The organism is Nostoc sp. PCC 9305, from assembly GCF_963920915.1.
GTDB lineage: Bacteria > Cyanobacteriota > Cyanobacteriia > Cyanobacteriales > Nostocaceae > Nostoc.
The window spans coordinates 1-45386 of sequence record NZ_CAWUDN010000065.1; the positions used below are offsets into that span (position 1 = coordinate 1).

Sequence of the window (45386 nt, forward strand, 5' to 3'; positions counted from 1 at the left end):
TGATTAACTCAGCCCTGCTGGGTCATTTTGTATGGCTTAGTCTAAACTCCAGTTAGGAGGAAGGTCTTGGGTAATAACATTCGAGACCGGTTTAAAAATTTCCGCCGCCGGAGTTTGCAGCCGGAACAATTTCAACAGCTACAAACAGACTTGCTGGTAGAATCTACCCTAGACTCAGCTTACATAATTTTGATTATTAGCTCCTGTGCGATCGCTACTTTAGGTTTATTGTCTAACAGTGCAGCCGTGATTATTGGCGCGATGATTATTGCCCCTCTAATGTTGCCGATTCGGGGTTTAGCTTTTGGTGCTTTGCAAGCAGATATTACTTTGTTCCGCAAGGGTGTGATTGCTGTACTATTGGGGACGATACTAGCTGTGGCGATCGCCTTTACTCTAGGTTTGCTGGTGCGATTGCCCAGCTATGGTAGTGAAGTGTTAGCTCGATCGAGACCAACGCTGTTAGATTTGGGAATTGCGGTAGCGGCTGGTGGTATTAGTGGCTACGCGAAAGTTGAGACGAAAATCTCTGGTAGTTTAGCGGGAACTGCGATCGCTGTTGCCCTCATGCCTCCCATTTGTGTAATTGGCTTAGGCTTGGCACAAGGAAATTGGTCACTTAGTTTCGGAGCAACCCTACTTTATCTCACCAACTTATTAGGTATTGCCCTCTCCTGTATGGTGACATTCTTGGTAGCAGGTTACACTTCAATGGCGCGGGCGCGTCAACCCTTAATTTGGACTATGGCATTGACAGCTATCCTGGTAATTCCCTTGGGAGTCAGCTTTGCCCGACTTGTACGACAAGCACAACTAGAAAGCAGTCTCAGACGGGCATTGTTGAATCGAACTGTCACCTTTGGACGCTTGCAATTGCTTAACAGTAATACCAATTGGTTGACAAATCCGCCAGAAGTCCGTTTGAGCGTCCGGGCAAGAGAACCTGTCACACCTCGGCAAGTAGAATTATTAGAAGCATTTATCAAACAAGAGATGGGGCAAGCATTCACGCTAATTTTTGAAGTTGGTCAAGTTGACGAAATTAGAAGTTCTGAACCCACACGCTGAACTTGCTAATTTGGCATGAATGAAGAGAGAATCTATCAGTCAAGTCAAACTAACTCTTTAAAACGCAATAGTGGATGTTACCGAATTAGTCAAAGTTTCAATTATTCTCTTGGTTGTGGCTACAGGAGTAGCTTTGCTATCCCGACGGTTGGGAATTCCTTATGTTACGGGTTTAGTATTAGCAGGTTTGCCCATCACTGAGTTATTGTCTCGTCGGATTGGTTTAAATCCAACCCTTGTTTTGAATCTTTTCTTGCCAATTCTGATCTTTGAAGCTGGTATTAATACAGATGTCAGCCGCCTCCGCAGCACCTTTAAACCAATTGCCCTACTAGCTGGGCCAGGGGCTGTGATTTCCAGTGCGATTATTGCCGTCCTGTTGAAATTTGTCCTGGGACTGGATTGGATACCTGCATTATTTGTCGGAGTAATTCTGGCAAACACTGATACTGTTTCCATGATTGCCGTCTTTAAGGATATACCAGTACCCTCGAGGCTTTCCACCATTGTTGAAGGAGAAACCCTATTCAATGACGCTGCTGCCCTAGTTTCCTTCAACCTGATCGTGCAAGTATATTCAACAGGCTCACTCACATTTGTAGAGGGAATCCAACAACTGCTATTTATCTCTCTAGGAGGCTGCGTTGTCGGGTTAGTTTTGGGCTACTTGAGTATACCTGTATTTGCCCGTTTAGATGATGCTCTTAGCAGTCTTTTGCTGACAGTCGCAGTTGCATTAGGAACTTTTCAGGTTGGGCAATTTCTCGGTGTATCAGGCCCTGTGGCCGTAGTTGTCGCTGGATTGATTTTTGGCAATTTAGGGCTTTCTCGCAATACTTCTGCTTCTAGCCGCATCACCTTGTTGAGTTTCTGGGAATATGCCAGTTTTACTGTCAACACCTTTATTTTTCTATTGATTGGTGTAGAAATAAATTTGGTAACGCTCTGGAAAACTTTACCTGCAATTCTACTTGCAGTTTTGGCTTATCAAATCGGGCGAGTTCTTACGGTGTATCCACTGCTAGCAGTAGTTCGTTGGATTGACCGCCCAATTCCGTTGCGCTGGCAACATTTACTGTTTTTAGGCAACATTAAAGGTTCGCTCTCAATGGCTCTGGCATTGAGTTTACCTACAACACTGCCAGGGCGAGAAGTCCTGATAGCTATAGTCTTCGGCTGTGTGCTGGTTTCGTTAGTGGGACAGGGTTTAAGTTTGCCTTGGGTGGTAAAACGCTTAAAATTATCTAAATTTTCCGAAGTTCAACAACAGGTTGAAGAGTTGCAAGCCCAGTTGATGACGGGTAAGGCGGCACAAGATGAATTAGATAGCCTGTTGAAATCAGGGGTATTACCAAAAGCCGTTTATGAAGAGATGCGTTCAGCTTATCAGGTACGAATTGCCGGTGCAGAAAAGACACTGCGGGAATTATATAATCGTCGCCCCGATCAGGTGGAAGGTGGAAGTGGCAAGAGCAGTAAACTTGAAGCTATTCGCCGACGTTTACTGCTGGCAGAAAAAGGAGCGCTCAATGAGGCAATGCGGAAGCGAATTCTCTCAGAAGAAATTGTGCGCGGGCGGATACAAATTCTTGATGAACAATTACTGAAATTAGAAGATGATTAAAACAGAATTCAGAATTCAGAATTCAGAATTCAGAATCAATTTAGTGGGGGATTTAGACCCGCCACTTTCTTGTTGACCATCAAATTAAAAATTTGGTGGGGGACTTAAACCCACTTATTCAGACGCTCGTTCGCGTAGCGTGTCGCAGACAAGACTCGCTCTAATCTCTAAGAGTTGCCATGCCGTTGGCGAACGCGAGTGCGTGTCGCAGACAAGCCTCTTGTAGAGAAGGCTTTACGCTGCGCTATCCGCCAGTCATACAGAATTCACGTCTTGATTCTGACTCCTGACTCCTGACTCCTGAATTCTTTAAGGTGGTGAATTTAAGAAACCACTACTAACGAAATATGATAAGTATTTATCTAAGAGTTTAACATCCATTGATGGACAAACAATTGCAGAATCTGCTAATCCATTGAGGGTATTTTGATAATCATAATCAACTGTATTTTGATACAATTCCATGATTGTCAAAGAATTTTGATAGACTTTTTCAGACATCATCGGTAAAAGCGGATGTAAAACATTTTCCTGAGAGTGCCTGAAATTTGCAATTAGCTCATCTTTCCACTGAGTATATGGTAACTTCTTGAGTTTGTAACCATAGGAACAAATAAACTCAAAAAGCTCGATGAGTCCAATATTTTGGTCTGGTGGCGGTACTATATGGAAAGCTTTTCCTAGAGATTCTTGCTTTTTGGATAAATGGACAATTGCTCTGGTGGCGTAATCTACAGGAATCAATTCTTCTTTTTGATCTATGAGTTCTGGATAACTACCAAGCTGTATGCATCCTTTAATAATTCTCGGCACAAAAGCATCTTTTGTATGAGCAATACCTGTACTGCTATGTCCCATGAGAAATCCTGTTCTGTAGATGCTAACAGGTATTCCCCTAGACTTGGCAACCCATACAAGATTTTCGGCCACCCATTTGGTTTGAGCATAGCCAAGATCCAGAGCAACATAGTCTTTACAAGACTCAATATTGTCATCTTCATAAACTACTTTTTGTCCTGTAAAATGGCTGATTGCACCAAAAACAGCAATGGTAGAAATATAATGCATTGGTTTAATTTTGCCCATACAAGCTAATCTGAGAACTTCTTGAGTTCCAAGAACATTGGATTCTTTGATTACAGAGTATGGTTTAGCAAAATTGATTTGGGCAGCACTGTGATAAATAGTATCAATTTGCAGAGCCAGCTTTTCAAACTGTTCGCTAGAAAGACCCAAGTATAGCTGTTCTAAGTCTCCCGGAATCGCAATCACATAAGAGCTAAAATTTGGGTGATGAAGAGAATATTTTTCTAGGTTTTGTTGAATCTTTTTTAACCCTTCATGCTCGTTCGAGGAGCGCACCAGGCAGTATATTTTTGCTTGAGTTTGATGTAGGAGTTCATCAAGTAAAAAAGCCCCCAAAAAGCCTGTAGCTCCTGTGAGAAAAATATGACGCAATTCATTGACCTGAGCAACAGGCCTTCCTTGAGCATCGATCGCGGGATCGAGTACTACCTCAGATTTTAGATCGATGGCACTGGTTAAAGAAGAAGCGCCATCTCGACGCACTGTCTCTATTACCTGAGCCAGCGCTTCTATAGTGGATTTCTCAAACAGGCTTTTTATGGGTAAATCTACTTGAAAGGTTTCTCTCACAAAAAAAATCAACTGAGATGCTAGCAGGGAATTACCGCCAAGCTCAAAGAAATTATCGTGAATCCCAACTTCTGCGATCGCTAGAACTCGGCTCCAAATTTCAGCCATTTGTGACTCAATCGGGGTACGAGGTGCAACAAATGCTGCTTCTAAATCGCTTCTATCCATTTCAGGCTCTGGTAGACTGCGAATATCTATATTGCCGTTGTATATCTGCTTAGTTTGCCGATCGCCAGGGAATGTTAATAGGGGTAAGTTGGAAATTGTCTGGTCTGGATTAGAGACAATACTCTGTACTAGAGTAGAAAAATTTTCCACCATCAGAGCGATCGTCTCAGCTTTAAATAGGTCAGTATTATATTCCAAGTTGCCCGATATCCCTGCGGCTGTCTCGCGCAGTTCGAGGTATAGATCGAACTTGGATGTCCCGTTATCAATTTCCAGACGGTTCATTGTCAATCCGGGAGCAGTCAGCTTAGGCGTTGGGGTATTCTGAAGATTAAACATCACTGAAATCAGTGGATTTTGGTTCAAGCCCCGCTCGATCTGTAGGGCATCAACTAGCTTCTCAAATGGTAGGTCTTGGTAGGTATAACCCGATAAAGCTACTTCCCGGACTCGGCTTAACAACTGCCGGAAACTTGGGGAATCAGACAAGTTGGTTCGCAATACCAAAGTATTAAGCAAAAACCCAATTAGTCCTTCTAATTCAGAACGATGGCGGTTGCTAATCGGAGCACCTACTAAAATGTCTTCTTGCCCTGTGTAGCGAAATAGGAGTGTCTGGAATGCTGCCAACAAGGTCATAAACAAGGTAGTACCCTCTTGCCGCGAGAGAACATTGAGGGCATCTGTTAGAGATTTGGAGATAACGACCGATTGACGCGCCCCCTGATATGTTGGCTCTAATGCTCGTGGATAATCGGTGGGCAATTCTAATATGGGTAGACTGCCGCTCAAATGTTGCTGCCAATATGCAAGCCTATTATCTAAAATTTCACCTTGCAACCACTGCCGTTGCCAAGCTGCAAAGTCTGCATACTGAATAGCTAAGTCAGGAAGAGGAGAGGGGTTTCCTGTAGAAAAAGCTTGATACAGAGCTGACAGTTCCTCGAAGAAAACACTTAAAGACCAATCATCACAAAGAATATGGTGCAGGTTGAGGAGAAATATATGTTCCTCTGAACTCAATTGCAGCAATGTTGTTCGCAGCAATGGCCCTTGAACTAAATCGAAAGGATGTTGGGCTTCTTCAAGGATGAGCTGGCGGACTTGAGATTCCCGATCGTCTGGAGACAGCCCTTGGAGATTCACCACTAAGAGTTTGATGGGAAAAGTTGAGTGGATGACCTGTATGGGTTGTCCGTTCAAACTTGAATAGGTAGTTCGCAGGATTTCATGACGGTTGATAATTTCATTCAAACTCTGTTCTAATATTGTGGCGTTGAGTACACCTCTGAGGCAAAAGGCTTCGGAAACATTGTAAAAAGCATGGTTGGGTACTAACTCGTTAAGAAACCACAACCGTTCTTGCCCAAAGGAAAGTGGTAAATCGCCATCGCGCTCAATGGATTGTATTGGCACAACAGAATATCCTCTGTCTTCCTGTTGTGCTTGTATAATGCTGTCAGCTATTTCAGAGATGGTGGGCGCTTCAAAGAAATGCCGCATTGGCAACTCAACTTGAAAGATATCGCGGATACGGCAGAGGATTTGAAAGGCTAGTAAGGAATGTCCTCCCAACTCTAAGAAATTGTCATGAACGCCAATCTTTTTTAGACTCAATACATTAGACCAAATTTCTGCTACTCGTTCCTCAATAGGAGTGCGAGGAGCAACAAAATTCTCATTTGCATTCAAAGTTTTAACGGGTGCTGGGAGCGCTTTACGATCGATTTTTCCGTTAGCTGTTAAGGGTAAAGCATTCAATTGCACAAAGCGAGAAGGGATCATGTAGTCAGGCAATTTCTGTTTGAGAAAACGGCGTAAATTACCAACATTCTTGTCTAGTGATTCGGGTTTGAGAACTACGTAAGCTATTAGGCGTTGGTCGCCAGGGGAAAATTCTTTAGCAATCACTACAACTTCTTGCACATCAGGATGTTGCCACAGTGCAGTTTCAATTTCTCCTAGCTCAATACGGAAGCCGCGAATCTTTACTTGTTGGTCAATGCGCCCAATATACTCAATGTTGCCGTCTGGTAAGTAGCGAGCTAAATCCCCAGTTTTATATAATTTTGAATTGTTGAATGGGCTGGGGATAAATCGCCGGTCTGTCAGTTCTGGACGGTTGAGATAGCCTCTGGCTAGTCCCTCGCCGCCAATGTATAGTTCTCCAGAAACACCTGCGGGTACTATCTGCATTTGTTCGTCCAACAGAAGACAGTATGTGTTGGCGATCGCACGACCAATGGTGACGATGCTGTCACCTTTCTTTACCAAGGCAAATGTGGAATAGGTTGTATCTTCCGTAGGGCCGTATAGATTAAAGACTTTTTGAATATTGTCCAACGTATATATCTGCTGCACCAAACGATTTTGCAGAGGTTCACCTGCTAAGTTAACGATGCGAACAGAAGCGGGTATACCTTGAATTCTCAGTAACTCTGCGATCGCAGATGGCACTGTATTAATTAGAGTGACTTCTTGAGCAGCAAGTAAGGTAGGTAAATACAAGGCATTTTCTGCCAAAATCACCTTACCACCCCAACTGAGGGGAACAAATATTTCAAAAACTGAGAGATCGAAGCAAATAGATGTTGCAGCCAGCACTCCAGCTAGATCCTCTGTTGTAAAAACTTCTCTGGCCCAATGCAACAGAGCGACTGTGCTGTGATGTTCAATAGCTACCCCTTTCGGTTTACCAGTCGAACCGGAGGTGTAAATTACATAAGACAGGTTTTTATCTGTAACTAGACTGGTCAGATTCTCCTGGTTTTGTTGAGTAATTGCCTCCCGATCGCTATCTAGACAAACTATACGGGCCTGATGCTCTGGCAGCTTTGAAAGTAAATTTTGTTGTGTCAGCAGTATTGATAACTGTGAGTCCTCTAGCATTAAAGCTAGGCGCTCTGAGGGATAAGCTGGATCTAAGGGGACATAAGCTCCGCCTGCTTTGAGGATGGCTAATAGTCCAACAATCATTTCCAGCGATCGCTCCAGGAAAATGCCAACCAGAACCTCAGGTTTAACATTCAGGGTCTGTAAATAGTGCGCTAGTTGATTAGCTTGTTGGTTAAGTTCTTGATAAGAAACTTGTTTGTCTTCAAAAATGACTGCAATTTGCTCAGGTGTTTTTTCTACTTGAAATTCAAACAACTGATGGATGCATATATCATTTACGTAAACTGCTGGATTTTCTTGCCATTCCAGAAGCAGCTGGTCTACTTCTATCTTGGGTAGACTGAGGTCTTGTTGAGAACTTTCAGTAGAATTTTTCATTATAAATTAGTAATTTTTAATACTATATAGGAATCCGCTTTGATTCCTGAAATTATTTGCGTAGGGAGGGAACAGGGAACGGGGAACAGGCAAGAAGGAATAAAAGTGTACTGAGTTTTTTTCAAAAATCAAATACGAGTCCTATAATTTTATTTGTAAATACTTAAATTGGCTAGTCACAAGGAAAAGTTTCTACTTGGTATGAATTTAAGGAAATGAAAGCAGAGTAGGCATTTCGTAAAAATTACAGCAGATTGCAACAGGCGTGAGGTATAGATGATCCCAAGGGCACAGCAGTGCTGTGCCCCTACGTGTGTACTTCATTTACCTGAAAAACGCTGTAATTGTTCAATAGATAGGGAGAACAATCTCAAATTCAGTTCCCTCAGTGGGCTGAGAACGCACAGTTAAAGTACCGCGATGTTGTTGGATAATAGAGTAGCTAACAAATAACCCCAAACCTTGACCGCGACCAACGGGCTTTGTAGTAAAAAACGGTTCAAAAATCCGCTCATGCAGGCTCACAGGAATCACACTATCTGTATTAGCGATCGCAATTCGTAACCATTCACGATCTATCACTCCAGTACGAATCCGAATTTCTGGATGTTCGCTGCTTTGGGGATTATCTCGAATCGCATCAATGGCATTGTTAATAATATTCAGGAAGACTTGATTCAACTGGCTAGGATAGCAAGTAACTAAAGGTAGATCGCCATACTCCTTAATGACGCGCACTTCGGGTTGATTTTCAGAAGCTTGTAAGCGATGTTGCAAAATTAACAGCGTACTTTCAATACCACTGTGTAAATCTACAGCTTTGATTTCGGCTTCATCTAAGCGAACAAAGTTGCGTAAACTCTGGACAATTTTGCTGATGCGATCGCTACCCACTTTCATAGATTCTAAGGTTTGATTGGCATCCTCAAACAGAAAATCAAGCTCAATTTCCTGCTTCATCGCTTTAATAGCTGGATTAGGTTGGGGATATTCCTGCTCATAAAGCATCAGCAAACTCATCATGTCTGCGACATAATTTTCTGTATGGATGAGATTACCCTTGATAAAATTCACTGGATTGTTAATTTCGTGAGCAATACCAGCTACCAATTGACCGAGGGATGACATTTTCTCGCTATGAATTAATTGTCCTTGAGTTTGCTGCAATTTTTTCAAGGTTTGCTCTAAATCTTGGGCTTTTTGGTTGAGAGCTTGGGTTTTGTGTTTTACTTCTGCTTCTAGGGTGCAAGAATAGTTTTCGGTTTGTTGATATAGACGGGCATTTTCCACAGAGATGGCGGCTTGGCTAGTTAGAAGTTGGAGAATCTCGATGCGATCGCTAGTAAAAGCGCCTAAAGTTAAGTTGTTCTCTAAGTACAAAATACCGCTGAGTTTTCCTTGGCGACTAATGGGAGTACATAAAACAGATTTGGGCTGGTGAGTGATAATGTAGCGATCGCTAGCAAATTGCACTGCTGTACTCAAGTCTTCAAACACAGCTGTCTCTTGAGTTCTTGCGACTGCATAAATCAAACTTTGGGGAATTTCTGGGTATTGCTCCAGGGGAATTTCTAAGGTTTTTACCAGTTGTCGATCGCCTTGAGCTACAACTAACCATTGTTCCTCTTGGCAAAGAACTAAATGACCGATTTGGGCGCCAGCATTGGCGATCGCGATCTGCATTAAGGTTGCCAACAGTTTCTCTAATTCAATTTCTTGAGAGATGGCTTGGGCGGCTTTCATCACCGCTTGCAAATCTAAGTATAAATTTTGGTTACTAGAGCTTTTAGTTACACCTCTCATCAAAGTTAAGGGGATGGTTGCCGTAGATGTGATGGCAAGATTAGGCGGTTGGAGAATGGCTGTTAGTAGTTGCGGATATTGTTGTTCTAAATCGGCGATTTTCGCCTTTGCACCCCAATGGGCGTAGCAATAGTAGGCTTGTTGCATATAGTCTGCGGACAGCTTCTCTTTGCCCCAAGCTAGGTAGAATTTGGCAGCTAGCTCATTGCTGAGTGCTTCTTCTTGGATATAGCCGTTTTCTTTTGCCCCCTGAATGGCTTTGTCATAGTAAGTCATCGCTTCTAAATGACCCAAAATTTTTGCCCGCTCTGCTTCGACTAAATCGTATTTGTGTTGATGATTGGCGGGAGCGTGGAACGCCCACTGACTCATCAATTTCTGGTTTTCTACAACTTTTTCTAGTGCCCATTGTTGCTCTGCCTCATTGCCATTTGAACACTTAGCCAGGAGAGCAAGGGAGTAGTAGAAATTATGTTCTGCAAACTGCAAGAAACCAACCATGTTTCCCTGGTATTTTTCGGCTTCTTCAGCATGGATGAGTGCCTGCTGATAGTCCTGAAAGATGAGCAGAAGAATCGTCTTTGCCAGATGGAGCAAGAACAGGAGAGTTCCGTTTTGAGTTTCAATTAAAATCGGCAGCATTTTCCGCTCGTCGAAACTCTCCCCAACGAGTATTAGGGGATCTTCTGCTGCTCCCATCAAATTCAACACGAGCTGACGACAAATCTGCCCGAAGTAAATTTGATACTCTTGTTTGAATTTCAATAACAGATCGATGTATTTTTGCTGTTGCTGATTCACCCGCTCCAGTGTTTCGCCGACGAAGAAAAGATAGTTGCAGTAGGAGGTGGCGTTGTAGCAAGCATACTCTACATCACCCATTTCTAATCCAACCTGAATCGCTTCACGTAGGGGAGCGATCGTTTTGCGAGCGGGTTCCCGCCAGTGCCGCACAAACACATCAAAAATGTTAATCACTTTTGCATACAATTTCCTGTCATTGAAGCGCTCCAGCAATTTTAATCCTAATTGTCCAAACCGATAGCCTCTTTCAATTCCGGTTGGGCTACCACATAAAACCAGACCATAAAAGGTGTAGCCAAATGCCGAAAATGCCGAGTTGCCAAATTGAATCGATAGGTTCACTAGTGTGTAAGCAATCAGTGGTAACATATCTGGTTTAGCGTTCAGGCTGGGAGTAACCATTGCGATCGCAATTCGCATAGCTGCCAACTTGTGCGGATCGAGCATCTCTGGCAGGTTCATTAAATCCTCTATCGCTAACTCCTGTGGCGGTTCTTTAAACAGCGGTTCACCCAAAAACTCCAGCACTTGTAGACAGATGTCGATCGCTGCCAGCATTTGATTTTGAGCAATGTAGAAATAGATTTTGATTTCATACATCTTCACCTTTTGCAGCAAATCCTGAGCGTGCTGAAGAACAATTTCTGAAAGCTGTTCTGCTTCCTCGAAATGGGTAGTCAGGTACTCAATTTCAGCCGCTTCTGTATAAAGGGCAAGGGTCAAGTCGTAATGATCTTCCCACCCGTTTTCTGGGAGTGCTGCCAGCCCTGCTGTGAAGTATTTACTTGCCGTTTCATAGGCGGTTGCAGCCTTAGCTTTTTGTCCTGCTTGCAGGTTCAGTTGAGCCAGTTCATGGCGTTGAACTCGATCCAATTCTTGCAGCCTGGAGATTTCGTCAGGAGAAGTTTTGTGAGCCGTCAATCTCAGACCGTAATTTAATTGATTGACAATTTCAAAAATTTTCCCTTCTCGCTCTGCTTCAGGCGTATTTGCCCACAGTTGTTGCCCAATTTTGAAGTGGGTAGACTGTTTTTGATCTTCTGGAATCAGACTGTAGGCAGCTTGTTGGACGCGATCGTGCAAGAATTTATAAGAAACGACAATCTCACCACCGCGATCGATGTTGTCTGAGTCATTTGATTGGAAGAACTTGTAGGTTTCACAAATGGGGAGAATCAGCCCTTCTTGTAACGCCGTCCATAGGTTGGTCGCCATATCAACAAATGATGTTTCAGAGACCCTTGCCAAGGTCTTCAAATCAAATTGGTTGCCAATACAAGCCGCCAGTTTCAAAACCTCCTGTGTCTCCATTGGAAGTTTCTGCAACTGCAATGCCATGAACTCTACCACTCCATCAGTCAATGCCAACTGCCGCACCGAAGCCAAGTCACATTGCCAGTAACCCAGTTCTGGCTGGAACTGAACCCAACCTTCCTCGTGCAGTGCTTTGAGAAACTGCGTTGTAAAAAACGGATTCCCTTTGGTTTTCTGATATATCAATTGCGTCAGGGGTTGAGCCAGTTCCTTGGGACAACTCAAGGTGTCTGCCACCAACTGATTCACTGTTATTTCTACCAAGGGTTCCAGGGTAATCGTATTGACGGTAGCTTGGGCTTGCTGAATCTGTTCCAGCGTCAGTATCAACGGATGAGTCGGAAAAACTTCATTATCTCGATAAGCACCCAGAATAAGTAAATATCCAGAACTGGCTTCACTCATCAATAATTGCAGTAAGTTCAGAGAAGCCGAATCTGCCCATTGCAAGTCATCTAGAAACATCACCAGAGGATGCTCTGGGGTAGTGAAAACCTGGATAAATTTCTGAAAGAGTAAATTGAAACGATTTTGGACAGCACTACCAGATAGTTCTGGGAGTGGCGGCTGTTGACCGATAATTCGCTCTAGTTCAGGAATCACATCAACGATCGCTTGTCCATTTTCACCCACAGCCGCCAAAATTTTCGCTTTCCACGCTGCCAATTGGACATTACTCTCACTCAGTAATTGTCCCATCAAATCACGAAAGGCTTGCATAAAGGCACTGAAGGGAATATTCCGCTGGAACTGATCGTACTTGCCTTTGATGAAGTAACCGCGTTGTCTGACAATCGGTTTATGGACTTCATTGATTGCCGCAGTTTTACCAATCCCGGAAAATCCCGCTACTAGCATCATTTCTGAACTGCCATTAGCGACGCGCTCAAAAGCTTTCAGCAAGGTTGTAACTTCTGTTTCTCGCCCATAGAGTTTTTCGGGGATAATGAAGCGATCGCACACATCCCGTTGTCCCAGGACAAAGGTTTCTATTTTACCCGTTGCTTTCCATTGATTGAGACAGCATTCTAAGTCATGCTTCAAGCCCAAAGCGCTCTGATACCGATCTTCGGCATTTTTCGCCATCAACTTCAATACTATCTCTGAAGCGATCGCGGGAATTTCTGGATTAATGCTGTGTGGGGCGAGTGGGAGCTTGGCTAAATGACAGTGTACTAACTCCATTGGGTCATGGGACTGAAAGGGTAATTGTCCAGTTAAAAGTTCGTACAATGTCACCCCGAAAGCATAGAAATCACTGCGGTAATCAATGCCGCGATTCATTCGTCCGGTTTGCTCTGGGGAAAGATAGGCAAGGGTTCCTTCCAACACATTGAGGTTTTGAATTTCCTGGGTTTCGCGGGGGAGGAGGGAGGCAATGCTGAAGTCAATCAGCTTGACTTGTTGCGATTCTGGATGAATCAGAATGTTGGCGGGTTTGATATCTTTGTGGATGACTCGATGCTGGCAGATATCATGGAGAATATCGGCAATTTGTCGGGCAATTTCTAAGATTTCTTGTAACGACAGGGAATAATTTTGGGTATAATCCCGTAGGGAAATGCCACCAAAGTCTTCCATTACCAAGGCATAGCTATTACCGTAGGCTTCTAGGCTGTAGGGGTGGGCGATGCCAGGAATGTTGAGATTTTTGGTAATTGTATACTGGTTACGAAACTGTAATAATTCGCTAAAAGTAGGGTAGTCTTGGTGTAATAGTTTAATCACCACTGGACGCTGACTTGACTTCTGCACTGCTCGATAAACTATTGTCTGAGAACCTGCATAGAGTTGCTCAACAATGGCATAACCAGGGATGTGCGGCAATGAATTCGAGTAGGGGATTGCTGCCAATGTCATAGTGTCAAGTTAAAATGTCTAGAAGAAGGTTACAAAGCTAATATTTCCCAAGAATTTAGCAGACTAAACATTCCGTAACTTGTATACATAATTATCTTTCTCGCCCGTCTCTGCTTCCTAAATATTAGATTTGAATCCTTACGTAAATGCGTAAGAATTCAGGAGTCAGAATAGTTAAATAATCAGAAGAATACTTCATACATAAGTTTCCCGATCGTACTGCATTTCTTTTACAGCAGATTTCAAGGAAAGTGAGGTACACAACGATTCGTCTGTTACCCAGGTATAAAGTGTGTTTTACTCCTGTTAGTGCAGCCCATTCTGTATTCTTAATTCTGCTGTAAATTCTGACTTCTGACTTCTGACTTCTGGGTGCTGAATCCTTACGTAAATGCTTTCTTCTTACTGCCTCTAATTTATGACTTAACTTTTTTAATTACCCTACCAGGACTGATAAAAGAAATTCCTTGTTGAAAATCAGTGCCAATCATAACTGCTTCCACTATCGGTTCGGATATTTCTGTTTGGGCTACCCACTCGACAATAAAGTTTGCGCCTAAACCTCCACTGGTGTCATTTCTATTGATAAAAAAATCTGTCGAAGCCAGCGCATCAAGTTGAATAGGGCGCTCTAAATACTGCTTAATTAGTTTCCCTTCTGAGTTGTAGTAGCGCACAGAAGTAATAATAATCGGATTGGTCAAATCTGTATTCCGAATACTAAGCGTAGCTGCTAACTCAAAAATCTCTTGGCGATTGTGATGATAGATATGAGAGTAGACCGGAACATATAAAGTTTCACCGCTGGCTATCTTAAAATTCTTATCCAGCGTCACTGTTTTTTGCAATGGGGTTGCTGGAATGGCATTGGGTTGTGACTTGGGTGTTGATTCACAAGATGCAAGAATAATAACAGCGATCGCTAAATAAATATATCTATACGGCTTCATCAAAACTCACCAATTTTTTATATGTGTAGCTAACCCTACCTAATAAACAGTTTAGGTAGGAACTGCGCTCAACATCTTTGTTCAATAAAATCAATGACTTGATGTAAGCATCTTGGTTTAGTCACAATCAGCACAGTTGAATGAGGTTCCAGTATTGTACTGCCGTTAGGAATCATCAAATCTTCGTGTGGATGAGATTGATAGCCAATAATTAGCGAACCTGTGGGGAATTGGGGATCTTGAGCAATTTCGGCAACGCTACGACCGGCAACATAGCAATTGTTGGGGATGGAAAGTTTCAGAACTTCAATCTGTCCCTGCTCAAAATGCATCATTGATTCCACTTGTGGATACTCAATGGCATTCACCATTGTTGAAACTGATAGTTCAACAGTACTGATAATATGGTTGGCTCCAGCTATCCGCAATGGTTCGGCAAAATCGGGGTGGCGCATCCGGCTCAAAATATGGGTTACACCGTAGTGTTTAGCAAGAGTTACCATTGCCAAGTTTAAGGCATCACTTCTCAGAACTGCTGCCAAGGAACCGGCTTTACGAATCCCCGCTTCTAACAATACTTCTGTACTCACAGCACTACCTTCAAAAGCCATTGCTCCTACTTGTTCGCGGGCGTAGCGGCAAGCGATAGGATCGATGTCAATTACGGCAACAGTATGTCCTAGTTCTACCAGTTTTTGCGCTAAACTTAGCCCCACTAAGCCTGCTCCACCGATGAGTACGTACATGATTCCTGATATTCTTTGAATTTTTACTTCAGTTTACAGGTTAACAAATTGTCATTTGTCATTAGTTATCGAACAGAATTCAGGAGTCAGGAGTCAGAATTCAGAATTCAGCAATGTTTTCTGTACGAGTGGCGGATGAATAATCGGCGTTTTTGCACCCCCACCAAATTTCAATTTGGTGGTCTTCTCCCAAGGGGAGACGCCAAAGGCGAACAATCAGTCGGGGATTCAGATCCCCGACTGATAGCGCCGGCGGCAAGCGAGTCCGCGTTCGCTTTTAGCGTCTCGTAGAGAGCGTCTTGATTCTGACTCCTGTTAGCGGTAGCGGGGCGTTTAGCCCATTCTGACTCCTGAATTCTGACTTCTGAATTCTTCTTCAATGGGCATTAATTCTACTTCTACAGCGATTGGAGGTTTTTTCAATTGTAATTTTTGAATTGGTATTTTTCGAGTAACTCTTTAACTTGAGCGGAGACTAAAGGATGTGGATCTTTTTGTAACTGGGGGAGGATTTGCAGGAGAACGCGATATGAAACCATATTTAAATATGCGATCGCAGCTTCTCTAACAAAGCCGGTGGGATGACGCAAACTCACTAATATCTCAGAACTGGTCAGTCGGATGCGTGTCACTTGAGCATAATGGAAACAGCAAGCTAGACACCAGTCAGAAAGGAAATTACCTAACATCAGCAATCTGTGGAGGCGATCGCTAACTATCATGTTCTCATATTCTACGATCTTGGCTTCAACAAGATATTGTAATTTTTCTGCCTGTGGTCGGTTGTCTAAAATATTCAGCAATAAAGACTTTGAAGACAAAGTTACGGTATGCTCTAAGATTTCTAACCCCCGCGCTAAGTTTACCACTGAGAGCGATCGCAGATTGAATGCTGCTGCCTGCATCTTTTCTGGCGAATAAAGCAGTTTCAGTAATAGTAGCAGCCGCTCTTTGACATCCAATTCTAATTCTAGAAGGGCGCGTTGCAATAATTCAGAGACAATCACAATTCTTTGATTGGATTGATGATTTTCTTTTTCGTCTAGTGTTTGCAAGTCAATGTATGCAGCGTAAATTTCACCTAAAAATTTTAATTCCTGCTTAATTAAATTTTCCACCCGACTTTCATAAAATCGATCTACTAAACCTTTAATTCCTGGTTGTTTGTGGATTTTTAGTAAGCTGCGGAGAATATGATCCCTAGTAGTACCCCAGGATATTTCCAAGTTTTCCCATAAAGTCTCCAATGCTTGCTGAGTACCGACTTGAGCAATGGTACGCCAAGCATACATCCGCACTACTTCTGGTTTGTAAATATTGGTAGCCAACCGCAACAGCATTTCTAAAGCTTCATTTTCTAGTCGCACTAGGGCTGACATGGCTGTACTGCGGGTTGATTTGTAATAAAGTGCTGCAATCAGTGCCGAATAGTACTCTTCTAAATGGGTGGCTGAAATCATTTCTAATACGGCACAGCGCACCCGTAATGACTCATCTTGTAATAAATTCGGGATATGAATCCGCAACGCCTGCAAATAAACTGCTTCTCTCAGCGCTCTAACTCCATTCACCCGTTCCCGTTCTTGTTTATGAGTCAGCATCCGGCGCATAGTTTGGGTAGCTACTACCTTTTGCATGGGCGTTCCCTGGCGTAAGACTAAAGCGGCGGCGGTGGCGCGGATGAGTGAGTTCTGCCGGGGGTTCAGGTATTCTTCTAAGAGGCTTAAATTGGGGTTTGGTTCCGCCAGCCAAACGTAACGCAACGCTAAAGCAAAAACTTCGGGGTTAGTTTCTTGAGATTCTTCTAACAAAGGACGGATGGCGGCTAAATAAACCGGATTGACACCTCCCATCAGCATCACTTCCAAACTTTGGCGCTGCAAATCTGGGGTTAACTTCACTAGTAGCGGTGCTAAAACTTCCGCCGCTCCTTGGGAATCAATTTGGGCTAAAAGTTCAATGCAGGAGCGTTTATCAGCCTCACTACCTTTTTCTGCTAAAGCTTTGACTACTCCCTGTTTGAAAAATCGCAAGCCGACATTGCTTGCGCTCAAGTGACCCCGCGCCACACTCAAGACTAACAGTTCCACATAGCGCGATCGCAATTCCCAAACTACTGTTAAACAAGTGCCAGTTATCAGCATGGTTTCTGCTACCAACACCCATTTTTGTAGTGGTTCGGGTACAAATCGCCCACAAAACAAGATAGTTACAAAAATTAGCGCTCCTGTCAAACCTGTGGCGATCGCTTCGGCAGTTCCACCAGATAAAGTCTGCATCCGGCTGCGAATTCCCTCTGGAATCGGTTGGTACAGGATGGGGCCGCTACTCATCACAAAGGTGTAGCGCAGAAGTTCATCAAAGAATTTGACAATTATCAAACCCCAGAAAAAGCTTTGCGATTGCATGGCTGGAATTAAATGCAGTAATACCAGCACTCCTGGGAGTGAAAAGCCGACGGTAATTGGTAAAAGCGTCGCAGTGAAAAATACCCCCATGCGTTCGATGAGTCTGCTGGAAAAAAACCACTGCAACAACAACTCACACAGTCCCAACATCCCACCAAAAAGACCCAAAAAGCTCGCAAGTTCTCGGTCGCTCAAATTGGATTGGAGTTCGCGCAGATACTGAAAATCTATTAACAACCCAATAACTTGCAACAGTCCCACAAAAGCAAACAACTGCCAGACATACCGCTTCAGCGGACTTTTAATGAAACGCTCTCGTGAAGCTTGTTGTTCGGGAACTAGTCTTTGTGGGGTTTCAGGGAAAGCGGCTCGATAGTGATGAGTTAAATAGAATAGAATCGCCGATCCTAATAAAATCACGATACAGGCGATGAGGATGATCTTATTCAACGTGGTGTATTGCACTAGCCAAGGCAAGCTAAAGCCACTGATCACATCTGCTACCAAAAGACCACTACTCACCAGTGGGTAAGTCCGTTTAATCTCCCGAATATTAAATATTTGGTTGGCGACGATGGAAGTGTTGAGGTCATTGACCACATAAAGTGCATCTACCCACAGCCGCAGCAGAAATGCCGAAATCACTGCCAGGTAGGAAAAATGATATCCCCAACGTAATACAACTAATAAAACTAATGGCATCAACATGCAAGGTGCGATCGCCACAATTACCCGACGTAAGGGAAAAATCTTTTGCAGCCAAGAGTATAAAAAAACCAGTCCGGCACTCATTACCGCACTAGCAATATACATCCACGGCAGTAGATGAGTTCCATATTCATCCAAAAACAGCGCCACCGTACTGTCTTCTGCCCACCGCAATCCTACACAGACAATTGTGTAAAAAAGAAACATTATCTGAGTGCGTTCGCTCTCCTCTGGCCGGAGATTCACCCACTGTAGTAGTCGTGGTAAAGCAACTTTATTTGCAGCCAACCAGTGATTTTTCAGTTCCATGCAGTTTTATTTTCTGGTAGTATCACCGCGGGAGCGGGGGCAGGGGAGCAGGGGGGCAGAGGGGCAGGGGTGCAGAGGAGCAGAGGGGAAAGAAATATACCTTCCTTGCTTGCTCTCCTTGTCTCTCTATCCCTTGGAAATAGCAAAAGTCCTGAGCAACTGAGTATTATGTTTCCCATTCAGCGTTCAGGACTATCGATTTTAGATAAATTTAAACGCTTTCGTAGGATTGCATAGCTAACTGTGCGTTCAAAGCGTATATTGCATCCAAATAAAAGATGAAAAAATCCCCCGACTTCTAGCCAGGGGATTTTCAAACTTGGTCTATTAAACAGTTAGAGAATTATTTTTTAGGCGAAATGAGCATCATCATGTTTCGTCCTTCTTTTTTAGGCGCTTGTTGAAGCTCACCAAAAGGCTCCAAATCCGTTGCCATTCGCTTGAGCAAATCTTCTGCTAGGTCGCTGTGTTGAATTTCTCGACCCCGGAACATCACAGTCGCTTTGACTTTATCGCCATCTTTCAAAAAGCGCTCTGCTTGCTTAACACGCACGTTGTAGTCGTGTTCTTCTATTTTGTAGCGCATCTTAACTTCTTTGACATCAGCCGTGTGCTGTTTTTTCCGGGCTTCCCGCGCCTTTTTTTCCTGCTCAAACTTGTATTTCCCGTAGTCCATAATCCGACAAACCGGCGGGTCAGCTTTATCGCTGATTAGCACCAAATCTAGCTCTTTTTCTTCTGCTAGTTGTAGTGCTTCCTGTGGGGGCATAATTCCCAGTTGGGCACCGTCAGTGTCAATGACCCGAATTTTCGGGAAGCGAATTCGTTCGTTAATTTGGGGCAGATCGCGAGTTCTTTTCTTCTCAATCACAGCCATTATGATTAGTGGGAGCTCTTAAATGAAGGATTTGGTGTAGTCTAAATTGGTATGCCTCAGAGGCAAAATACAGAAGTAACTCAGGACTGAAAACATAGTCTCCAGTTCTAGGGTAACTAATCTATAAAATAGTTGCCTCGTTGTATTTGTCATTTTACTCAGTCTGAGAGAATTTCTCTGCAATAGTTAATCTAAATTAGACAACCTAGACTCATATTAAATATTATTACAATTATTGAGCAAGACTTTTTGCGATCGCGTAACCGCCCACCGTAGGCAAGCGCATTGAGCAACATTATCAGGACTAGCTCTTGAGCGTTTTCTGAAAGAGAGTCCAGTATTGGTGATGGTTCATGGACTTTTAGAGAAAGCATTATGTCCCCAAACTCAAATCTTTGATGAAAACCTACAGCTGATAAGAAGCCGTCAAAGCCACTGCCAAAGCATCCGCAGCATCATCTGGCTTAGGAATTTCATCTAAATCTAACTCCCGCGCCACCGCTTCTTGCACTTCGGACTTATCAGCATTGCCATAACCTGTTAAAGCTTGTTTAATTTGGGCCGGAGTAAACTCTACATAAGGAAGACGACGTTGCCCCAACACTAAAATGACTATACCCCGCGCCTGTGCAACCAAGATAGTACTTGACATCCGATAGAAGAATAGTTTCTCGATTGCCACTAAATCTGGTTGAAATTCCTCCATCACGGTGTGTAAATCATCAAACAAGGTACATAGGCGCTGTCCCATTTCTACATCTGCTGACGTTTTAATGACTCCAAAATCCAGCATATTTACTGTAGTCTCTGGTATTTTGTTGAGATTTTGTGTGCAGCTAATTGCCCCAAATCCTAAAATTGCCAGTCCTGGATCTAATCCTAAAATTCGTTTTTCCATTAAATTTACTTTTACCAAGCCAGGGTTATTGTTTAACTAGAAATACTGGCAATGTTCACGACTTGCTCTTAGTCTAATAGGATTGATAAATATAATAGTTTCACGCCTGGTCTTTTAAACCAAGCGGTGTAAATTTTCTGTTAATTATTGTTTGTAGCACTGCTCCAAATCAGGTATGTCAATTGGTTTTCTCAGACAAGCCCTCAACGCCCTGCAAAAGCAGTCGCGCTCTCGTACTTCCTATCGGGTTAATCAGTGGTTCAAATGGTTATCCCCTGGACTATCGGTAAAACGTTGGTTGTTAATTAGTGTTGGAGGTGTACTGCTGGCGAGTTTGGGGTTAGCCATTTGGATTAAGCTAACCCCAATTTTTTGGATGATTGAGTTGGTTAGAGGTTTCTTGGGAGTCATCACCAACCTCTTACCGAACTATATCAGTGGCCCTTTGGTGCTGCTTGGCGGCTTGCTGTTAGTGCTTTGGGGGCAAACTCGCACAGTAGGCTCAATTACTAAGGTACTAAGAGCAGAAGGCGGAGAGGAACTCATTGATGTCTTGCTAGCTCATCGTCGATTGTACCGAGGCCCAAAAATAGTGGTAATTGGTGGTGGTACGGGACTTTCTACGTTGTTGAGGGGACTGAAAACCTATAGCGCTAATATTACTGCCATTGTCACTGTCGCCGATGATGGTGGATCTTCTGGGCGTTTGCGTCAAGAATTTGGAGTGCTGCCACCAGGAGATATTCGCAATTGTTTGGCTGCACTAGCAGATGAAGAAAAGTTATTAACAGAATTGTTTCAATACCGTTTTCGGGCTGGAGATGGCTTAACTGGCCACAGTTTTGGCAATTTGTTTTTAACGGCAATGAGTGATATTACTGGAGATTTAGAACAAGCAGTTGCAGCCAGTTCCAAAGTGCTAGCGGTGCGGGGACAAGTACTACCAGCAACTCTTAGTGATGTTCGCCTCTGGGCAGAATTAACCGATGGTCGTCGTATTGACGGGGAGTCTAGTATTCCTAAAGCTGGCGGTAAAATTGTCAAAATTGGCTGCATTCCAGCTAATCCCCCGGCAGTGCCAGCAGCTATTAAGGCAATTAAAGAAGCTGATTACATTATTATTGGCCCAGGTAGCCTTTATACAAGCCTAATTCCTAATTTATTAGTACCAGAAATTGCCGATGCGATCGCTCAATCAGATGCCCCCCGTATTTATATCTGCAATATCATGACTCAACCAGGAGAAACTGAAGGCTACACTGTTGCCGACCACATCAGAGCAATTGATGCTGCTTGTGGAGAAAGAAGACTATTCGATGCTGTATTAATACACAAAAAATCTCCTTCGGAGCAATCACTTATCCGCTACGCCCAACAAAACTCCCATCCTGTTTTCCTCGATAGAGAAGCCGTAACTCAACTAGGGCGACGGATTGTTCCAGCTAATGTTTTGTATGAAGATGAAATAGGTTTTGTACGTCACAATCCGCAGAAACTAGCACAAGTGTTATTGCGGTGGTACGGTAGAAGTCAGTCCCGTCGGGGAATTCAAAATTCAAAATTCAAAATTCAAAATTAAGGAAGATGAAAATTTGTTATTTGTCATTTGTTTAGACTAATCAGTAATGCCCAATACCTCAATCATGAAAATTTTTCTTGCAGATACAGAAGCAACGCTGCGCTTAGGTATTACTCTTGGCGAATCCCTGACACCGGGGAGTGTAATTTTACTAGAAGGTGATTTAGGCGCTGGTAAAACTACTTTAGTTCAAGGCATTGGTAAAGGTTTAGGAATTGCTGAACCCATTGTCAGTCCAACTTTCACGCTGATTAATGAGTACACCGAAGGGCGCTTTCCTCTTTACCATCTGGATTTATATCGCTTGGAACCGCAAGAAGTCACAACCTTAAATTTAGAAAGTTACTGGGAAGGTGTTGAAGTGATACCAGGAATTGTGGCAGTTGAATGGGCGGAACGATTGCCCTACAAACCAGATAGTTATCTGAGCGTGAGTTTGACTTATGGACATGAAGGCACTCGTCAAGTTGAACTCACATCATTCAATTGTGCTATTAGCAAAGTCATTGCCGCAATTTAAGCTCATCTTCCGCCTAAAGTACGAGGAATTTCGGTTTTTTGACCGCAACACTCAAAAATTCCTGCAAATAATCGAGAGAGAACTTTACACTAGTCCTATCTGCCACTACCACGTTCGCCACCGTCAGTTCCTAACATTGTTATCTCAACCAAAACAAAAATATTTAATTAGCTTTTCTTCAATAGAAAACTGGTAGTCAGCTTTGCTGACACCTGCTCCTATAAATTTAGGAAAGTTCGCAACACACTGGCTTTCTTTAAAAGGGAGACTATTTTCCTTCACTTCCTTAAATCTAGGCGGGGTTATCTTATCCGAATAGTATTGAACCTAAAGTGATTCTTAACTAAACGGGATATATGAATCAAGCAAGTGTAAATAAACTGTTGTTGGGGTCAATAAGAGTTTTGAGAGAACTAGTCAGCTTCGATTGAACCCGATTAGTTCCCTACTGTGGTTCAAAGATGGAATCTAGATTATTTAGCAGCGAATGCTAGTAAAAAAAGTTAAGCAATCATCAGTTTATGTATAATTTTAACTTTTCTTACACTTAGTATTCCCAAGTTCAGTTCACAATCTATACAAAAAAATAAACTATTTTATAAATTTACAAAATTAGTTCTTAATAATTTTAACTAGCAATAAATTCTTATATTCACATCTGTAATTAGCACCGATATCAATAAATTATTTAACTAAAATATCTCGTATTTATACATATTTTATCTAGAAAGACAAGACACGAAAAAAACAAACCATCTAAAGATACAGGGTTTTATCTGTGGACTGAACTATTTGTTACACCTATCACTTCATAGTCAAGTAAAAATGCTTAACCTACGACTAAACGCTGTAGGTTAAGCATTTTTGCAATGGGTAGAGTCGAATGACAACTAAGAAAAGCCCAAAGGCTTGTGTCGTCTAGTTTTCAGGCTGGGAATATATTTAAGCCTCTTGTCAAGCTACTGGAGGCGGAGCCTCCTAGAATGGGTTCCCAGCCTTCAGGCTGGGAACCAGTCAGAGCAAGGGCTGTATCTTTTCTTTGTGCCATTCGAGTAGAGTCTTTTGTCTAACAAGCCCAGACTCTTAGCTAGTCGAAGTTCCTTTCGTTACAAATCTTCATCAAAATTCTATTCCGATATATTCCGATATATCGCGATATATCGTATATTAGAGAAAGTTGATTTGAGATTTACTTATGTTTAGACATTTTCGGTCACGTTTTGGCGCACCTGCATGGGCAGGAGTTAGCGAAGAGGATTCATTGCTTGTCAGGTCTTGGTTTGGACATGGCAACCATCATGGTAGACATCATGACAAACGCTTTGATAATGAAATGTTTGGTCGTGGTTGGGGAGACGAGCACCGGACTCGTCGGGGTGACATCAAGTTCATTTTGCTGGAATTGTTATCCGAGCATCCTAGTCATGGTTACGACCTGATTAAAGAGATGGAAACTCGCTACGGTGGTTTCCGTCGCCTCAGTCCTGGCTCAGTGTACCCAACACTCCAATTGCTGGAAGAAGGTGGTTATCTCAAGAGCGCACAGGAAGGAGGCAAGCGGATTTATACGATTACGGATGAGGGGAAACAATTATTGGCAGAACGTGCCCAACAAGAACCTTCAGATACTCCTTGGGATACCTTCAAAAGTTTTGTTACAGGTAAGCCCCAAGAGTTTATTGAGTTGCGGAATGCCGCCACAGAGTTAGCTGCTGCGGTGGTGCAGGTTGCTCGTAGTGGCAATATGGAGCGGATAAATCGGGTGCGCGAGCTTTTAGAGCAAGTTAAACGGGAAATTTATGCGATTCTGGCTGAAAAATAAGTATAGGCTCGTAGTAAGGACTTTAGTCCTTATTTTCTAAGCAGCAAATTGCTTACTACAAACCCTCTCGTACTTTGCTTACACTGTCGATCGCATTAGCGTTCGCTGTCCAACATTTGCATTTGATGTTCATCATAACGAGTGCCTGCGATCGCAGATGCGGGAATTGCTGCTTCAATGCGGGTTAAGTCTTCTGGCGATAAGTTCACATCCAGAGCCGCCAATGATTCGGAAAGTTGGGTGCGCTTGCGTGCGCCGATGACCGGCACAATATTTCTGCCTTTTGCAAGTACCCAAGCAATAGCCAACTGTGAAGAAAGAACTCCTTTCTCGGCAGCAATTTGCTTTAGTTCTTCGATCGAGCGCTGATTCTGAGCAAGGTTTTCTTTACTGAAGCGTGGTAAGTAGGCACGAAAATCGCCCTGTGTAGCTGGAATGGAGCCACTTAAGAGTCCTCGTGAAAGCACGCCATAGGCAGTTACGCCAATACCAAGTTCTTCCAGTACAGGAAAAATCTCGCTCTCAGGACTACGGCTAATCAGGGAATACTCGATTTATAGGTCACTGATGGGGTGAATGGCATGGGCGCGGCGAATAGTGTCCGCTCCCACTTCCGATAGCCCAATATGTCGGACGTAGCAGCCGTGACTAACTCGGCGATCGCGCCGATGGTGTCTTCAATGGGAACTTGCGGGTCTAATCGAGCCGGACGGTAAATATCAATGTGGTCTACTCCCAATCGGGTAAGACTATAAGCGACAAAGTTTTTCACTGAAGCAGGGCGGGCATCTATACCAATCCATCCACCATCTGGAGTACGTAAAGCGCCGAATTTCACCGAAATCAGTGCTTTGTCTCGACGATCCTTGATTGCCCGACCAATTAGCATCTCATTGTGTCCGCTGCCATAGAAATCGCCAGTATCCAGTAATGTCATCCCGCGATCGAGAGCTGCTTGGATAGTTGCAATGCTTTCGTTTTCATCTGCTGCGCCGTACATACCGGACATACCCATACATCCGAGAGCTAGGGGGAAAACAGTTAGACCTTTAGAACCAAGTTGGCGAGGTTGAATTTTATTTTGGGTAGTCATATAGGGCTTCTCAGTTGTTTTACTGCTAGCTTAGGTTGAAAATTCTTTGCATCTTTGCGTAACTATACGCTGGCTGTGGGGCGCACGATCATCTCATTCACATCAACGTCATCCGGTTGCTCGATTGCAAAGGCGATCGCTCTGGCGATCGCTTCAGCCGGAAGCGCAATCTTGCGGAATTCCTGCATACCTTTGCCAGCTTCGGGGTCAGTAATGCTATCGGCCAGTTCCGACTCCGTTACGCCCGGCGAAATAACAGTAACGCGAATGTCAGTATTTTCCTGACGCAGCCCCTCCGAAATTGCCAACACCGCGAACTTAGTGGCTGAGTAAACGGCGCAGGTTGGCCAGACCGCATGTCCGCCGATGGAGGATAGGTTGACGAACTGGCCAAATCCTTGGCGTTTCATCAGCGGTAGCCCAGCGGCGATGCCATTGAGTACGCCACGGATGTTCACGTCAATCATCCTGTCCCATTCATCAACCTTCAGCGCTTCTAGCTTCGAGAGCGGCATAACGCCTGCATTGTTAACGATGACATCAATGCGGCCAAATTTGGTCTGAGCAAATTCTACAAAGGCTTGGAAGTCGGCGCGATCGGTAACATCAAGAGTCTGATACTCCGCCGAGCCTCCCTCAGCGCGGATTGTAGCCACGAGGGTTTCTAGCCGCTCCGTGCGTCGTGCGCCCAGGATGACGTGGATGCCCTTACGAGCGAGTAGACGTGCTGTTGCCTCACCGATACCGCTGCTTGCACCTGTAATTAGTACGACTTTCTGTTGATTGGTAGTCATAAAACCGGATCTCCAAGTTGTTGTATTCTCTAGCACACTCTTAGATTAAGAGTGTCAAAGCTTGATGCGGTAATCTGAACCTGCGAAATTCTTGCCTAATCCTGCATTTTTCTTCATTGTCGATCGTAAAAAGATAAGCTGATCTCAGCGGCTAAATAGATTGTGGCTGCCCTGAATGTTAGTTTCATAAAGGATTTCAAACGACATTATGGAACAGACTGTTAGAAAACAGCAGTCCGAGCTAGCCGCTCTGATTGCACAGAACAGTAATGGAGATGGTGTCCATCCCACAGCGATCGAGCGGTTATTCCTGATCCGTTCCTTACAACCTACTGCGCCTCTCCATGCCCTGCATGAGCCTGCCCTGTGTATCGTCGCTCAGGGCAAGAAACAGGTAATGTTGGCAGACAATCTGTATGTTTATGGTCAAGACCAATATTTGGTTGTATCTATCGATCTGCCTGTTGTCGGTCAAGTGATTGAAGCAACGCCAAGCTTTCCGTATCTGTGTCTTCGGCTCGATTTAGATATGGGAGAACTCAGCACACTGATGATGGAGGCAAAACTAGAGGCTCCAGCGAACGAACCACCGGAACCAGGGTTGTCTATTAATCCTGTTAGCCCGCAACTGCTTGATGCCGCAATACGACTTGTACGATTGTTGGAAACGCCTCAAGATATTGCCATCCTCGCACCTTTGATTGTTCGAGAAATTCTCTACCGTTTGTTATCTGGCGAACACAGTGCTAGATTGCGACAGATTGCTTTAGTCGATAAACAACTCCAAGCAATTAGCAGAGCGATCAACTGGCTGAAATGGAACTACGAAAAACCATTTCGGATCGATACGATCGCTCGTGAAGCGCGCATGAGTCCCTCGTCTCTTCATCATCACTTCAAGTCAGTCACCACCATGAGTCCTTTGCAATATCAAAAACAACTTAGGCTTCAACAAGCCCGTCGTCTGATGCTGGGACAGGGTATGGATGCGGCGACAGCTAGTCATTATGTGGGTTATGAAAGCCCTTCACAGTTCAGCCGTGAATACAGTCGCTTGTTCGGCGCACCACCGTTGCGTGATATGGCTCGGTTAAAAAGTGGAGTTTTTGGGGATGGGGGATGAGGAGTAGGGGGGCAGGGGGGCAGGGGAGCGGAGGGGCAGGGGAGCGGAGGGGCAGGGGAGCAGAGGGGCAGGGGAGCAGAGGGGCAGGGGAGCAGGGGAGCAGGGGAGCAGGGGAGCAGGGGAGCAGAGAGAAGTAATAGTAAGTTTTTCCCCTCTGCCCCTCTGCCCCTCCGCCTCTTCCCCAATGTCCTCAAAAATTAGAAGCGATCGCACTTAAATCTGGCTCGATGAGTGAGTTTAGCAATGTCCACAACTGCAAATCAGTAAAGTCTGGAATTGCCATAAATGCACCGACTGACTGCAAAATTTGCGGATCGTGGGTGGAGGCGATGCCAATGGTGCGAATATCTGCGCCCACTGCTGAACGAATACCAGAGGGAGAGTCTTCTAAAGCGATCGCTTCTTCTGCTGTAATCCCCAATTTATTCAGGGCAACTTGGTAGGGCACAGGATCGGGTTTACCTGCAATACAATCATCCGCTAAAACAACTGTATGGAAAGCTTCTTTTATCCCCAAAACCTCTAGCATAAATTCTGCATTTAATCTAGGCGCATTAGTTACTAATGCACGTTTTAATTGATGTGTTTCTGTCCATGCTAGTAGCTCAGAAAATCCACTTAGCGGTTTGAGATGTGGGGCGAGTTTGCGGAACAACGCCTCTTTTTCGTCTGCAAATTGTTGCCCTTCTGCTGCTGATAATTGTGGCAGAATGTCTTTAACAATTTCTGGATTTAGCCTTCCACTAATTCGGGATTTATAAAATGTTTCATCTATTTCTATGCTGTAATTTAACAGCATTTCCCGCCAAGCTCGGTAGTGTATGGGGTCAGTGTTGACAATAGTGCCGTCTAGGTCAAAGAGAATTGCAGCCAGCATGATTTTTGGGTAGAATGTAAATAATTGTTAACTTAATTTAAATAGTTTACATTGTTTTTTGTCTTTAGTGATTGTTCCTGCGTTAATACGGGGATTGGGGACTAGAGAAAAAAATTTCAAGAGTCAGAAATTAATCTGCTAAATCCTAGAATCTATACTGGATAGGGCATATAAGGGCAGACAGGTAAAACCTCTGGACAAACTGCCGTATAATTGATAACCTTCTTCGTAAGCAAATGGTAGCCGCCACAAACTTTTTTCGCGTTGACGATTTACTAGTGCAGATTTACAACTCTGAAGTCGAAATGGCTGAAGATGTTGCCGAAATCGTGCAAAAATATTTACAGCAAGTTCTTAATCTTCAAGAGACAGCTGCTGTATTGTTAGCTACAGGTAACTCCCAACTCAAATTTCTTGATGCTTTGATTGCATTAGGTGGTGTAGATTGGTCAAGGATTATTCTGTTCCATCTAGATGAATATTTGGGAATTACTGCGGATCATTCTGCTAGTTTTCGGCGTTATATGCGAGAACGTGTAGAGAAAAAGGTTAATCCTAAGAAATTTCACTATATAGAAGGTGATACATTACAACCAGTAGCAGAGTGCGATCGCTACACCAAATTATTGCAAGCACAACCGATTGACTTATGCTGTCTAGGTGTTGGCGAAAATGGACATTTAGCTTTTAACGATCCCGCTGTAGCAAATTTTCAAGATCCTTACAGTGTGAAACTGGTAAAACTAGATACTGTGAACCGTCAGCAACAAGTAAATACAGGTCACTTTCCGAATTTAGAAACTGTGCCACAGTATGCTTTTACTGTCACCATCCCAACAATTTGTTCGGCTAAAAAAATTATCTGTCTTGCTCCAGAAAAACGTAAAGCGAATGTGGTAAAAGATATGCTGCAAAGCTATATCGGTACAGACTGTCCAGCTTCTATTCTTCGTCAAGAACCACAAGCGACGTTGTTTTTAGATGTTAATTCTGCTAGTAGACTAGAATAAACTTAAACTTATTAACACCTCAATCTTCCAAGCTAATTATTATAGCGATCGCTGGAATTGCATGAGGTAGTTTCAGTATACAGTAACGTTATAACTATCAAGCGAGATTTTATATCCAAATTCACAAATACTCATAGACTGTGTTCTAAAAAAATGATGTTTATAGAAGTCATAAACATCTCAAATTAATGAAATAAAAGTTTCTAAATACGCCAGTCATCAAAATTTAGTTTTATATTAAGGGACTGGCGAATCTAGCAAGCTTTGAAAGAAGGGTATAAATAACTTAATAGATACCCTTAACGGGAGTATCCACTTTTGGAAGAAACACCGGGCGATTGGAAATCGCGGCTACACAAACTCTCGTCCGCCTACGCGGACTCTCTGAAACCCGCGCAGGCGGGTTTAGTTTCTATAGCCCCAGACTTCTAGTCTGAGGGCGATCCGCCAAAAGTGGATGCTCCCCCCTTAACCATCCTCAAAACTTCAAAATTACTAAATTCCAGCACCTGATTTTGCTTCAGCACCCATTGGCGAAACATAATCACGGAAAAGAGTAATCTGCTGTTCAAAGTCTAATCCTTGAATTTTGCCAAACAAAGCTTTAGCTTCGGAAGGAAGTTGATAATCACCAGGTACAGGAATGATAGTGCCATTTTCCATTCCTTGAGATAATCGATACCAAAATAGGAGTTTTGTCGTATCACCCAAAGAGCCATACTCACGAGAAATTTGGGTATCCACTTTATTAATCAAATCACGCTGAACTTGTAATTGTTGTTCGTGAGATAATTCCTTAACTTGATTAAATAAACCTTCAGCTATTTCTGGAGAAACAGTACTGGCTCCAGGAGCGGCTGGAGTAATTGAACCCCCCATTTCTTTATAGATAAACCAAAACAAAGCAAGTTGTTGATCTACATTTAACTGTTGCCAAGCTTGAACGTGTTCGCGAATAGTTGGATCGTTGGTTTGTGTGTATGTCATGATTAACTTCAATTGCAATTACTTATTTATTCTTAAGTAATGTTACCAAATGTACATTTGGAGTTTTACCCTACTGAAGACAGATGTCTGAAAATCATAAAGAAGATCGTTTAAAGCCAAAATAATCCCTGACAAGTGCCAAATGAAAGAGTTAGCAATTAGAAATCTGTTACCAAATTGAAAGATTGTTATAATGTATTTCCCTGGATAGATGTTAGCTTGATTGTAATAGTAGGTAAAAAAGCACTAGTTGTTAATCTTTGAAAGGTCTAAATGTAGAACTTACGCATTGACAGAAGCAACCAACTGTGAATTAAATCTCGTTACAAGGCTTTGCATGTTAATGCTTTTGTGGGTGGGCTACTGTCTCCAGTCAAACCACGAGGTAGCTGCCTCTAATAAGCCATTTCCGTGTTCTGTATGGACAAGAGAACAATGGAAAATCGATCTTTTTTCGACTTGTATATACACTGTAGCTTGTTAAGGGAGGCGAGACAAAGCGTAGCTTTGGCTCTTTGAGGTTCTTTTTTGTGATTTATGCAAGAGGTTTACTGTCTTCTCTACACGACGTTGCGCGAACGCAGTGATAGCGAGTTTGCGAACATTATTAGTAATTACAAATGACGAATCGTTAATCTCTATTTTTGCAGGTTGCGATCGCTCTTCAGAATTCAGTTTTTCATTATCTTCTTAACTGTCTTCTTAACTGTCTTAACTGTCATTGCATTTTTTTGAAGATAGCGAGAAAATACAAACGTGACATTCAGAAGCACAGAAAGAACCCAGCTTTAAAAACATTTGCCAATCATGCAATTATATCAATCAATTCTATTCTTTTGGAGAAGAAAAAATCATGAATTCATTTAACCACAGGCAAATTGATATATTAACACAAGGTCAAGATATTTATCTGTCTGGTAATCCCATTAAAACCGAAAATTTTTATATTAAAAAGACCTTACGTAATGGTGGAAGAATCCGTTTCAAAATTCGTTATTCTGCTGAACTACAGGGTTTCTGTCTGCTAGAAATTTTTCTAATGAGAACACAAAATGGAACACTAACTGCTGGCATGACTATCCCTAATAGTGGTTCGACAGCTAGTTTTCAAGAACAAGAGCAAGAATTTGGTATTTGGGAGCCAGAAGATTATTACTTCTTTTTCAAAATGTCTTCCAATAATGGAAAATTTTATATCGAGGATTATCAGCTTTATTGGTCAAACAATTAATTATTTTTCGTTGGAAACAAGGTTTCCAATCCTAGAGGATCGTTACGGTGAACGTCATAAAAAGAGTCTGTGATAGTTTTTTCTCAAGCACGTTTTTGCAATGATTTATATTCAAATTCAGCAACACCTAGTTGTTTTTTAAAGTAAGCGCGGTAGAGTTCACAACGCGGTAGGATGCGATCGCTTTCATAAGCGATCAAACCCAAGCTTTCAAGCTTATGAGCGTCAATGGGATTGAGAGAAATACTTTGCTTTGCCGCTACAACGTCAACATACGCCTTTACTAAACTAGGATTTTCTTGTAAGATTGCCCAGTGTCGCCATAGATGATAACGATAGATACCGCCGTTAGCGATCGCATCTTCTATCAGTTCTTCTAAGGTCATTCCTTGACAGCATAGATAATACAGAGCAATCCGAATCAGTGCTGGATGTCCTCCCACGAGAGACATCAGTTGGTTAACTTCGTTATTAGAAGTCCAATCTAAACCATGTCGTTGGGCTAAGTATTTTACTTGGTGGGCAGTAAATTCTGGCAGACGGATCGGTAGTCCAATATTAAATGGAGAACGGTTGATATCCAAAGAAACATATACTTCTGTAGAGTAAACTACCACTAACCTGAGTTTCTGCAAGTTGGTATCTTGTCGTGCTTCTTCATACCAAGAGCGCAACAAACCAAAGAACTCCGGAGCAATTTCTGGATATTCAAAAAAGCGGTCAACCTCATTTAACACTAAAACTACTGGACTTTTGCATTGCTTGAGCAAATAAGATTGCAAATATAAACTGCAACTCAACTTACAACCTATTTCCTCATCCCAGTTTTCATCTAGCTTGGGGTCAATGCCTAATTCTATTGCAATTTGCCAGCAAAGAGAACGCAAAAGTTTATTTAAGTCTGTCAGACAGCTTGAATCGATTTGGTTGCAATTCACGTTCACCGAGCGATAACTTTGCATCTTCGCAAAGGCTAACAGCCGCAGCACAAGAGAACTTTTTCCCATTTCTCTTGGTGCTCGAATCCGAATCACACAGCCTGGTTGAATTACTTCTCGATAAACAAGTTCCTCGATTGGGGGACGATCGACATAGAAGGGGGAATCTACAGGTACGGGGCCATCTGGGTATGACCAAAGATTTTCGAGTTGGTTATGGTGTTGAGTCGCCAGATAATCTAAGGATAAAGACGGAAATAATTTTCTTTCTCCTGTGTCTAAACTTACTGAGGTAGTTTGATAGCCTTCAGTATAATTAGGCTCACTCAGAATTCCATAGTCTTCCCTGCATAATTCTAGGTTAAAGGCGCTAAAGCACAATTTCAAGGTTTTTTGATCCACGCCTGTATTCAACGACCATAATCGGTTCAGAGTTTTGGTAGATACCTTCATGCGATCGCCTAAATCTTCTAGAGTGAAGCGATGTCCGTTGTTTTCTACCTTTTCTATAGCCAGAATCGCCCCTTGTAAACGCTTCAGCCCAGCGATCGTTAGAACAAGTCCCCGCCTTCGCGTGCTCTTAGATTGCTTCATATCACTAATTATTAATCTACTTTCTTTATTTACTGTCTTAGCTATTTCCTCATTGTTTCACGTTTTAAAACAGTTATTCAACAGTTACTTACCCATTCTTAAAATACTCTAAAAATTGTAAAAAAATATACATATCCTATTTAGGATAGTTAGATAAATGGGTATAAACAAACATAACTATATTGATTGTCATTTTTTCTCCCCTCCAGAAAGATGCTGATGCTTTTATATCAAGTATCTTTGACTACTTGTAAATAACAAATGACAAGCCTTAATAGTTGACTTTATTTCTACCAATTTACTCAGTATTACTGAAAAATCTTTTTTATCTAGTATTAATATGAATTTTGCAGTGCAGACTCATCCAACAAGGAGTAGGAAATGTATAGGAAGGGCTGTATGCTGGAGTCTGTCGTAGGATGCCCGTAGGGCTGTAGGGAAAATACCGCACTGGCTTCACTTAATTTCTTCCCAAAGCTGGGTCTTTGGGCTTCTTCGAGTTTAATAGCGATCGAACGGACAAAAAATTATAGCACACAGTAAGGGGCGTACAGTTAGCTGTACGCCCCTACTCAAAACCTATATTTAATGCGATTGACGAAATGCTACAATCTATTATCAGCAGGGTGAGGGCGTTACCCAAATATTAGAAGAGTTCGTTGGTTAGACACCAGCCTTCCTAATATTACTCATTTATTGGCGAAAAGTTATTAGTACTTATTGCCAGGTAAAGATTGTAACGCATTTAGCATCGAACTAGTTAAGGATCTTTTCGCCAGTACGTGCTGCACTGTCCCCTACATCACTAGCAGTTTTCTGAGCACCTTCTACGTATCCAGATCCGAATTGTTTAAAGGCTTCTGCTGACTCTTCTCCAATCTTTTGAAGTCGTTTACCGGGAGAACCTTCAGTTTCACGAGCTTCTTTATTCCATTCCCCGATTGTTCTCGGTCTTTGAGAATCATCTTGCTGTATCTGTTCGCGAACTCTTTCCTTTAAGCCTGTGTTATTTTGCCCAGGAGCAAAATTCGTCGTCAGCACTAAAAAACCAACTATGACAACAGCCAAAAAACTTTTTATTTGAAGTCCTTTAAGCAGGGAACTGATGTGACTAATAGTCCTAGAAAGCAAATTTATCATGCCAATTAGCTTGTTTTTTGGAGTACAAATAAAGACTAACTATAAAAAAATGATTATCCTTCTAACAAAAGGCATATCTCAGTTATGAAAAATCTGGGATGAGACTATACCAATCATCCGCAAGCAAATCAATTAAATCAAACCATTTATAGAAGTGAAAAATAATGTAACAATGCTAGGTCTCTACAAGGGTTCTGGATAACGTATATTTAATTTCACCAGGTATGTATTAACTGCAATATTTAGTAAACTACAATTTTTTTCATATATTGCTTGATTTTGACATCACCTAAGCGGTAGAAATTGGTGTACTCGCTTTTGCTTCTACATAAAATAAGAGCAAAGCACTCAAAATTGGTTTGTGGCTGGCTAGAGCAAAAGGTAGATAATTAGGCAAAAAAGCTGCTTTTGTGTGGGAATAACGCTTTTAAGACGATTGAAAACAATGAAAGATGTGATAAAACGGTCGAGATTAGCATAAATTTCCAAAATTCATCCTAAAAAAGCATTTAAATGCTCAATAACAGCTTTTTTATAAGTCTTACTCTTTATTTATAAATCATGCTTGAGATTCCTTCGGCTGCCAAATGTAGCACTAAATACATTTTTAATGCTACATTTGGTTTTTAATACAGATAGAAGTAAAAAAAACATGTATCTTTGGTTATATAAATTATCAACCTGAAAAGATAGATGCTTAATGGATAATTCCTAAATAGTTACTAATAACAATCAACAGTCACACGACTTTTAGGCTAGTACACTGTGGTGGAAGTTTGCCTACCTTTAATAAGTTGCTTGAACAATTTGTCTAGTTAATTGAGATGGTAGCTGAATTTATGCTGTGCCGTACTAGAGGCATTGTTTATCTGACTGAGTACATTTATGTCGTAATGCCTAGATATTTGAAGGGTTTACAGACGAAAAACTACTCGACATTTTTCCTCAACACGAGAACTGCTTCAGGTGGAAAGCCAAAGGATGAAATACTGGATAACGAAATTAGCAGTCTGTATAGTATTACTTTATAGCTTGTTGCTATCAAATGATTATGCAGCAGCAAACCAACTTTCAAATACTTCTAATATTGATGTGCAGCAATTAAATACACTGCCAGTAGTTGAAAACGTAGCAAGTGCTGACAAAAATCTTGCTGAAATTAAAAAGGAAGATTTTTGCCGATTTAATGGGATTGTTAATCGGGTAGATAAACTAGAGGGACTCTTCACACTTTATTGCAGCGAGGATTCGGGAAAAGTTTTCTTAGAACTTAAGCCAGAGCAGCTAAATAAAGACTACCTAGCTATAGTGACATTGGAATCAGGCGTTGGGGAAAGTGGGATTTATAGTGGATTACCTCTTTCTGATTTTATCTTTTATTTCCGACGAGTAAATAATAGATTGCATTTTGTTGTGCGGAATGTAAAATTCCGTACAGATAGTATACCAGAACAGCGATCGCTTGCTCGCTCATTTAGCGATTCAGTTCTTTATTCACTCGAAATAGCCACTATCGAGCCAAAGAATAAAAATATTCTAATCGACCTGAATGGACTGCTAATGCAGGATTTTCCTGGATTAACTCCTCTATTAAAATACTCTTTACAGGCTGATTACCGCTTAGATGCACGCAAGTCATATTTTGGTGATGTTAACAGCTTCCCAGACAATGTAGAGATTGATTCAATTTACGGCTTTTCATCAATAGAAGGCTCAAATTTAATCGCTGTACCCGATAGTAGGGCACTCACTCTGAAGGTACACTACAGTTTTTCTCAGTTGAGAGAAAACAATGGTTATATTCCCAGACTTGCCGATGACAGAGTTGGATATTTTACTACTACTTTCCAAGATTTATCTAACAATAATGCTCGCGAATCATTTGTACGTTACATTAATCGCTGGCATCTAGAACCATCCAATCCTGACGCCCCTTTATCTCCACCCAAAAAACCAATTGTGTATTGGATTGAAAATGCTGTACCACTAGAATACCGCGATGCGATTCGTGAAGGCGTTTTGATGTGGAACAAAGCATTTGAAAAAGCCGGATTTCAAAATGCCATTGAAGTGCAGCAAATGCCAGATGATGCTAATTGGAAACCAGCAGATGTACATTACAACACTATTCGCTGGTTCAATTCTTTAGATGCAGGTTTTGCCAAAGGGCCGATGCGCGTTAACCCATTTACCGGGGAAATATTGGATGCAGATATCATTGTAGATGCCAATATGGTGCGCTTAGTTCAGCAAGAATATCACGCACTGATGGAGGCAAATTCATGTCAAGAAAATACGAAAGGACGTGAAGACGCGGGGAAATTCCTGGATAAATTTGCCTCCTCTTCCTCTGCTCACTTTTTCTCCTCTGAGTCCTGCTATGGTGTGGAATCTTCAAATCAAGCAGCTATGGGGGCGCTGGCGTTGTCAATGTTGCCAGACACTACACCTAGTAGTGAAACGATTAAGGAGTATGTGCATCAATATTTGCGTTCTCTCATCGCTCACGAAGTCGGGCACACTCTGGGTTTGCGCCACAATTTTCATGGCAGCACCATGTTAGCACCAGAAGAATTAAATAATACTGAAATCACTCACACCAAAGGTTTAGTAGGTTCGGTGATGGACTATGTACCTGTGAACATAGCACCACAGGGAGTACAGCAAGGTGACTATTTCCCAGGAGTTATTGGGCCTTATGACAAATGGGCAATTGAGTATGGTTATAAAAAATGTCCATCAACAGCGCTTGAGGTAACTATTCCAGAATCAGAAAAAAGTTTTTTAGACCAGATTGCATTAGCATCGCCTCAACCAGAATTATCTTACGCAAGCGATGAAGATATCTGGGACATCAATCCTTTGGCAAATGTCTGGGATATGAGTAGTGATGTGCTACTTTATTCGCAGTGGCAAATGGATAATGCTCGTTTTATGTGGCAACATCTTGATAAGGGTTATGTATCGAAAGGAGAAAGTTATACTAACCTGCGCCTTAAGTTTAATAAAGTACTTAAATATTATTTTCGGAACGCCACTTTGCTTGCTAAATACATTGGTGGACAATCGTTTCGTCGTCTCCATACCAGTAATGATGCTGCTTGGACATTTGTACCAGTTTCACTTTTAAAACAACGTCAAGCATTGACAAAGTTGCAAGAATATGTATTTGCAGATAATGCTTTCAGCTTTTCACCACAATTGCTGAATCAACTAGCACCATCGCGTTGGGAACACTGGGGCAATTCTGCACCTAATAACCGCCTTGATTATCCAATTCACGATCGCATTTTGGGTTTTCAAAGTACGATATTGCGATCGCTATTAGACAGCGATCGCCTGAATCGGTTACAAGATATAGAATTAAAAACTCTGCCTGGAGAAGCGCTTTCCATACCAGAACTGTTCGACACCCTGCAAACAGGCATCTGGACAGAAGTTTTCGCCCCAGGAGAACCAAAGCCAATTTCGAGCATCCGCCGTTCATTGCAACGGGAGCATCTGAATATTTTGTTACAGATGATGTTGGGTACTACTAATACACCTGAAGATGGTCGGACATTGGCTTGGTATAAATTGCGCCAACTGCAAAAAGCCATTGATGCCAGACTTAAACAACTTGGCGAAAGCCTTGATGTTTACACCTTAGCTCACTTAGAAGCTTCTGGCGATCGCATCACTAAAGCATTAAATGCACAGTTACTTTCTAAATAGTCATTTGTCATTTGTCATTCTCCCCTGCTCCCCTGCTCCCTTGCCCCTCTGCTCCCCCACTCCCCACTTCCCCAAGATACCGCTGCAATAGACCAATGAAAACTTCTGGTATTTCCAAATGAGGTAATATTCCGGCATCTGCGATCGCATAAAAATCTTGAATTGCTCTTGGATTTAGATTTGCCAAGCGTTGCCCTAATTTAATGTTGGTAAATTGTGCTTTTTCTCCCCAAAAAATGACGGTGGGAACTGTTAGTTGTTGAATATATAAACTCAAGTCAAAGTAAAGATCGCCCCGCAAAAATGCCAAAGCAGCAAACTTGGCATTAGGTTGTTGTGCCGAGGTTAAATAAGCCTCCACCATTTCTTGAGATACTCGTTGGGACTTAGCAAAGAGAAAACTTTGTAAGAAATTTCGGACTGCAATTTCATTTTCAGCACCAAGCATATAAATAAAATTGTCCAACAGAGGCGCATTGATTACCGAAAGCGGAAGTCTGCGTCCAGCACCTTGCCCAAAATCATCAAATCCAGAGGGGGAAACTAAAAACAGTACTTTGAATAAATTGGGTTGAACAATAGCTAGGCGAATAGCAAAAGCGGCTGTAAGAGACGAGGCTACCACTGTCACCGGTTGGCGACAAGTTTGGATGATAAACTCTGCGATCGTGCTGAGGTAATCCCTAATTTTATAATCCCGCACTGGATGGGCCGATTCTCCCCAGCCAATTAAATCGGGGGCTAAAATGCGGTAGTTAGAAGCAAAAGCCGGGTAAACTTTAGACCATTCATAAGCAGACGCTCCACCACCAAAGTTATGGAGAAATAGTAGTGGGGGTAAATCTTCAGTGTCAGCAATCGTCCAAGGTGCATTTGTTTGGGTATAGTAAACCATTGCTCCCAAAGATGTATGGATAACTTTATGTCCAAAGCCAGGGGGTTGATACTGAAGCATAAAATTAAAAAGTTTAGTTTATTTGAATTTACATACAGTCAAACTAATTCAGGATTCAAAATACATTTATCTGAATAGTTATACAGCAGAATTCAGAATTCAGTAGTCAGAATGGGCTGCGCCCCGCTGCGCTAACAGAAGTAGAACAGGCTTTATACTTGGCTTTTAGACTTAGCTTGTGTACCTCACTAACTTGAAATTCGCTGTATCAATTACACTTGATTTTTTCTAAATTCTAACTTCTGATTCCTGGGTACTGAATTCTTGCAATCCATAATTCATGATTTACCCTTGCTTTTTCTCAGCATCTCCTGTGATTTGAACAAGTTGATGGAGGTTATCACCGCTAATATGATATGCTCCCCCAAACCCAACTACAAAACGACCTTCACTTGGAGTTAGCCGGAAAATCCGAAAGTCAGACAAGCCGCGCAAAACCTCGATAAGTTCACCAAACCGCCCTTGAAATTGCTCAACAATTTGATTCCACTTCTCAGTTTCACGCTCTATCAAAGTTGCCGTACAATCAAAACTCAAACGACGACGGGCAAAAATTAGATTACTTTTAGCTTCATCCTCGATAAACAAGATACTAACATGAGGATTGGCATAGAGATTTTTGGTATGAGTCGAAAGACCACTGACGTAAATGTAGATATTCTTGGAATCATCCATTACGAAAGGAGCATAACTAGCATTGGGTATTGACTGCGCGCTCACAGTGCTAATAATTACACTCTCAAATGCTTCAGGGAATTTTTCGTACTCAGCTTGAATATTTTCAAGTTGACTCATAACTAGATTACCACGCTTATTAGGAACACCTAATTAAGTATCTTAACGTGATTGAGCGATGTCTACGAGGAGCTACAGTTACGTATGGAATGCCCAAAAAATAAAAGCGATCGCTCCCTTTAACTCAAGAGCGATCGCTAATTTTTCGATTTCAGAATACAGCTTAAGCAGCAACAGGTTCCAACAATTTAATGTCAGAGAAAATAAATTCCTGAGTAGAAAATTGTCCTGCTGTCTCGGTGCGAATCTCGCGACGATTTAGGATGAAATAGTCACCAACTTTTTCATATTCATCAATAAATTCGCTTCTACCGCCCTTTTGTTCCCCAGTTTTGGGGTCATGGTACACAGAGTCATAGCGGTGAGACAGGTAGCCTTCGCCAGTGTCGTGACTGCTGAAGGTGTCTATGGTAACAAAAGTACCGTGGATTAAACGGTGAACATGGCAGACTTCATTATTGCGGACTTTATATTTATCACCCTCAGCCTTACCACCCATTAAAAGCTCAACTGCACCAGTTTCGTCAGTTTTACCATAGCTAAACGTATTGGCGCTGTGGGTGTCTTCAAAGCTGCGGCGGACGCGGTGAATTGCTATCTCCCAGGCTTGACCATGAATAGCTTTCTGGGCTGACTCATCATCTACATCCAAAACTTCGGCTTTGAGATTGCCAGTGATGATAACTTTGCCTGTAAACACTTTATCATCATGCTTATAGGTAATATTTGCAGTATAACCAGGGAAATTCTTGTCCCAAGTATAGCGGTTTTCATAAGCAGCCCGGAAAAGTTCCTGAGCAGAGAGTTGTGTAACTGTCATGTGCTTCTCCTAGTCGCTACTGTAATTAGCGTTTTAGTTTCCTTGGTATTAGCATAGAAGTAATTGTTGAGGCTTGGATAGTCCCCAACTGGGTACACTTATGGCTAATTCTCTACACGCTGTATTTCATGCGATCGCTAATGTCCAGAATGAGCAAGAGTTAAGACTCGCTCTCACGGATAAAATTAGCGAGCATTTTGGCGTGCAAAATTGGGGTATTTATCTCCTTGATGAGCAGCCAACCACTGAGATTAATGTTCCAGGCATTCCGGCAGTATGCTTAGAGAGCAATCCAGTGGGGCGCTACGTGGTTGAGCGTCATGCTCCTGCCCACGAACAGTTATTATTATCGCCAGGAGACTGGAAGCATTTTTGTTCGCGTTCCGATCACGAACACGTGATGACTGGGCCAATTGTTTGCGATGGTCGTCTGGTAGGAACCCTTAACTTGGCACGTGACAAGGGAAATCCTGCCTTTAATGGTAACGATTTAGCTGACTTGAGTGCTTTATGTATTCATTTGTCATCAAAAATGGCAACCCTACGGACAAAACCGAAAATATCCAATTCCCTGTTAGCTAGTCCTTTAACAGCGCGTGAGTTAGAAATTGCCGATTTGGTGGCGCAGGGGTTAACGAATGCGGAAATTGGAGAAAAACTTTGGATTACGCAAAATTCCGTCAAACAAGCTTTAAAAAGGATGTTTCGGAAGTTGAAGGTTTCGGCGCGTGCAGAAATGGTGGCAAAGCTACAAGATATACAAGTTTCTTGAAGGGGGTAGTGTTTCGACTACGCTCAACAACCAGGGAGGGGTTTTTCTCTCGTCTATTCGTTCCCATGCTCTGCATGGGAATGCCCCTCGTTGAGGCTCTGCCTCCAGTCTGGCATTGAGTCAGAGACTCAATGAATGCATTCCCAGTCGGAGACTGGGAACGAGGAAAAACGAGGAAAGTCTCTTATCAAGCTAGGTTTTTAGGACTTGTGTGTACACCGTAGCCTAAAAGGAGAGAGGCTTTGAGGCTTACTTCCCAACGCTAGCTCTTAAGGGGCTGGGGGTTAGGTCTGTATTTCACGCAACTGAGAACCGCTATATTAGCCGGACATGATATGAAAACTTTAATGCTGGGTATAAAATCCAGTTTTCAAAGAAGAATTGTATTGAGTAGAGTGTAGTGAGATACAATTCTTCTTACTTTAATCTCATGCTTTTAAAGGTGGCTGACTCTTACCTTCTGCCTCCTGCCCCCTGCCTCCTGCTTCCTACCTTGTGTTATAAAGGCTCTAACTGATGGTAATCTAAGATTGTAGAACGAAATCCAATAAAAACTTTTGTTTTTGACAGTTTTCTTTTTTGGACAATAGTAATATAAGTCGTGGATAAAGTCTTTAACAATTAAGACTTGGTTATGATTTAAGTAAGTTCTAGAGAACTTAGTTAGTTTTTTAACAGGAGAAGTAGGGTGCTTAACAACCTTCATCAGTTATTATCTCCCCGAAAGTGGGGAATTCCCCTCGCGGGCTTAGGCTTACTTCTCGGTTTGGGCTTTTTAGCCAAGCAGACTCAAGTAATATCATTTACAGATTCTCGATTATCATCAGCTCGGATTCAGAAAACCTCCGAAAACTCTCTTTTGTCGCAGCTGAGAAAAGTTCGAGATCAAAGAAGTCAACTTAATGCGGCTTCTGGAGACGGAAAAACAGTACCTACAATCACAGCGCTGGTTCCAGGCGATGGGGGAACTACAAAAAGCGCAAGAGTTTTACCAAAAGCAAGTTTTCCTGAAAAAGATGGGATTTACCTCTATGGTCAATCCCCAAAAGCAAACCAGCTTGGTCAAGGTTATATCATATTTCAAAAGCAGCAGGACAAGGTAAGGGGTGCATTGTATATGCCCCAATCAGAGTTGAATTGTTTTCAGGGTACAATCAACCCATCAGGAGAGTTGGCGATGACGGTTAATAGTTCGTCAAATGAAGCCAGTTCTGAACAATCGAATCAGGTAGCTACAAGCAATAGACTGCCCAAGGTTGGTGAGGATGAGTCAAATTCTTATGCTTACTCCCTGGCTCTGCAAGACTTTTATCGGTTAAATTCGATCGCAGCTAGCGATCGCCGCACCTTACAAATGTGTAAGTAATCTCCAATATCTTGATTATGTCCTTTTGGACTAGACACACTCAAGCAGCCCTGAGTGTGTTATCAAGCAATCCTCAATAGTATTCTAGGGCTTTGTGCGACCCTTTAAAATCGCTGACCTGTAGTCACTTCAAATCTAAGTTCTCCTCGATCGCTAATTCCTAAATCACCTCGAATCAGCCCAAAGGATGACTTGACGCGCAATCCTAAGCCGTAACCAAAGCCACTTCCGGGTTTATCTCGTAGCACTCCTGGTTCTCCTAACACGGTTTCGCTAGACCCGAAATCTGAGGCGAAGTCAGTAAAAAGAACTCCTCCGATTGAGTAATAAATTGGGAAACGATATTCCACAGAAGCTAAACCATAACTCCGACCACTGGCGACTTTTCCATAACCGTAACCTCTGACAGAATCTAGTCCACCAATATTAAAAGCATCAGCTGGTGGAAAGTCTCCAATAGTCGTACCAATTTGTAAATTAATCGCTAACATTTCTGGATTGTCAGTTGGTCTACCATTACCGATCCAACTGACTGGTAAATACTGAATATAATCTCCCAATAGGCGGTTGCTAGAAATATTACCCAATCCAATCGGAATTGCTTGTTCTGTGCTGAGAGTAAGAATCGATCCTTTAGTTGGATTTTCTCGGCGATCGCGTTGATCTTTGGATACAGAAAATAATACTGTATATAAGTCATCAATACCAGTACCGCTGACAGATAAAGGATTCCCTAAACTATCGACCTGTGCAACCTTATAGTCGCGATCGCGTAGGCTAATTCTGGTATAGTTCAAACTTATAGCTGCATCCCACTCATCAAAAGATTTTAAAACTCCTACAGAACCGCCAAACCTTCCCTCGCGTACTTTGTCACCGTTAGACAATCTGATATCTTCATTGAAGGTTCCCGATATATTACGATTACGAAAAGCTCTGATGCTGTAGCCTAAGCGGTTTGGTTCTTGAGGACGGTAACGACTAGTAAACTGACCATTAAATTGGACATCTTTACCGCTGATTTGTACAGTCGTATCTAATTTATCGTTAAGACCGCTGATATTTTCATCTTTATAACCCACCCGACCGAATAATCCAACATCTTCGTTACTACCGCCTCCTAAGATTAGAGAAGGGAAGTTACGCTCTTTAATTTCATAGATGAGATTAACGCTGTTGGCATCTTCTTGTCGATAAACATTGACTTCATTAAATGATTCTAATCTCCGCAATCGTTGCAAGTCTGCTTCTAGTAAATCTTCACGAAATACTTGACCAGGTTTGAGTTTCAGCAGACCAATGATAAACTCTTTTTGAGTACGTCCTTTAATCGGCTGACCTTTGTCATCGAGCAATCGATCCTTGTTATTAACAAAACGAATCTGGATGTCTTTGACAATTCTTTGAGAAAACTCGGCAGACTGGTTATCTACTGGAGTTAATCCGATATAGTCACCATATTTTGCATACCCTCCTTCTATCTCTAATGTTGGTTTGGTTGCCACAATATTACTAGTGCCATCTTCAGTAGAAGATTGCGAGTCTGCAACGGCCTCTAGATTTTCTCCAGCTATTAAGATGACTGCGATCGCAACTACAGCTATTTGAATATACATAAATAAAGCTTTGTCATTACCCACATTTTGGCAACAGTTAATTTGATAAGTAATCAAGCGGACATGATATCAAAGCTTCCTTTCTTCAGTAACTAATGTCAAACTAACCCATTCGCCTTTTTCGTTGTAGCTGCGAATCATCCGTCGGCGAAGATTTGGCTGGATTAACCAACCTGCTTCCATAAAAAATGGTTGGCGTAACTGCACTTTGACAGGTGATGTTGCAGAAGCGCCATCTGGTAAAAATAATACTTGCACCTGCTTTTCTGGGTTTTGGTCAAAGAGAACAATGGAGCCTTTGATGGTAGCAGTTGAGGTAATTGTGCGATCGCCAAAAGAGGTACTTTGAATTAATCGCCCAGCATCATCAAGTTGTAATTTGAAAGTTGTAGAGTAAGTATCAGGCGATCGCCAATCTGGATATATTGTCACTGCTTGACCTTGCCATTCTCCCAACAAATCATTTATCTGTAAAGTTGGACGTTCATCTGCTGGGGTTCCAGCAAGATGTTCTCGAATTAAGATTAATTCCTTTAGTTGACCAGTATTATCAAACAGTTGCACCAGACGCAAGCGACGATTTTCATGAACAAAAGCGAGTTCTCCACCAAATTCGGAAAATGGCCCTAGCTGAATTAAACCTTCAGAAAATGAACCATTTTCAAAAAACAGCAGACCCCCTCCCACAGAATTAAATTCTCTGATTATATCTTGTCCCGAACGGCTCAGAGTTAGGCGCACTTTCTGGCTATTGTTCAAATGTTCTAGGGAAAGACGACTAGGAGTATCATTCAAAAGTGTTCCTTGGGGAGAAAAATTCGTAAATGAACCTTCCCAAACACCGAGATTCTGCAAAAAACATTCCCATTGTGATTTCATAGTTATTTTGTTATTTGTCATTTGTCATTAGTCATTTGTTATTTGTCATTGGTCATTTGATTAGCCTTGAGAAGTTGATATGTAGGTTTAATTTCATATTCGTTCAAGCAAAACTTCAGTTATTCTTTTAAAATTTTGAAAATTCCGAGTTCAGAAGTCGAAGTTCCGAGTTCAGAGGTCGAAATTCCGAGTTCAGAAGTCGAAGTTCTGAATTCAGAGGTCGAAATTCCGAGTTCAGAGGTCGAAGTTCTGAATTCAGAGGTCGAAATTCCGAGTTCAGAGGTCGAAGTTCTGA

Annotated in this window: 31 protein-coding genes; 11 read left to right on the top strand and 20 right to left on the bottom strand. The window is 42.3% G+C overall.

Annotated features, from left to right (window positions below):
* Positions 1-66: 66 nt before the first annotated feature.
* Complete coding sequence (locus ACM0OX_RS22505) at positions 67-1068, top strand: DUF389 domain-containing protein (RefSeq protein ID WP_414517208.1); 1002 nt, start codon at positions 67-69, stop codon at positions 1066-1068.
* 70 nt (positions 1069-1138) lie between these two features.
* Positions 1139-2692, top strand: a complete 1554-nt coding sequence (locus ACM0OX_RS22510; protein ID WP_414517209.1) for a cation:proton antiporter — start codon at positions 1139-1141, stop codon at positions 2690-2692.
* A 309-nt stretch (positions 2693-3001) separates the two neighbouring features.
* Here ACM0OX_RS22510 and ACM0OX_RS22515 read toward each other — a convergent pair whose 3' ends face one another.
* The 7 genes from ACM0OX_RS22515 to ruvC form a co-directional block, all read right to left on the bottom strand.
* Positions 3002-7789, bottom strand: coding sequence for an amino acid adenylation domain-containing protein (locus ACM0OX_RS22515; RefSeq protein WP_414517210.1), 4788 nt, complete (start codon positions 7787-7789; stop codon positions 3002-3004).
* Positions 7790-8137: 348 nt separating this feature from the next.
* Positions 8138-13570, bottom strand: coding sequence for an AAA family ATPase (locus ACM0OX_RS22520; RefSeq protein WP_414517211.1), 5433 nt, complete (start codon positions 13568-13570; stop codon positions 8138-8140).
* Between the two features lie 416 nt (positions 13571-13986).
* Positions 13987-14520, bottom strand: a complete 534-nt coding sequence (locus ACM0OX_RS22525; protein WP_414517212.1) for a DUF3124 domain-containing protein — start codon at positions 14518-14520, stop codon at positions 13987-13989.
* 68 nt (positions 14521-14588) lie between these two features.
* On the bottom strand, positions 14589-15266 hold the full coding sequence (locus ACM0OX_RS22530; RefSeq protein WP_094352965.1) for a potassium channel family protein: 678 nt from the start codon (positions 15264-15266) through the stop codon (positions 14589-14591).
* Positions 15267-15685: 419 nt separating this feature from the next.
* Positions 15686-18691: an MFS transporter gene (locus ACM0OX_RS22535; protein WP_414517214.1), complete on the bottom strand. Its 3006-nt coding sequence runs from the start codon at positions 18689-18691 to the stop codon at positions 15686-15688.
* Positions 18692-19034: 343 nt separating this feature from the next.
* Positions 19035-19568: a translation initiation factor IF-3 gene (gene infC, locus ACM0OX_RS22540; RefSeq protein WP_104908867.1), complete on the bottom strand. Its 534-nt coding sequence runs from the start codon at positions 19566-19568 to the stop codon at positions 19035-19037.
* 406 nt (positions 19569-19974) lie between these two features.
* Positions 19975-20466 (bottom strand): crossover junction endodeoxyribonuclease RuvC, encoded by a 492-nt coding sequence (gene ruvC / locus ACM0OX_RS22545; RefSeq protein ID WP_414517215.1) that lies wholly within the window; start codon positions 20464-20466, stop codon positions 19975-19977.
* Positions 20467-20641: 175 nt separating this feature from the next.
* On the opposite strand from ruvC, the gene ACM0OX_RS22550 reads away from it, so the two are divergent.
* Both ACM0OX_RS22550 and tsaE read left to right on the top strand, forming a co-directional pair.
* Positions 20642-22045 carry a gluconeogenesis factor YvcK family protein gene (locus tag ACM0OX_RS22550; RefSeq protein ID WP_414517216.1) on the top strand — a complete coding sequence of 468 codons (1404 nt, stop codon included), beginning with the start codon at positions 20642-20644 and terminating at the stop codon, positions 22043-22045.
* Between the two features lie 64 nt (positions 22046-22109).
* Complete coding sequence (gene tsaE / locus ACM0OX_RS22555; protein WP_414517217.1) at positions 22110-22565, top strand: tRNA (adenosine(37)-N6)-threonylcarbamoyltransferase complex ATPase subunit type 1 TsaE; 456 nt, start codon at positions 22110-22112, stop codon at positions 22563-22565.
* A gap of 925 nt (positions 22566-23490) precedes the next feature.
* Here the strand turns inward: tsaE and ACM0OX_RS22560 are convergent.
* On the bottom strand, positions 23491-23613 hold the full coding sequence (locus tag ACM0OX_RS22560; RefSeq protein WP_414517218.1) for a hypothetical protein: 123 nt from the start codon (positions 23611-23613) through the stop codon (positions 23491-23493).
* A gap of 147 nt (positions 23614-23760) precedes the next feature.
* Between ACM0OX_RS22560 and ACM0OX_RS22565 the strand changes: the two genes are divergently transcribed.
* The gene (locus ACM0OX_RS22565; RefSeq protein ID WP_414517220.1) at positions 23761-24387 is read left to right on the top strand and encodes a PadR family transcriptional regulator; all 627 of its coding nucleotides are present in this window, start codon (positions 23761-23763) and stop codon (positions 24385-24387) included.
* Between the two features lie 95 nt (positions 24388-24482).
* Here ACM0OX_RS22565 and ACM0OX_RS22570 read toward each other — a convergent pair whose 3' ends face one another.
* From ACM0OX_RS22570 to ACM0OX_RS22580, 3 genes are all read right to left on the bottom strand, one after another.
* Positions 24483-24941, bottom strand: coding sequence for an aldo/keto reductase (locus ACM0OX_RS22570; RefSeq protein ID WP_414517240.1), 459 nt, complete (start codon positions 24939-24941; stop codon positions 24483-24485).
* On the bottom strand, positions 24926-25480 hold the full coding sequence (locus ACM0OX_RS22575; RefSeq protein WP_414517221.1) for an aldo/keto reductase: 555 nt from the start codon (positions 25478-25480) through the stop codon (positions 24926-24928). The genes ACM0OX_RS22570 and ACM0OX_RS22575 overlap by 16 nt, the downstream gene beginning before the upstream one ends.
* A 62-nt stretch (positions 25481-25542) precedes the next feature.
* Entirely contained in the window at positions 25543-26274 is a 732-nt protein-coding gene (locus tag ACM0OX_RS22580) for an SDR family oxidoreductase (RefSeq protein WP_414517222.1), read from the bottom strand.
* Between the two features lie 208 nt (positions 26275-26482).
* Here ACM0OX_RS22580 and ACM0OX_RS22585 point away from each other — a divergent pair, with 208 nt between their 5' ends.
* The gene (locus ACM0OX_RS22585; protein WP_414517223.1) at positions 26483-27397 is read left to right on the top strand and encodes an AraC family transcriptional regulator; all 915 of its coding nucleotides are present in this window, start codon (positions 26483-26485) and stop codon (positions 27395-27397) included.
* A 190-nt stretch (positions 27398-27587) separates the two neighbouring features.
* Here the strand turns inward: ACM0OX_RS22585 and ACM0OX_RS22590 are convergent, their stop codons facing one another.
* Positions 27588-28274 carry an HAD family hydrolase gene (locus ACM0OX_RS22590; protein ID WP_414517225.1) on the bottom strand — a complete coding sequence of 229 codons (687 nt, stop codon included), beginning with the start codon at positions 28272-28274 and terminating at the stop codon, positions 27588-27590.
* Between the two features lie 236 nt (positions 28275-28510).
* Here ACM0OX_RS22590 and ACM0OX_RS22595 point away from each other — a divergent pair, with 236 nt between their 5' ends.
* A complete protein-coding gene (locus ACM0OX_RS22595) occupies positions 28511-29284 on the top strand; it encodes a glucosamine-6-phosphate deaminase (protein WP_414517227.1) in 774 nt (257 codons plus the stop codon).
* A 495-nt stretch (positions 29285-29779) separates the two neighbouring features.
* Here the strand turns inward: ACM0OX_RS22595 and ACM0OX_RS22600 are convergent, their stop codons facing one another.
* Positions 29780-30271, bottom strand: a complete 492-nt coding sequence (locus tag ACM0OX_RS22600; protein ID WP_414517228.1) for an orange carotenoid protein N-terminal domain-containing protein — start codon at positions 30269-30271, stop codon at positions 29780-29782.
* Positions 30272-31124: 853 nt separating this feature from the next.
* Between ACM0OX_RS22600 and ACM0OX_RS22605 the strand changes: the two genes are divergently transcribed.
* Positions 31125-31502: a hypothetical protein gene (locus ACM0OX_RS22605; RefSeq protein ID WP_414517229.1), complete on the top strand. Its 378-nt coding sequence runs from the start codon at positions 31125-31127 to the stop codon at positions 31500-31502.
* Positions 31503-31585: 83 nt separating this feature from the next.
* On the opposite strand, the gene ACM0OX_RS22610 is transcribed toward ACM0OX_RS22605, so the two are convergent.
* Entirely contained in the window at positions 31586-33034 is a 1449-nt protein-coding gene (locus tag ACM0OX_RS22610) for an AAA-like domain-containing protein (RefSeq protein WP_414517230.1), read from the bottom strand.
* A gap of 756 nt (positions 33035-33790) precedes the next feature.
* Positions 33791-34174: a hypothetical protein gene (locus ACM0OX_RS22615; RefSeq protein ID WP_414517231.1), complete on the bottom strand. Its 384-nt coding sequence runs from the start codon at positions 34172-34174 to the stop codon at positions 33791-33793.
* A gap of 981 nt (positions 34175-35155) precedes the next feature.
* Between ACM0OX_RS22615 and ACM0OX_RS22620 the strand changes: the two genes are divergently transcribed.
* Positions 35156-37888, top strand: a complete 2733-nt coding sequence (locus ACM0OX_RS22620) for a zinc-dependent metalloprotease (RefSeq protein ID WP_414517232.1) — start codon at positions 35156-35158, stop codon at positions 37886-37888.
* A gap of 7 nt (positions 37889-37895) precedes the next feature.
* On the opposite strand, the gene ACM0OX_RS22625 is transcribed toward ACM0OX_RS22620, so the two are convergent.
* From ACM0OX_RS22625 to ACM0OX_RS22635, 3 genes are all read right to left on the bottom strand, one after another.
* Positions 37896-38843: an alpha/beta fold hydrolase gene (locus ACM0OX_RS22625; RefSeq protein ID WP_414517233.1), complete on the bottom strand. Its 948-nt coding sequence runs from the start codon at positions 38841-38843 to the stop codon at positions 37896-37898.
* Between the two features lie 285 nt (positions 38844-39128).
* Positions 39129-39638, bottom strand: coding sequence for a HugZ family protein (locus ACM0OX_RS22630; protein WP_414517234.1), 510 nt, complete (start codon positions 39636-39638; stop codon positions 39129-39131).
* 163 nt (positions 39639-39801) lie between these two features.
* The gene (locus ACM0OX_RS22635) at positions 39802-40458 is read right to left on the bottom strand and encodes a DUF3386 domain-containing protein (RefSeq protein ID WP_414517235.1); all 657 of its coding nucleotides are present in this window, start codon (positions 40456-40458) and stop codon (positions 39802-39804) included.
* A 100-nt stretch (positions 40459-40558) separates the two neighbouring features.
* Between ACM0OX_RS22635 and ACM0OX_RS22640 the strand changes: the two genes are divergently transcribed.
* Together ACM0OX_RS22640 and ACM0OX_RS22645 are read left to right on the top strand one after the other, a co-directional pair.
* A complete protein-coding gene (locus ACM0OX_RS22640) occupies positions 40559-41230 on the top strand; it encodes a LuxR C-terminal-related transcriptional regulator (RefSeq protein ID WP_414517236.1) in 672 nt (223 codons plus the stop codon).
* A 688-nt stretch (positions 41231-41918) separates the two neighbouring features.
* Positions 41919-42596: a hypothetical protein gene (locus ACM0OX_RS22645; RefSeq protein WP_414517237.1), complete on the top strand. Its 678-nt coding sequence runs from the start codon at positions 41919-41921 to the stop codon at positions 42594-42596.
* 104 nt (positions 42597-42700) lie between these two features.
* Here ACM0OX_RS22645 and ACM0OX_RS22650 read toward each other — a convergent pair whose 3' ends face one another.
* Positions 42701-44212 (bottom strand): BamA/TamA family outer membrane protein, encoded by a 1512-nt coding sequence (locus tag ACM0OX_RS22650; RefSeq protein WP_414517238.1) that lies wholly within the window; start codon positions 44210-44212, stop codon positions 42701-42703.
* 69 nt (positions 44213-44281) lie between these two features.
* Positions 44282-45091: a DUF3598 family protein gene (locus ACM0OX_RS22655; RefSeq protein ID WP_414517239.1), complete on the bottom strand. Its 810-nt coding sequence runs from the start codon at positions 45089-45091 to the stop codon at positions 44282-44284.
* Positions 45092-45386: the final 295 nt, after the last annotated feature.

Excerpts from the sequence above, each read along its gene's own strand:
- ACM0OX_RS22520 (WP_414517211.1), bottom strand. The coding sequence starts at position 13,570 with ATGACATTGGCAGCAATCCCCTACTCGAATTCATTGCCGCACATCCCT.
- ACM0OX_RS22625 (WP_414517233.1), bottom strand. The coding sequence starts at position 38,843 with ATGCTTCAGTATCAACCCCCTGGCTTTGGACATAAAGTTATCCATACA.
- ACM0OX_RS22630 (WP_414517234.1), bottom strand. The coding sequence starts at position 39,638 with ATGAGTCAACTTGAAAATATTCAAGCTGAGTACGAAAAATTCCCTGAA.
- ACM0OX_RS22655 (WP_414517239.1), bottom strand. The coding sequence starts at position 45,091 with ATGAAATCACAATGGGAATGTTTTTTGCAGAATCTCGGTGTTTGGGAA.
- ACM0OX_RS22600 (WP_414517228.1), bottom strand. The coding sequence starts at position 30,271 with ATGACATACACACAAACCAACGATCCAACTATTCGCGAACACGTTCAA.
- ACM0OX_RS22610 (WP_414517230.1), bottom strand. The coding sequence starts at position 33,034 with ATGAAGCAATCTAAGAGCACGCGAAGGCGGGGACTTGTTCTAACGATC.
- ACM0OX_RS22615 (WP_414517231.1), bottom strand. The coding sequence starts at position 34,174 with ATGATAAATTTGCTTTCTAGGACTATTAGTCACATCAGTTCCCTGCTT.
- infC (WP_104908867.1), bottom strand. The coding sequence starts at position 19,568 with ATGGCTGTGATTGAGAAGAAAAGAACTCGCGATCTGCCCCAAATTAAC.
- ACM0OX_RS22530 (WP_094352965.1), bottom strand. The coding sequence starts at position 15,266 with ATGTACGTACTCATCGGTGGAGCAGGCTTAGTGGGGCTAAGTTTAGCG.
- ACM0OX_RS22535 (WP_414517214.1), bottom strand. The coding sequence starts at position 18,691 with ATGGAACTGAAAAATCACTGGTTGGCTGCAAATAAAGTTGCTTTACCA.
- ACM0OX_RS22595 (WP_414517227.1), top strand. The coding sequence starts at position 28,511 with ATGGTAGCCGCCACAAACTTTTTTCGCGTTGACGATTTACTAGTGCAG.
- ACM0OX_RS22515 (WP_414517210.1), bottom strand. The coding sequence starts at position 7,789 with ATGAAAAATTCTACTGAAAGTTCTCAACAAGACCTCAGTCTACCCAAG.
- ACM0OX_RS22635 (WP_414517235.1), bottom strand. The coding sequence starts at position 40,458 with ATGACAGTTACACAACTCTCTGCTCAGGAACTTTTCCGGGCTGCTTAT.
- ACM0OX_RS22590 (WP_414517225.1), bottom strand. The coding sequence starts at position 28,274 with ATGCTGGCTGCAATTCTCTTTGACCTAGACGGCACTATTGTCAACACT.
- ACM0OX_RS22560 (WP_414517218.1), bottom strand. The coding sequence starts at position 23,613 with ATGGCACAAAGAAAAGATACAGCCCTTGCTCTGACTGGTTCCCAGCCT.
- ruvC (WP_414517215.1), bottom strand. The coding sequence starts at position 20,466 with ATGGAAAAACGAATTTTAGGATTAGATCCAGGACTGGCAATTTTAGGA.
- ACM0OX_RS22620 (WP_414517232.1), top strand. The coding sequence starts at position 35,156 with ATGAAATACTGGATAACGAAATTAGCAGTCTGTATAGTATTACTTTAT.
- ACM0OX_RS22565 (WP_414517220.1), top strand. The coding sequence starts at position 23,761 with ATGTTTAGACATTTTCGGTCACGTTTTGGCGCACCTGCATGGGCAGGA.
- ACM0OX_RS22525 (WP_414517212.1), bottom strand. The coding sequence starts at position 14,520 with ATGAAGCCGTATAGATATATTTATTTAGCGATCGCTGTTATTATTCTT.
- ACM0OX_RS22585 (WP_414517223.1), top strand. The coding sequence starts at position 26,483 with ATGGAACAGACTGTTAGAAAACAGCAGTCCGAGCTAGCCGCTCTGATT.
- ACM0OX_RS22605 (WP_414517229.1), top strand. The coding sequence starts at position 31,125 with ATGAATTCATTTAACCACAGGCAAATTGATATATTAACACAAGGTCAA.
- ACM0OX_RS22575 (WP_414517221.1), bottom strand. The coding sequence starts at position 25,480 with ATGACTACCCAAAATAAAATTCAACCTCGCCAACTTGGTTCTAAAGGT.
- tsaE (WP_414517217.1), top strand. The coding sequence starts at position 22,110 with ATGAAAATTTTTCTTGCAGATACAGAAGCAACGCTGCGCTTAGGTATT.
- ACM0OX_RS22580 (WP_414517222.1), bottom strand. The coding sequence starts at position 26,274 with ATGACTACCAATCAACAGAAAGTCGTACTAATTACAGGTGCAAGCAGC.
- ACM0OX_RS22650 (WP_414517238.1), bottom strand. The coding sequence starts at position 44,212 with ATGTATATTCAAATAGCTGTAGTTGCGATCGCAGTCATCTTAATAGCT.
- ACM0OX_RS22550 (WP_414517216.1), top strand. The coding sequence starts at position 20,642 with ATGTCAATTGGTTTTCTCAGACAAGCCCTCAACGCCCTGCAAAAGCAG.
- ACM0OX_RS22640 (WP_414517236.1), top strand. The coding sequence starts at position 40,559 with ATGGCTAATTCTCTACACGCTGTATTTCATGCGATCGCTAATGTCCAG.